Origin of the sequence: Streptomyces sparsogenes subsp. cuspidosporus (assembly GCF_039532705.1) — a bacterium.
Lineage (GTDB): Bacteria > Actinomycetota > Actinomycetes > Streptomycetales > Streptomycetaceae > Streptomyces > Streptomyces sparsogenes.
This window is the reverse complement of record NZ_BAAASD010000003.1, coordinates 335,177-379,822: the sequence shown is the minus strand read 5'-3', so window position 1 is coordinate 379,822 and position 44,646 is coordinate 335,177. Positions and strand designations below refer to the sequence as shown.

General features: G+C 70.4%; 47 protein-coding genes and 5 tRNA genes (1 of these 52 running past the window's edge). 33 read left to right on the top strand and 19 right to left on the bottom strand.

Features of this window, described 5'->3' with window-relative positions; genetic code table 11:
• Window positions 1-176 precede the first annotated feature (176 nt).
• The 10 genes from ABFY07_RS06135 (at window position 177) to ABFY07_RS06090 (ending at window position 10,157) form a co-directional block, all read left to right on the top strand.
• A complete protein-coding gene (locus ABFY07_RS06135) occupies window positions 177-803 on the top strand; it encodes a hypothetical protein (RefSeq protein WP_346173429.1) in 627 nt (208 codons plus the stop codon).
• Entirely contained in the window at window positions 800-1,759 is a 960-nt protein-coding gene (locus ABFY07_RS06130) for a complex I subunit 1/NuoH family protein (protein WP_065962914.1), read from the top strand. Before ABFY07_RS06135 ends, ABFY07_RS06130 begins: the two co-directional genes overlap by 4 nt.
• A complete protein-coding gene (locus ABFY07_RS06125) occupies window positions 1,759-2,346 on the top strand; it encodes a NuoI/complex I 23 kDa subunit family protein (RefSeq protein WP_428836858.1) in 588 nt (195 codons plus the stop codon). The genes ABFY07_RS06130 and ABFY07_RS06125 overlap by 1 nt, the downstream gene beginning before the upstream one ends.
• A complete protein-coding gene (locus ABFY07_RS06120) occupies window positions 2,343-3,032 on the top strand; it encodes an NADH-quinone oxidoreductase subunit J family protein (RefSeq protein ID WP_346173428.1) in 690 nt (229 codons plus the stop codon). Before ABFY07_RS06125 ends, ABFY07_RS06120 begins: the two co-directional genes overlap by 4 nt.
• Window positions 3,032-3,442: an NADH-quinone oxidoreductase subunit NuoK gene (nuoK, locus tag ABFY07_RS06115; RefSeq protein ID WP_346173427.1), complete on the top strand. Its 411-nt coding sequence runs from the start codon at window positions 3,032-3,034 to the stop codon at window positions 3,440-3,442. The genes ABFY07_RS06120 and nuoK overlap by 1 nt, the downstream gene beginning before the upstream one ends.
• Entirely contained in the window at window positions 3,439-5,454 is a 2,016-nt protein-coding gene (locus tag ABFY07_RS06110; RefSeq protein WP_346173426.1) for an NADH-quinone oxidoreductase subunit 5 family protein, read from the top strand. Before nuoK ends, ABFY07_RS06110 begins: the two co-directional genes overlap by 4 nt.
• A gap of 3 nt (window positions 5,455-5,457) precedes the next feature.
• Window positions 5,458-7,074: a complex I subunit 4 family protein gene (locus ABFY07_RS06105; protein WP_346173425.1), complete on the top strand. Its 1,617-nt coding sequence runs from the start codon at window positions 5,458-5,460 to the stop codon at window positions 7,072-7,074.
• On the top strand, window positions 7,074-8,726 hold the full coding sequence (locus tag ABFY07_RS06100) for an NADH-quinone oxidoreductase subunit N (protein WP_346173424.1): 1,653 nt from the start codon (window positions 7,074-7,076) through the stop codon (window positions 8,724-8,726). The genes ABFY07_RS06105 and ABFY07_RS06100 overlap by 1 nt, the downstream gene beginning before the upstream one ends.
• Before the next feature lie 172 nt (window positions 8,727-8,898).
• The gene (gene htpX / locus ABFY07_RS06095; RefSeq protein ID WP_346173423.1) at window positions 8,899-9,762 is read left to right on the top strand and encodes a zinc metalloprotease HtpX; all 864 of its coding nucleotides are present in this window, start codon (window positions 8,899-8,901) and stop codon (window positions 9,760-9,762) included.
• Window positions 9,759-10,157, top strand: a complete 399-nt coding sequence (locus ABFY07_RS06090; protein WP_346173422.1) for a YccF domain-containing protein — start codon at window positions 9,759-9,761, stop codon at window positions 10,155-10,157. Before htpX ends, ABFY07_RS06090 begins: the two co-directional genes overlap by 4 nt.
• Before the next feature lie 133 nt (window positions 10,158-10,290).
• On the opposite strand, the gene ABFY07_RS06085 is transcribed toward ABFY07_RS06090, so the two are convergent.
• Entirely contained in the window at window positions 10,291-10,779 is a 489-nt protein-coding gene (locus ABFY07_RS06085) for a YajQ family cyclic di-GMP-binding protein (protein WP_065962925.1), read from the bottom strand.
• Window positions 10,780-10,969: 190 nt separating this feature from the next.
• Here ABFY07_RS06085 and ABFY07_RS06080 point away from each other — a divergent pair.
• Window positions 10,970-11,051: transfer RNA gene (locus ABFY07_RS06080), tRNA-Tyr, on the top strand.
• A 160-nt stretch (window positions 11,052-11,211) separates the two neighbouring features.
• Here the strand turns inward: ABFY07_RS06080 and ABFY07_RS06075 are convergent.
• The 13 genes from ABFY07_RS06075 to ABFY07_RS06015 all read right to left on the bottom strand — a co-directional run bounded on the left by ABFY07_RS06075 (window position 11,212) and on the right by ABFY07_RS06015 (window position 21,146).
• On the bottom strand, window positions 11,212-12,576 hold the full coding sequence (locus tag ABFY07_RS06075; RefSeq protein ID WP_346173421.1) for a tyrosine-type recombinase/integrase: 1,365 nt from the start codon (window positions 12,574-12,576) through the stop codon (window positions 11,212-11,214).
• Between the two features lie 59 nt (window positions 12,577-12,635).
• Window positions 12,636-12,824: a helix-turn-helix transcriptional regulator gene (locus tag ABFY07_RS06070; protein WP_346173420.1), complete on the bottom strand. Its 189-nt coding sequence runs from the start codon at window positions 12,822-12,824 to the stop codon at window positions 12,636-12,638.
• 128 nt (window positions 12,825-12,952) lie between these two features.
• Window positions 12,953-14,356, bottom strand: coding sequence for a DNA primase family protein (locus ABFY07_RS06065; RefSeq protein ID WP_346173419.1), 1,404 nt, complete (start codon window positions 14,354-14,356; stop codon window positions 12,953-12,955).
• Window positions 14,353-14,715 (bottom strand): hypothetical protein, encoded by a 363-nt coding sequence (locus tag ABFY07_RS06060; RefSeq protein ID WP_346173418.1) that lies wholly within the window; start codon window positions 14,713-14,715, stop codon window positions 14,353-14,355. The genes ABFY07_RS06065 and ABFY07_RS06060 overlap by 4 nt, the downstream gene beginning before the upstream one ends.
• On the bottom strand, window positions 14,712-15,617 hold the full coding sequence (locus tag ABFY07_RS06055) for a bifunctional DNA primase/polymerase (RefSeq protein ID WP_346173417.1): 906 nt from the start codon (window positions 15,615-15,617) through the stop codon (window positions 14,712-14,714). The genes ABFY07_RS06060 and ABFY07_RS06055 overlap by 4 nt, the downstream gene beginning before the upstream one ends.
• Window positions 15,618-15,890: 273 nt before the next feature.
• Complete coding sequence (locus ABFY07_RS06050) at window positions 15,891-18,071, bottom strand: FtsK/SpoIIIE domain-containing protein (RefSeq protein ID WP_346173416.1); 2,181 nt, start codon at window positions 18,069-18,071, stop codon at window positions 15,891-15,893.
• Window positions 18,072-18,166: 95 nt separating this feature from the next.
• Window positions 18,167-18,499 carry a hypothetical protein gene (locus ABFY07_RS06045; protein WP_346173415.1) on the bottom strand — a complete coding sequence of 111 codons (333 nt, stop codon included), beginning with the start codon at window positions 18,497-18,499 and terminating at the stop codon, window positions 18,167-18,169.
• 21 nt (window positions 18,500-18,520) lie between these two features.
• Window positions 18,521-19,000 (bottom strand): hypothetical protein, encoded by a 480-nt coding sequence (locus tag ABFY07_RS06040; protein WP_346173414.1) that lies wholly within the window; start codon window positions 18,998-19,000, stop codon window positions 18,521-18,523.
• A complete protein-coding gene (locus tag ABFY07_RS06035; protein ID WP_346173413.1) occupies window positions 18,997-19,863 on the bottom strand; it encodes a DUF2637 domain-containing protein in 867 nt (288 codons plus the stop codon). Before ABFY07_RS06035 ends, ABFY07_RS06040 begins: the two co-directional genes overlap by 4 nt.
• On the bottom strand, window positions 19,860-20,177 hold the full coding sequence (locus tag ABFY07_RS06030) for a hypothetical protein (RefSeq protein WP_346173412.1): 318 nt from the start codon (window positions 20,175-20,177) through the stop codon (window positions 19,860-19,862). The genes ABFY07_RS06035 and ABFY07_RS06030 overlap by 4 nt, the downstream gene beginning before the upstream one ends.
• Window positions 20,174-20,629 (bottom strand): Pycsar system effector family protein, encoded by a 456-nt coding sequence (locus tag ABFY07_RS06025; RefSeq protein ID WP_346173411.1) that lies wholly within the window; start codon window positions 20,627-20,629, stop codon window positions 20,174-20,176. The genes ABFY07_RS06030 and ABFY07_RS06025 overlap by 4 nt, the downstream gene beginning before the upstream one ends.
• Window positions 20,626-20,895, bottom strand: coding sequence for a DUF6284 family protein (locus ABFY07_RS06020; protein WP_346173410.1), 270 nt, complete (start codon window positions 20,893-20,895; stop codon window positions 20,626-20,628). Before ABFY07_RS06020 ends, ABFY07_RS06025 begins: the two co-directional genes overlap by 4 nt.
• Before the next feature lie 95 nt (window positions 20,896-20,990).
• Entirely contained in the window at window positions 20,991-21,146 is a 156-nt protein-coding gene (locus tag ABFY07_RS06015) for a hypothetical protein (RefSeq protein WP_346173409.1), read from the bottom strand.
• A gap of 576 nt (window positions 21,147-21,722) precedes the next feature.
• Between ABFY07_RS06015 and ABFY07_RS06010 the strand changes: the two genes are divergently transcribed.
• From ABFY07_RS06010 to ABFY07_RS05995, 4 genes are all read left to right on the top strand, one after another.
• Window positions 21,723-22,490: a GntR family transcriptional regulator gene (locus ABFY07_RS06010; RefSeq protein WP_346173408.1), complete on the top strand. Its 768-nt coding sequence runs from the start codon at window positions 21,723-21,725 to the stop codon at window positions 22,488-22,490.
• Complete coding sequence (locus ABFY07_RS06005; protein ID WP_346173407.1) at window positions 22,487-23,056, top strand: GNAT family N-acetyltransferase; 570 nt, start codon at window positions 22,487-22,489, stop codon at window positions 23,054-23,056. The genes ABFY07_RS06010 and ABFY07_RS06005 overlap by 4 nt, the downstream gene beginning before the upstream one ends.
• Window positions 23,057-23,126: 70 nt before the next feature.
• Window positions 23,127-23,198, top strand: a tRNA-OTHER gene (locus ABFY07_RS06000).
• A gap of 106 nt (window positions 23,199-23,304) precedes the next feature.
• Window positions 23,305-23,943, top strand: coding sequence for a UTRA domain-containing protein (locus ABFY07_RS05995; RefSeq protein WP_346173406.1), 639 nt, complete (start codon window positions 23,305-23,307; stop codon window positions 23,941-23,943).
• Between the two features lie 40 nt (window positions 23,944-23,983).
• Here ABFY07_RS05995 and ABFY07_RS05990 read toward each other — a convergent pair whose 3' ends face one another.
• Window positions 23,984-24,631, bottom strand: coding sequence for a hypothetical protein (locus ABFY07_RS05990; RefSeq protein ID WP_346173405.1), 648 nt, complete (start codon window positions 24,629-24,631; stop codon window positions 23,984-23,986).
• A gap of 241 nt (window positions 24,632-24,872) precedes the next feature.
• Here ABFY07_RS05990 and ABFY07_RS05985 point away from each other — a divergent pair, with 241 nt between their 5' ends.
• Window positions 24,873-25,346 carry a DUF3574 domain-containing protein gene (locus ABFY07_RS05985; RefSeq protein ID WP_346173404.1) on the top strand — a complete coding sequence of 158 codons (474 nt, stop codon included), beginning with the start codon at window positions 24,873-24,875 and terminating at the stop codon, window positions 25,344-25,346.
• Window positions 25,347-25,442: 96 nt separating this feature from the next.
• Here ABFY07_RS05985 and ABFY07_RS05980 read toward each other — a convergent pair whose 3' ends face one another.
• The gene (locus tag ABFY07_RS05980) at window positions 25,443-26,102 is read right to left on the bottom strand and encodes an NAD(P)H-binding protein (RefSeq protein ID WP_346173403.1); all 660 of its coding nucleotides are present in this window, start codon (window positions 26,100-26,102) and stop codon (window positions 25,443-25,445) included.
• Window positions 26,103-26,206: 104 nt separating this feature from the next.
• On the opposite strand from ABFY07_RS05980, the gene ABFY07_RS05975 reads away from it, so the two are divergent.
• Window positions 26,207-27,328, top strand: coding sequence for a hypothetical protein (locus tag ABFY07_RS05975; protein ID WP_346173402.1), 1,122 nt, complete (start codon window positions 26,207-26,209; stop codon window positions 27,326-27,328).
• Between the two features lie 53 nt (window positions 27,329-27,381).
• Here ABFY07_RS05975 and ABFY07_RS05970 read toward each other — a convergent pair whose 3' ends face one another.
• Complete coding sequence (locus ABFY07_RS05970) at window positions 27,382-28,680, bottom strand: amidohydrolase family protein (protein ID WP_346173401.1); 1,299 nt, start codon at window positions 28,678-28,680, stop codon at window positions 27,382-27,384.
• A 252-nt stretch (window positions 28,681-28,932) separates the two neighbouring features.
• On the opposite strand from ABFY07_RS05970, the gene ABFY07_RS05965 reads away from it, so the two are divergent.
• The 6 genes from ABFY07_RS05965 (at window position 28,933) to ABFY07_RS05940 (ending at window position 31,658) form a co-directional block, all read left to right on the top strand.
• A tRNA-Thr gene (locus ABFY07_RS05965) sits at window positions 28,933-29,005 on the top strand.
• A gap of 56 nt (window positions 29,006-29,061) precedes the next feature.
• Window positions 29,062-29,134, top strand: a tRNA-Met gene (locus ABFY07_RS05960).
• A gap of 83 nt (window positions 29,135-29,217) precedes the next feature.
• Window positions 29,218-29,382 (top strand): 50S ribosomal protein L33, encoded by a 165-nt coding sequence (gene rpmG / locus ABFY07_RS05955; protein ID WP_065962933.1) that lies wholly within the window; start codon window positions 29,218-29,220, stop codon window positions 29,380-29,382.
• Between the two features lie 123 nt (window positions 29,383-29,505).
• A complete protein-coding gene (locus tag ABFY07_RS05950; protein WP_065962935.1) occupies window positions 29,506-30,009 on the top strand; it encodes a MaoC family dehydratase N-terminal domain-containing protein in 504 nt (167 codons plus the stop codon).
• Entirely contained in the window at window positions 30,006-30,440 is a 435-nt protein-coding gene (locus ABFY07_RS05945) for a MaoC family dehydratase (protein WP_065962938.1), read from the top strand. The genes ABFY07_RS05950 and ABFY07_RS05945 overlap by 4 nt, the downstream gene beginning before the upstream one ends.
• Window positions 30,441-30,602: 162 nt before the next feature.
• Window positions 30,603-31,658 carry a UDP-N-acetylmuramate dehydrogenase gene (locus ABFY07_RS05940; RefSeq protein WP_346173400.1) on the top strand — a complete coding sequence of 352 codons (1,056 nt, stop codon included), beginning with the start codon at window positions 30,603-30,605 and terminating at the stop codon, window positions 31,656-31,658.
• Between the two features lie 78 nt (window positions 31,659-31,736).
• Here the strand turns inward: ABFY07_RS05940 and ABFY07_RS05935 are convergent, their stop codons facing one another.
• Together ABFY07_RS05935 and ABFY07_RS05930 are read right to left on the bottom strand one after the other, a co-directional pair.
• Window positions 31,737-32,756 (bottom strand): adenosine deaminase, encoded by a 1,020-nt coding sequence (locus ABFY07_RS05935; RefSeq protein ID WP_346173399.1) that lies wholly within the window; start codon window positions 32,754-32,756, stop codon window positions 31,737-31,739.
• A gap of 207 nt (window positions 32,757-32,963) precedes the next feature.
• Entirely contained in the window at window positions 32,964-34,202 is a 1,239-nt protein-coding gene (locus ABFY07_RS05930; protein WP_346173398.1) for a pyridoxal phosphate-dependent aminotransferase, read from the bottom strand.
• A gap of 212 nt (window positions 34,203-34,414) precedes the next feature.
• On the opposite strand from ABFY07_RS05930, the gene ABFY07_RS05925 reads away from it, so the two are divergent.
• The 10 genes from ABFY07_RS05925 to ABFY07_RS05880 form a co-directional block, all read left to right on the top strand.
• Window positions 34,415-34,487 (top strand) — tRNA-Trp (locus ABFY07_RS05925).
• A 104-nt stretch (window positions 34,488-34,591) separates the two neighbouring features.
• Window positions 34,592-34,882, top strand: a complete 291-nt coding sequence (secE, locus tag ABFY07_RS05920) for a preprotein translocase subunit SecE (protein ID WP_065962948.1) — start codon at window positions 34,592-34,594, stop codon at window positions 34,880-34,882.
• Window positions 34,883-34,959: 77 nt separating this feature from the next.
• The gene (nusG, locus tag ABFY07_RS05915; protein ID WP_346173397.1) at window positions 34,960-35,823 is read left to right on the top strand and encodes a transcription termination/antitermination protein NusG; all 864 of its coding nucleotides are present in this window, start codon (window positions 34,960-34,962) and stop codon (window positions 35,821-35,823) included.
• A gap of 160 nt (window positions 35,824-35,983) precedes the next feature.
• Window positions 35,984-36,418 carry a 50S ribosomal protein L11 gene (gene rplK, locus ABFY07_RS05910; protein WP_020869305.1) on the top strand — a complete coding sequence of 145 codons (435 nt, stop codon included), beginning with the start codon at window positions 35,984-35,986 and terminating at the stop codon, window positions 36,416-36,418.
• A gap of 231 nt (window positions 36,419-36,649) precedes the next feature.
• On the top strand, window positions 36,650-37,366 hold the full coding sequence (rplA, locus tag ABFY07_RS05905; protein WP_346173396.1) for a 50S ribosomal protein L1: 717 nt from the start codon (window positions 36,650-36,652) through the stop codon (window positions 37,364-37,366).
• A 164-nt stretch (window positions 37,367-37,530) separates the two neighbouring features.
• Window positions 37,531-38,415, top strand: a complete 885-nt coding sequence (locus ABFY07_RS05900) for an SCO4651 family lipoprotein (protein ID WP_470068323.1) — start codon at window positions 37,531-37,533, stop codon at window positions 38,413-38,415.
• Window positions 38,416-38,698: 283 nt separating this feature from the next.
• The gene (gene rplJ / locus ABFY07_RS05895) at window positions 38,699-39,256 is read left to right on the top strand and encodes a 50S ribosomal protein L10 (RefSeq protein ID WP_065962956.1); all 558 of its coding nucleotides are present in this window, start codon (window positions 38,699-38,701) and stop codon (window positions 39,254-39,256) included.
• A 78-nt stretch (window positions 39,257-39,334) separates the two neighbouring features.
• On the top strand, window positions 39,335-39,721 hold the full coding sequence (rplL, locus tag ABFY07_RS05890; protein ID WP_065962959.1) for a 50S ribosomal protein L7/L12: 387 nt from the start codon (window positions 39,335-39,337) through the stop codon (window positions 39,719-39,721).
• Window positions 39,722-40,308: 587 nt separating this feature from the next.
• Entirely contained in the window at window positions 40,309-43,791 is a 3,483-nt protein-coding gene (gene rpoB / locus ABFY07_RS05885; protein WP_346173394.1) for a DNA-directed RNA polymerase subunit beta, read from the top strand.
• Window positions 43,792-43,892: 101 nt separating this feature from the next.
• Window positions 43,893-44,646, top strand: the 5' end (the start) of a protein-coding gene (locus ABFY07_RS05880) for a DNA-directed RNA polymerase subunit beta' (RefSeq protein WP_346173393.1). The gene runs 3,146 nt beyond the window's last position; the window shows 754 of its 3,900 coding nt (coding positions 1-754); it begins with the start codon at window positions 43,893-43,895; its stop codon lies off the right edge, out of view.

Sequence of the window (44,646 nt, the reverse complement as noted above, 5' to 3'; positions counted from 1 at the left end):
CGGCGGTCGGCGCGCCCGGGGAGGCCCCCACCGCCCCCACTGCCTCGACCGCCCCCACCGCCCCGGCGCGCCCGCCGCGTCGCAGCCGCAGCGTGAGCGAGGGTTCCGCGAGCCAGCGCGCCGACACGGGTGCCGAGGCGGCGACCCCGGCTCGGCCCGCACGTCGCTCGCGCACCATGAGCGAGGGTTCCGCGAGCCAGCGGGATACGAGCGCGGAGGCGGCGGACACGGCTTCGGAGGCGCCGGGCGGCGCCACCCGACCCGCGCGCCGTAGCCGCAGCGTGAGCGAGGGGTCGGCGAGCCAGCGCGCCGCGACGGGCGGTCAGGCCCCGGCGCGCCCCGAGCGACCGGCCCCGCGCCCCCGCTCGACCGACGCCCCCTGGCACCACGCCCGCCCGTCACGAGACGAGCCGACGGCGGCGCGGGGCGCCGAGGAACCGGCGCGGCCGGAGTCCGCCGCCGAGGCGGCCGAAGGGGCGGCGGGGCGCGCGGGTGCCGCCGCTGGTGCCGGGCCGCGACAGGAGCCGAAGGAGCCGCAGGGCGCTTCGCATGCGCCGCAGGACGCCGCGGGCGAGGGCCCCCGGCCCTCAGCCGCGCCCGAAGCCGACACGACGCCCGCCCCGGCCTCGACCACCGAGACATCCGGCACGAGCCCCGACGACACGAGCCCCGACGGCACGGGCACGGACTACACGAACAGCAACGCCACGAACACCGACGACACGAACAGCAGCGCCACGAACACCGACGACACGAACACCGACGACACGAACACCGACGACACGGCGGGAGGCACCGCGTGAACGACGTCCTCGACGTCGCGCTGCGACTGCTCGCCCTGCTGCTCGCCTTCCTCGTGCTGCCCCTGGTCGTGGGGCAGACCGAGCACAAGGTCATGGCCCATATGCAGGGCCGGCTCGGGCCGATGTACGCGGGCGGGTTCCACGGGTGGGCGCAGTTGGTCGCGGACGGTGTGAAGTTCGCGCAGAAGGAGGACGTCGTCCCGGCGGGGGCCGACCGGCGGATCTTCCAGCTCGCGCCGGCCGTCGCGCTGCTGCCGTATCTGCTGGTGCTGGTCGCGATCCCGGTCGCCCCCGGCGCCGTCGGGCGGTTCATCGACGCCGGCATCTTCTTCGTGCTCGCCGTGATGGGCGTCGGCGTGCTGGGCTCGCTCATGGCGGGCTGGGCGTCGGCGAACAAGTTCTCCCTCCTCGGGGGTTTGCGCACGGCCGCGCAGCTGATGGCGTACGAGCTGCCGATGCTGCTCGCCGCCGCCTCCGTCGCGATGGCCGCAGGCACCGTGTCGCTGCCCGGCATCCTCGACGCGTTCGAGTGGTGGTGGGTGCCGTGGCAGATCGTCGGGGGGCTGGTGTTCTTCACGGCCGGGCTGGCCGAACTGCAGCGCCCGCCCTTCGACGCGCCGATCGCCGACTCCGAGATCATCTTCGGCGCGTACACCGAGTACACCGGGCTGCGCTTCGCGCTGTTCCTGCTGGCCGAGTACGCGGGGATCGTGGTCCTCTGCGGGCTGACCACCGTGCTGTTCCTGGGCGGGTGGCACGGCCCGTTCGCGGACGACCTGGGCTGGGTGTGGACGCTGTTGAAGACGGCCGTCCTCGCCTTCGTGGTGATCTGGCTGCGGGTGAGCTATCCGCGGCTGCGCGAGGACCAGCTGCAGAAGCTCGCCTGGACCGGCCTCATCCCGCTCGCCCTGGTCCAGATCGCCCTCACCGGCGTCGTCAAGGTGGTGATCTCCTGATGGGCATCCCCGGTTCCGGCCTGGCCAAGGGCTTGGCCGTCACCCTGCGCACGATGACCCGGAAGGCGCACACCGCGCAGTACCCGGACGTCCAGCCCGAGCTGCCGCCGCGTACGCGCGGAGTGATCGGGCTGTTCGAGGAGAACTGCACGGTCTGCATGCTCTGCGCCCGCGAGTGCCCGGACTGGTGCATCTACATCGACTCCCACAAGGAGACGGTGCCGCCGGCCGCGCCCGGCGGGCGGGAGCGCAGCCGTAATGTGCTGGACCGGTTCGCCATCGACTTCGCGCTGTGCATGTACTGCGGTATCTGCATCGAGGTGTGTCCTTTCGACGCGCTGTTCTGGTCGCCGGAGTTCGAGTACGCGGAGGAGGACATCCACGACCTCACTCATGAGCGCGACAAGCTCCGCGAGTGGATGTGGACGGTACCCGCGCCGCCCGCGCTCGACCCGGGCGCCGAGGAGCCGAAGGAGATCGCCGCCGCGCGCAAGGCAGCCGACAAGATCGCGGCGGCCGAGGCCGCGCGGGCCACGGACGCGGCGGGGCCCGACGGCCCCTCCGGCCGGGACGGAGCGGCGTCGTGAGTGCCGCCGCCCAGCTCGCGGCGTCAGGGCACGGCTTCCTGTCGCCGACGGGTGTGGAGATCACCTTCCTTCTCGTCGCGGTGATGACCCTGGGCGGGGCCCTCGTCACCGTCACCACCAAGCAGCTGGTGCACGCCGCGCTGTGGCTGGTGGTCACGCTCGGGGGGCTCGCGGTCGAGTTCCTGCTGCTGACGGCGGAGTTCATCGCCTGGGTGCAGGTGCTGATCTATGTGGGGTCCGTCGTCGTCCTCATCCTGTTCGGGCTGATGCTGACCAAGGCGCCCATCGGGCGGTCGCCGGACGCCGACTCGGGCAATCGCCCGGCCGCCCTGGCGGTGGCCGTCGCCGCCGCGGCCGCCCTGGTGTGGGTGGTCGTGGACGCCTTCCGGGCCACCTGGATCGACGTGGACGCGGGGGTGCAGGGCTCCACCAAGGTCTCCGGTGAGAGCCTCTTCCGGCACTGGGTGCTGCCGTTCGAGGCGCTGTCCGTGCTGCTGCTCGCGGCGCTGGTCGGCGCGATCGTGCTGTCCCGGCTGCGCTCCACGCCGCGGTCCCCGGGCGCCCGGGCCCCCCGCGCGGGCGGCCCCCGCACCGCCGCCGGCCCCCGCACCGTCGCCGAAAAGCGCGCCGCCGCCGGCCCCCGCGCCGCCGGCAGGCCCGCCGGTGCCGCCGAGAAGGAGGGCTGATGCACCTCGCCTACCCCGCCGTGCTCGCCGTCCTCCTCTTCTGCACCGGCCTGTACGGCGTCCTCGCCCGCCGCAACGCGATCCTGGTGCTGATGTCCGTCGAGCTGATGCTCGGCGCCGTCAACCTCAACCTCGTCGCCTTCGACGTCTGGCTCCGCGACACCCTGCACGCGGGCCAGGCCCTCACGCTCTTCGTCATCGCCATCGCCGCCGCCGAGATCGGCATCGGGCTGGCCATCGTCCTCCTCGTCCACCGCGACCGCGGCACCGCCGACATCGACAAGCTCCGGGGCCTCGCCGAGCCCCCGCCCACCGATGACAGCGTGACACCCACCACTGACAACAGCGCCGACAACAGCCCGGACAACAGCGCCGACCAGGGAATCCCCGCCCGGAGGCAGACCGCGTGACGACCACGACCGCCGCCGTCCTCGTCCCCCTCCTGCCCTTCCTCGGCGCCCTCGCCGGACTGCTGCTGGGACGCCGCGCCCCCGGCTTCGTACGGCCCCTCGCCGTGCTGCCGACCGTCGCCGCGGCCGCCCTCGCCGTGGTCGTGGCCGTACGGCAGGGCGGGGGAGCGGGCGCCGGCACGGGCGCCGTGGACGCGTCCACCCGGCTCACGCCCACCGGCTCGCTGCCGATCGACCTCGCGCTGCACATCGACGGCTTCGCCGCCCTGGTCGCGGTCCTCGTCGGCGTCGTCGCGTGCTGTGTGCAGATCTACTCGACCGGCTATCTGCGCGACGACCCCCGCTACCCCTCCTACGCCGCGCTCGTCTCCCTCTTCACCGCCGCGATGCTGCTGGTCGTCTACGCCGACGACCTGATCGTGCTGCTCGTCGGCTGGGAGGTGATGGGCATCTGCTCGTACTTCCTGGTCGGCCACTACTGGGAGACCGCCGCCGCGCGCTCCGCGTCCCTCAAGGCGTTCCTGGTCACCAAGCTCGGCGACGTGCCGTTCCTGTTCGGCCTCTTCGCGCTCGGCGCCGACGCCGGCACGTTCCGGATCAGCCACATCTACACCCGGCTGACCTCCTCCGCCGCCCACTTCCAGCTCGACCACCCCACCCTGATCGCGCTGCTCCTGCTGGCCGGGGTCGCGGGCAAGTCGGCGCAGTTCCCGCTGCACACCTGGCTGCCCGACGCGATGGCCGGCCCCACCCCGGTCTCCGCGCTGATCCACGCCGCCACCATGGTCGCCGCCGGCGTCTACTTCATCGCCCGGCTGCTGCCCGTCTTCGCCTCCTCCGCCGCGGCCCTCGCCGTGCTCGCGGTCATGGCGGCGGTCACCATGGTCGGCTCCGCGCTCGCGGCGCTCGCCCAGGACGACATCAAGCGCGTGCTCGCCTACTCGACCGTCGGTCAACTCGGCTACATGACCGGCGCGCTCGCCGTCGACGACCGCGGCGCCGCCGTCTTCCACCTGCTGAGCCACGGCGCGTTCAAGGCCCTGCTGTTCCTCGGTGCCGGTGTGATCATCCACGCGGCCGGGACGAACTCGCTGGCCGCGATGTCCCGCATGAGCGGCCTCGCGGGGCGCGTCCCCGACGCCTACTGGACCATGACGGTCGCCCTGCTGGCGCTCGCCGCCGTCCCGCCCTTCGCGGGCTTCTTCTCCAAGGAGGCCGTCCTCGGCGCCGCCGAGCACGCGGCCACCGGGCACGCCGCGGCCGTCCCGGCGGCCGTCGGCTGGACCGTCCTGGTCGCCGGGCTGCTCACCGCCCTCCTCACCGCCGGCTACGCGACCCGCCTGTGGCTGCTGGCCTTCCGCGGCAAGGGCACGGACGCCCCCGACCACGGGCGGCAGCCCGTCGCCATGAACGCCGTCCTGTGGGTGCTGTTCGTGCCCACCGCGGCGCTCGGTCTCGCCTTCGGGACGCTCCCGGACTGGTTCGACGGCGGGTCGCTCGCCCCGACCCTCACCACCTCCGTGCTCGGCACCGGGCTGGCCCTCGTCGGCGTCCTCGTCACCTACGGGACCTGGCGGCACACCACCGCCCTCGCCGCCCGCGCCCCGCTCGGCGCCGTGGCCGCTCACCCGGACGCCGAGCCCGCGCTCTCCGAGGCCGAGGCCATCGCCACCCACGAGCTCGCCTACGGCGACATCGCCGCGGCCCACGACCCGGCGGACCCCGGCCGCCTCCTCCTCGGCCCGCTGCACCGCCACGCGGCGGCGGGCTTCCACCTCGACGCCCTGTACGCCGCGCTGTTCGTACGCCCCGTGCGCGCCGCCGCCCGGCTGGTCGGCTTCCTCGACCGGGCGGTCGTGGAGACCTACGTACGCGGCGCGGGCGGCGGCCCCCGGCTGCTGGGCGCGGCCGTACGGCGCGCCCAGACCGGCAATGTGCAGACCTACCTCGGCGCGCTGATCGCGGGCTCGCTCGTCCTGGCCGTCGCCGTCCTCGTCGCAGCGGGAGCCTGACCCGTGAACCACACCGCCCTGCAGTCGCTCCTCGCGGCCCTGATCGTCCTCCCGCTCCTCGGCTCGCTCGCCGCGCTCCTCCCCGCCCCGCCCGGGCTGCGCGGCCGCGGCCCGGACCAGGCCGTGCTCCGGCACGGCGTCACGGTCACCGGCGTCGTCCTGGCCGCCGCCGTCGCGCTCGCCGCGGGCTTCGACCACGACCGCCCGGCCACCATGCAGGCGCAGACCGACATCAGCTGGATCCCGGCGCTCGACATCCGGATCCACCTCGGGGTGGACGGCGTCTCGCTGCCCCTCCTCGTGCTGACCGCGCTGCTGACCTTCCTGTGCGCCCTCTACGGCTACTTCAACATGCCCGCCGGGCCCTCCCCGAAGGCGTTCGTCGCGCTGCTGCTGCTCCTGGAGGCCGGCACCCTGGCCACCTTCGCCGTCCTCGACCTGATGCTGTTCTTCCTGGCGTTCGAGACGGTGCTCATCCCGATGTACTTCCTCATCAACCGGTGGGGCGGCGCCGGGCGGGAGCGCGCCGCCTGGAGGTTCATCCTCTACACGCTCCTCGGCTCCGTCGTCATGCTGCTCGGCCTCCTCCTCGTCGGGCTCAAGGGCGGCACCTTCGACATGGTGGCACTCGCCTCCGACAACGGCTCGAAGCTCAGCCACACCACCCAGCTCATCGCGGTCCTCGCCATCGGCATCGGCCTCGCCGTCAAGGCCCCCATGTGGCCCCTGCACAGCTGGCTCCCGGACGCCCACACCGCCGCGCCCACCGTCGGTTCCGTCCTCCTCGCGGGCGTGCTGCTCAAGATGGGCACGTACGGGCTGGTGCGCGTCGTGCTGCCCATCGCCCCCGACGGCGCGCACGCCCTCGCGCCGTACCTCGCCGCCTTCGCCGCGGTCGGCATCATCTACGGCTCCCTGGCCTGCCTGGCCCTGGTCCGCACCGGAGGCAGGGGCGACCTCAAGAGGCTGATCGCGTACTCCTCCGTCGGCCATATGGGCTTCGTCCTGCTCGGCATCGCCACGCTCACCCCCACCGGGGTCAACGGCGCGCTGTTCGCCAACATCGCGCACGGCCTGATCACCGGCCTGCTCTTCTTCCTCGTCGGCGCCCTGAAGGACCGCTTCGGCACCACCGACCTCGACCAGCTCTCCGGCACCGGAGGAGCGGCGCTGTACGGCAGGGCGCCCCGCCTGGGCGGCCTGCTCGCCTTCGGTGCCGTCGCCTCCCTGGGGCTGCCGGGGCTCGCCGGATTCTGGGGCGAGATGCTCGCCATGTTCGGCGCGTTCCGGCCCGCCGACGGGCTCAGCCGCCCCGCCTTCCTCACCTTCATGGCGCTCGCGGGCCTGGGCACCCTGCTGACCGCCGCGTACCTGCTCCTCGTGGTGCGCCGCGTCTGCATGGGCGAACACCCCGAGGAGGAGATCCCCGGGACGCTCACCGGTGCGCCCGCCGGGACGTCCCCCGAGCCGGCCCGCCGCGCCCTGGTGGACGTACGCGGCTACGAATTCGCCGCCTGGACCCCACTGGTCGCCCTCACCGTCCTCGGCGGCCTGTGGCCCGCGGCCCTCCTCGGGCTGAGTGACCCGGCCGTGCAGCAGCTCCTCGCGGGAGGCCACTGATGACCGCACTCGCCGGAGGCTACGTCCAGTCCGTCGACTGGCTCGCGATCGCCCCGCCCACCATCACCGCCGCGGCCGCGCTGGCCGTCCTGGTCGCCGACCTTTTCCTCGCCGAGCGGAACAAACCCCTCCTGGGCTGGCTCGCGACCGGGGGACTGGCCCTGGCCGCGCTCTTCCTGCTGCCGCTCCGCGACGGGGACCGCCGCACCTTCTGCCTCACCTCCGACGGGGGAGCGTGCAGCTACACGGCGGACCATTTCGCCGTCGTCATTCAGCTCCTGGTGCTCGGCGGAGCCCTTCTGACGGCCCTGCTGTCCATGAGCGAGGTCCACGACCGCGGCGCCGACAACACCCCCGAGGGCCCTGACACGGACCCTGAGGGGCGCGGCGGAGACGCCGGGCGAGTCGGAAGCGAGGGGCGCGGCGGGCGCGGCAACGTTCCCGCGGGCGAATTCTGGTTCCTCCTGCTGTCCTCCGCCGCAGGCGCGGCGCTCCTGCCCGCCTCCCGCGACCTCGCCACCCTCGTCGTCGCCCTGGAGGTCGCCTCCCTCCCCGCCTTCGCGCTCGTGGGGCTGCGCCGCGGGGACCGCCTCTCCTCCGAGGCGGCCCTGAAGTTCTTCCTCTCCTCGGTCACCGCGACCGCCGTCATGCTGATGGGCGTCAGCTTCGTCTACGCCGCCACCGGCAGCCTCCACCTGTCCCGGATCGCCGGCGCCCTCGGCCACGTCGACCCGCGCCTGGACACGCTCGCCCAGGCCGGCGTGGTGCTCACCCTGGTCGGCTTCGCCTTCAAGACCGCCGCCGTGCCGTTCCACTTCTGGGTCCCCGACACCTACGTCGGCGCCCCGCTGCCGGTGGCCGCGTACCTCTCCGTCATCGGCAAGGCGGTCGGCTTCTCCGGCCTCATCCTGGTCACCGTCCTCGCCTTCCCCGCCTACGCCGACGTGTGGGGCCCGGCCGTCGCCGTCCTGGCCGGGCTCACCATGACCGCGGGCAACGTCGCCGCGCTGCGCCAGCGCCCCGACCGCGCCCACAGCGCCGTACGCCTGCTGGCCTGGTCCTCCGTCGCCCAGGCGGGCTATCTGCTGGTCCCGATCGCGGCCGCCGGATACGCCGACTCCTCCGGCGACGCGGCCCACGCCGTCGGCTCCACGGTCGCGTACGCCCTCATGTACGCCGCCGTGAACCTCGGCGCCTTCGCCGTCGCGGCCCTGGTGACCCGCACCCACCAGGCGGGCCGCCTCAGCGACTACCGCGGCCTGTACGCCTCCCGTCCGGCGGCCGCCCTCGCCCTCGGTTTCTTCCTGCTCTGCCTGGCCGGGCTGCCGCCCGGGGTCATCGGCCTGTTCGCCAAGGTCACCGTCTTCTCGGCGGCCGTCGACGCGGGGCTGGGCTGGCTCGCCGTGGTCATGGCGGTGAACGTCGTGATCGCGCTGTACTACTACCTCCAGTGGACGGCCCTCCTCTTCCGCGCGCCCGAGCCGGCCGCCCAGCCGACCGCCGAGACGGCGGCCACCGGGGCCGCGGCTCCCGCCACCCGCGCCGTCCCGGCCTCCCTCACCGCGGTCATCGGCCTCGCCGCCGTGCTCGGCGTCGCCCTTTCCGGAGCCCCGCAGCTCGTCCTGCGCTTCGCCTCCGGCGCCCTGCTGTGACCTCGGCCGAGACCTCGCCCTGGGGCCTCACCCCTCTGGCCCAGCGGCCCGCCACGTGTGCACTTGGGAACCAGCGACCCTCATATGGCGTTGACCAATGCGGAAGGGTCCACTGGAAGGTGGAGACACCGCCAAAAAGGGTTCCCTTGCGGCATGTTTTGGAGGGCACACCGTGCATCGTCGGCACAACGGGCTCAGGACCGCGGTACTCCTCGGGGCACTGTCCGCCCTCATCATCGTCGTCGGCAGCCTCTTCGGCCGTACGGGCCTGATCGTGGCGGTCCTTGTGGCGCTGGGGACGAACGCCTACGCGTATTGGAACAGCGACAAGCTCGCCCTGCGCGCCATGCGCGCGCGGCCCGTGAGCGAGTTCGAGGCCCCGCAGCTCTACCGCATGGTCCGCGAGCTCTCCACCGCCGTCCGCCAGCCCATGCCGCGCCTCTACATCTCCCCGACCGAGGCCCCCAACGCCTTCGCGACCGGCCGCAACCCGCGCAACGCGGCCGTCTGCTGCACCGAGGGCATCCTGCGGCTCCTGGACGAGCGCGAGTTGCGCGCCGTCCTCGGCCACGAGCTCAGCCACGTCTACAACCGCGACATCCTCATCTCGTCCATCGCCGGCGCGCTCGCCAGCGTCGTGATGTTCCTGGTCAACTTCGCCTGGCTGATCCCGATCGGCCGGTCCGACGACGACGAGGGGCCCGGCTTCCTCGGCATGCTGCTGATCATGATCCTCGGTCCGCTGGCGGCCACCATCATCCAGCTCGCCGTCAGCCGCTCCCGCGAGTACCAGGCCGACGCCTCCGGCGCCCAGCTCACCGGCGACCCCCTCGCCCTGGCGAGCGCCCTCCGCAAGCTGGAGGCGGGCACCCAGCAGCTCCCGCTGCCGCCCGAGCCCCGCCTGGAGACCGCGAGCCACATGATGATCGCCAACCCGTTCCGCGCGGGCGACGGCCTGACCAAGCTCTTCTCCACCCACCCGCCCATGGCGGAGCGCATCGCCCGCCTCGAGCAGATGGCAGGACGGCAATCATGAAGACCATCCTGAACCTGATCTGGCTCATCCTCTCCGGCTTCTGGCTCGCCTGCGCCTACTTCATCGCCGGGCTGCTCCTCTTCGTCACGATCATCGGCATACCCTTCGCGTTCGCCTCCTGGCGCATCGCGGGCTTCGCCCTCTGGCCCTTCGGCCGCACCGCAGTCCCCCGCTCCGACGCCGGCGCGGGCTCCTGCGTCGGCAATGTGCTGTGGCTGGTGCTCGCGGGCTGGTGGCTGGCGCTCGGCCACGTCATCACCGGCGTGATCCTCTGCCTCACGATCATCGGCATCCCGCTGGGGCTGGCCAACTTCAAGCTGATCCCGATCTCCCTGACCCCCCTGGGCCACGAGATCGTCTCCACCGACCGCCCCTTCGCGGCCCCCCGCTGGTAAAACCCTCAGCGGGAGCCGAAAGCCGAAAGCTGGGAGCCGAAAGCCGGGAGCCGGGAGTCACCGAGGGCGGGCGGCCCGAAACAGGCTGCCCGCCGCCCTGGGACAACGGCCGCCGGGGCCGCCGCGACCCCGCTTACCGGTAGTTGACGAACTGCACCGCGAAGTCGAGGTCCTTGCCCTTGATCAGCGCGATGACGGCCTGAAGGTCGTCCCGGCTCTTGGACGACACCCGCAGCTCATCGCCCTGCACCTGCGCCTTGACGCCCTTCGGGCCCTCATCGCGGATGATCTTGGCGATCTTCTTGGCGTTCTCCTGGGAGATCCCCTCCTGCAGCGAGGCGAAGATCTTGTACTCCTTACCCGAGGCCTGCGGCTCGCCCGCGTCCAGCGCCTTAAGCGAGATCCCGCGCTTGATCAGCTTGGACTCGAAGACGTCGAGGATCGCCTTGACCCGCTCCTCGGAGTTCGCGCGCATCTCGATCCGCTCGCCCGACCACGCGATCGAGGCGCCGACGTTCTTGAAGTCGTAGCGCTGGGAGATCTCGCGGCTCGCCTGGTTGAGAGCGTTGTCGACCTCCTGCCGCTCGACCTTCGAGACGATGTCGAAACTGGAGTCGGCCATCTTGAGTTGGCTCCTCGTACATAGATCTGTCAGGGGCACGGCCCGCCGGACCGCTCGGGCCAGCCTAGCCATCTCGGCCATGATCGAGACGGGAACAACCCGGTGGCGGAGCACCCCCCGTCATCGGGTATTGTTTACGTCGTCGCCAGGGGGTTCCCGCGAAGGGAACGGAACCCCTGGTCACATCCCAGGCGGTGTGCCCGAGTGGCCAATGGGAGCGGACTGTAAATCCGTCGGCTTAGCCTACCCAGGTTCGAATCCTGGCGCCGCCACGTGAGGGATACGGCCCCTGATCTGCGGAAACGCGATCAGGGGCCGTTGTCGTCGGCAAGCAGGAATCAGGCCCGGAATGGGCGGTATATCCCACTGTGTCTCACTCGATCTCGCGTGCTGACCACTGTGTGTGGGGCATGCGTGGGGCACGCTCGGCGATCATCCCCAGTTCTTCAGCGCCTCATCGATCCGGGCATTCGCCATGGCGGTGGCGCCGTCGAGACACTTCGCATACACCTTCAGCAGCACCGCGACCGTGTGACCCGCGCGCCGCGCGACCTCTACCGGGTCCACCCCCGAGTTCAGCCACAGCGAGACGCACGCATGACGTAGGTCATACGGCCGGGCGCCCAGCGGCGATGCCTGCTGCTCCGGCCCGAGCGCCGCCTTCCTGGCCCGTGCCCACACCTCCCCGTAGCCGCTCTCCTGCACCAGACCACCGCGGGCGGTCCGGAAGAGTCGGCCATCGGGGGCCGCGCCGTACGTCTCCAGGTGCTCCCGCAGCATGGTCACCAATTCGGGCAGAATCGGGACATGTCGCACGTCCTTCGCTGGACGCCACTTCAGTCCGCGCTCATCGTGGGCGGTGCCTGAGTCGGTCCAGGAACTCCCGACGCGCGGCCGGGAGCCGTCGAGGTGCAGCGTGCCCCACCCTGTCAGGGGCAGCTCACAGTTCTCACGGCGGAGCCATACAGCCTCACCGGGCCGTAGTCCGGCGTGGTAGAGACACCCGAAGAACGGCCGGAGGTGCTTCCCGCGGTCGCCCTGCTCGCCTACGGCCTCCAGCAGGCGGCGGGCTTGCCGCGGGTTGACCACGGATCCGGGGTCCACCTGCTCCACAGGATTGGGGATCGACCATTGCACTTGAGGAAGCGGGTTCACGTCGAGTCGCCGGGCCTCCACGGCGAAGCCGAGGGCGTTGTGAAAAATGGCGCGCTTCCGCCGGACCACGGAGGCGGCGGCGGGCTTGCCGTCCAGTCGGAGCGTGAAGGCGGTGAGCACCTTCCGGAGCAGCAACGGGTCGTCCAGCGCGCTCATGGGCACGGTGTGCCGCTCCACCCATTCCAGCGTGCGCTGGACTTCTGCGGGCGGGTCCTCGGTCCAGCGGTTCAGGTTGAAAGCCCAGCTGTACAGCGCGCGCCGAAGCTCCCGAGCGTCGGGCATACCGCGGCGTGAATTCACCAGGGCCGGGGTGGCACTGGCCATGGCTTCGGCCAGAGTGGTCCGGGTCTTCGCGGGCGCGGCCGGCCACTTCATCTCGATGTAGTCGCGGGCGTGCTGGTACCAACTCACGTCGTTGAGCTTCCGCAGCTCAGACACCGGCAAGCCGGTCACCTCATCGAACCGCTCGCCGTTGTTCACCGCGGTGAGCAGTTCCGCCCGGCGGCCGTCGGCCAGGGTCTTGGTGCGGAACGTTTGAGAGTGCGGGGTGTCTCCTACCTTCCAGCGCAGTTCGGCCGAGGACTGGCCCCGGTCCTTCCGCTGTCGTACGGCCCAGATGCGGACATTGAACGTGTGCGCCACGTGGTTCCTTCCATGCGGAAGGGGACCGACCGCCGCGCAGTCGGTCCCCTTCGGGTGGGTCAGTAAGCGGGGGAGTCGCGCTCTCGCCACCACGCGTCCAGGTCGCTGCGGCGGACGCGAAGATGGCCGTTCGGGAGCTTGATGAGCTTCGGGGCCTTGCCGCGGGCGCGCATCCGGTAGAAGGCGGCGCGGCTCATCTTGATCTCTTTGAGGACTTCAGGGAGCTTGAGCTTCTCGTCGCATCCCACGGATTCGACTCCTTCGAGCAAGACGGTCTACTTCTCGGCGAGCATCTGGGGAAGGTGGGCCCACATTGCTCTGAGTCGTGACTCATCGCGACTCAGAGCGGGGTGGTGGGGGCTTGAGTCGTGATGAGTCACGACTCAGGAGAATGTTGATCTGACTTCAGCGTGATCCCGTTGTAGGTGGCCACCTGTCGGCCGTACGGGTCACGGGGCCGCGTGCGGTTGAGCTGGGGGATGACGGAGAGCAGGTTGCGGCCGAACACCTGCTTGGTGCCGGCGCGTACGCCGTTGTCCTCGGCCCATTCCCGCCAGACCACCCACAGCGTGTCCACGGGCACGCTGCACGTCGGTCCGGTGGTGCAGCGTTCGCGAACGAATGCGCTGGTGGGTGAGGCGGTGTCCTGCATGGTGGTGACCGCTTCGCGGCTGGATGCCGGTTCGGTGATCCGGCTGGTGGACTCCAGTCGGGCGAGTCCGTCCAGGGCCCAGTTGAGGATGCCGGGCATCTCGGCGGCGAGCTTGCGTCCAAGGGTGGGGTCTTCCTTGCCCAGCCACGACACCGTCATGTTGAGCAGGATGAAACGGCGGGCGATGACTCCGGAGGAGTCGCCGAAGTGCGGCAGCTCGTTGGACAGGATCATCAGCCGGGTGGGCAGCTTGCCCGTCCATGGCTCGCGGTACTTGCGGTCGATGTCGATGGTGTCCTCACCCGAGATCGTGAGCAGCCGTTCGACGACCTGGCTGTTGTCGTTGCCGGACAGCCGGGCATCGGAGATGACTGCGAGTGGCTTGCCGATCAGGGTGGACAGACCGAAGTTCGTGCCGAGTCCGGCGAGGGTGGGCCCGGCAAGGTTTTCCTTGCCGACCAGCTCTTTCAGCACCCGGGCGATGGTGCCCTTGCCCGACCGCGAGGGTCCGACCATGAGCAGGATCTTCTGTTGGTCGGTGCGGCCGGACAGGACGTATCCGAACCACTCCTGAACTGCCCGGATGGCCTCCGGGTCGTCCGGCCAGATCTGCCGCAGGAAGCGCTCCCAGGTGGGCGCGGTGGCGATGGGATCGTAGGCGAACGGCACCGAGACGATGTTGAAGAAGTCGGGACTATGCGGCAGCAGCGCGCGGTCCCGGATGCGCAGCAGCCCGTTCTCGCACGCGACGATGGGACTGTCATCCCTGTGGGCCGTCCGCTGGTCGATCCATGCGGGGGCGTCCACCTCCGTGGGCAGCAAGGTGATGGCCCCGAGTGCGTCCAGGAGGTTGCCGATCTTCGGTTTGGTGGGGGCCCACTCCCGAATGTCGGGCTGTCCGTCTTTGTCGGTGCCTGCCTTGTAGGTGGCGTGCTCCAGCCGCTCGTACATGGACTTCTTGACCTGCTGCTCGTCCAACTCGCGCCAGCAGGTGCCGGTCCAGCGCATCCATGAGCCGCGCCAGCGTCGGCACAGCAGGTGCCCGTCCGGGCTCTGCCAGTCCGGGAGGAGGCGGCGCGCGACGGCCATGGGGTTGGACGGGGCCGGGAGTTCTTCCGGGGCGGTCATGCGGCGTTCCTCCCTTCCTGGGAGTTCCGGAGCGGGCAGGTGGTCTTGTGGGCGTCGTGGTCGGCGATGAGGGCGAGCACCCGCCGGCGGCCGACCGCGCTGCGGTCGCGTCCGCACGTGCACTTCGACGTGGCGGTGGGGGTGGCTCGCCAGTCCGCCGGTGCGGTGACGTGGAGCCATGCGACCGGGTACCGGCCGTCTCCTGTCTGCGGGTCAGGGCGAAGAGCAGAAGGGACGGCCTTGCGGCCGACGCTCCTCGGCGCGCTACGGCCGTCGGGGGCCGGGGCGGGTTCGGCGGGGCGCGGCTGCTCTGCGGCCTTGGGGATGCTCTTCAGGTGGGGGCGGCGAGGGGTGCTCATGCCGCTTCCCGGCGCTGCTGGTTGTGTGCGATGGACCAGTTCAGCGCGCTGCGCAGGGTGGAGCGGCACTCGGACGCGGTGAGTCCTGCCGACTCCCCCGCTCCCTGAAGAGCATCCTCGACCACCGACCGGGGAAGGTCGCCCCACGCGACGAACCGCCCGAGTGCGCGCGCCGCCCGGAACAACGCTGCCTCGCGTCCGCCCTGTTGGGCGGTGGCCACGTTGTGGGTCTCGCGACTCAGTGCGGTGTCGGCGTATCGGCGAGATTGCGCCGTTACGGCAACTGAGGGGGCCTGTACGGACCTTGGGGCGGGCTTGAGGATGGTGAGCAGCCATGAGGGCAGCGGGGCCGCCACAGAGGCTTCTACGGGCTCATAGAGTCCGGTGGGGGTGATGCTGCCCGCAGCGACCACGTAGCCGCCACCCGCACGGGTGTCGATCTTCTTGGCGAGCTTGCCCTTGCTGCTGGGCAGACGGATGCCGGGTGGGGTGGTGAAGTACAGGTGCCTTCCGCCGCTGGGAGTCCGCACGGTGAGCGTGGTGGGGACGGCCTGCCCGGCGCGCTCGCAGAGCGCCGTGAAGGAGGTCACGCCGCAAGGCGTGTCCGCATCGTCTTCCGGCTTGGGCATGTCGAGGTCGATCACGACCAGCCGAGACGGGCCGGTCGCGATGCCGACGTTGAACGGGGCCCGCGACCATGCGGCCCGGATGCGGTCGGGGTCGGTGGTGGCGCGCTGCTCCCACTTGCGGTGGCCGGCCGCGCACTCGCCCCTGCGGGGGCAGGATGCCTCGCCGTGCAGGGCCGGGGGCTTGGCGCCGGGGAGGAGTGGGAGGACGTGCCAGCCGCGCTCGGCGGCATCCAGGGCTGCGCGTAGCAGCGCGGACCGTGCGTCATGGGTCATGCTGGATGTCTCCAGTTCTGTGAAGAGTGCTGGGAGACGAGGGCGGCCCCGATTCATTGGCGTGAGAGGGGGCCGCCCGTCGTTTCGTGGCTGTACAGGGGTGTGGCAGGGGGCTGGACGCCCCCCTTTACCCCCGTTACCTTGCAGGTCAGAGCCCTTTACCTGCCCCTCTACCGGGGTAAAGGGCCCCCGCTACCCCGGCGGCCGGTGAAGATCGCCGGGGCGGGGGTGTGGGAGGGGTCTTGGACCGGGGTCGGGTAGAGGGGGGCCCCTTTACCCGGTGGGGCCGAGGAGGATTTCGGCGGGTACGGCGTCCTCGATGTCGCGCCGCTGGTACCCGGCGCCGTTGGTGCCGCTGATCTTGACTTGCTTGCTGGTGCGCTTGACCCCGGCCGCTTCCAGCTCGGCGGCCAGACGTTCGGCGTTGAAGTCGCCGTAGGTGTCTTCGTCGAGGTTGACCAGGGCGGCGAGGAGGTCGGTGGTGAACATGCGCGGGGAGTGCCGCATGACCTCCAGCACGTCGGAGACGATCGGGGGCACGGTGACCCCCGCAGCATCGGCGGCGGCCGTCACGTCGCCAGCCGCATCGCCGGTGAGCTGTCCGGCGGCCTCGCGCAGCGCGCGGCCCTTGCGGCACAGGGCGGCGAAGGTGGGCCCGTCGAGGTAGTCCGCGCGGACGGTGACGTAGGAGGCCGGGCCGGTGACCAGCACACCGACACCCTTGTGCTCCTCCGAGAGCACCGATGCGTCGGCGCCTTGGGCGGCCTTGCCCTTGCCCAGGACCATGTCGCTGCTGGTGCGGTCCACGACCTGTGTCGAGTAGCGGATGGTGATGATCTCCCGCAGCTTCGGCGGCACGCTCTCGGCGTCGGGGCGCTGGGAGGCGAAGTTGGAGATGAAGCCGGCGGCCGGGCCGCGGCGGGCGATGCGGCACAGATCGTTGATGACCTGCTCCCGGTCGTCCTTCTCCATCGCGGTGAAGTACTCCTGCAACTCGTCGATGGTGACGAAGATGACCGGCAGGTTGTACTTGGTGACGATGTCGGGGGTGAGCTTGCCTTCCGGGCACACGGAGGTGGGCAGGTCCCGCAGGAGTGCGAAGCGGCGTTCCATCTCGGCCAGCAGCTCGGCGAGCATGGCCTTGAGTGCGTCGATGGCGTCGTCCTCGGCGCCCATGACGAGCCGGTGCGCGACTGCCTTCATGGGCATCCAGTCCGCGCCGCCCTTCCCGTCGGCGACGTAGTGCCGCACGTACGCGTCGAGCAGCCCGGCGGCGGTCAGGAGCCGCTGGGAGAACGTCTTGCCGCGGCGGGGCAGGCCGCCGAAGAACATCGACTGCCACATCACGGGGATGGCCACGCGGGTGCCGCGGGCATCCTGCCCGAAGGGGATCGGGTCCCAGATGGAGAACCGCTCGGCCTTCTCCAGCGGGGACGGATTCGGCGTGCCGAGGTAGGGGTCATCGTCGGCGACCCACATGCTGACGCGGCCCGCGTTGCCGCCCTTGGCGGCCCGCACCCGGGACATGATGACCTGGATCTCGTCTACGCCGAGTTCCTGGGCGATGACCTCGCGCTTGGCCAGCACGTCGGAGGCGGTCTTGCCGCCTCCGCGCGGGAGGTCGAAGATCACTGCCCAACCGCGACCATCGCGGACCGGACCCATCGAGCAAGAGACCTTCGGCGCTTCCTGGCCTTCCTTGCCGCTTTTGAGGAGGCCGGCGGCCCGAAGCGCGTCGTTGAGCTGCTGGGCGGACATGTCCACCCGGATCGGCGGCGCCGCCTGGTCGAGCAGGTGAGTCTCCTTGCCCCGGCCGAGGTAGGCCAGAGGGGTACCGACGGCCGCGGCCATGCCGACCTGCACCAGCGGGGGCGCCACCGTGAAGCCGACCACGGCCGTGGTCACAGCAACCGCGGCGGCGCCGAACCGCCACCGGCGGGTACGGGTCCGCTCCGCGTGCGCAGCCTGAAGCCGAACAGCAAGCTCCACGTCTTCCGGGCGTACCTTGCTCTGTGCCTTCAGCGCCTTCACGGCGGCGGTGTGGTCTTGGGCGGACAGGGTCGGCCACAGACCTACACAGGCCCGGTAGAAGCCGCGCGCGGCCAGGAGCACGGCCTTCATCAGGTACTTCGGGGCCCGGATGCCGTGGTAGCGGGTGTGCCACCACGTGAGGCGCCCGAGCGCGGTCACGTTGGCCACCACCGATGCACGCGACCGCGCCCACACCGGCAGCACCGGCGCGTCCGGGACGGTCAGCCAGTCGGCGAGCGGGTTGTCCGGCCGGTCCACGGCCTCCCCCGCGCCGTCCGGCTCGGCCGGCACGGTCTCGCCGGGGGGCGGGGTGGTGGGCTTGACCAGCGTCACCGCCGCCGCCGCCGCGGCGGCGGTGGCTTCCTTTGCGGCGCGGTGCTGGTCGAGGTCGTGCAGGCTTCCCATATCGGGTGCCTGAGTCATGATGGGGTTCCTCCTGCCTGAGGCTGAAAGCGCGGGTGGGTGGGCCCGGGGCGGCCGGTCTTCCTTGGCCGGGTGACGGCCGCCCCGGGGCGTGCTCACAGACCAGCGCGGCGAATGGCCTGCTCGGTGGCGCGCGCCCGCTTCTCGGCCTGCTTGCGGGCCTCGCGGGCGGCGGTCCGGTCCTCGCGCGACGCGGCGCGCTCGGCGGCCTTGGCGGCGGCGAGTTCGGCCTTGGCCTTGTCGTTCTGCCGGTTCAGGGCCGCCGCTTCCATCTGTCCGCGCTCGGCGGCGCGGGCGTCGATGCGCTCGATCTGCCGGTCAAGCTTCGGGTCCACGGCGTCGGCGAGAGCCTGCTTGGAGCCGCGCAGCACCAGCCACGCGCGCTTGCGCTTCTCCGCCGAGGTGTAGGAGCGGTAGACGTCAGTCACTTGGGGGGGCCTCTTTCCTGGTCAGCGGTTTCGGATGGTCGTGCTGGACTTGCCCCACCACCGGTTCGTGACGTGGTGGTGGGTGATGTAGGTGTCGCCCCCGCCGCGCCGGCCGGGGGTGGCGAGGGCGACTCCGGCGGCGACGGCCGCGGCGATGAGGGCCTGAGCGAGGGAATCCACGACGATGGCGACGGCCCCGGCGGCGAAGTACGCCCCGACCCCGGCACCCGCGGCGAACACCCCCTTGGCGGCGAGCCGCTGAGCGTGCGGATCCACACCGGCCGCCGCGGACGCGGGGGCGGGGGTGTGGATGGTGGGCAGGTCTTCGCGGCGGACGGCCACGAACCCGCCGTGAGCGCCGGGCACGTAGACGACCGGGCCGCGCTCGGCGGCGAGTTCCACGGCCCCGCTCAGCGGCGTCTCGGCAAGGCCGGGGGTGTTGAGGGTGAGCGGGTCGGCGATGGGCTCACCGGGCGGGCGGTAGGGCAGGGGCGCATTCATGCGGCCACCTCCTCAGGAACAGCGGCGGACGACTCGGCCCGCTCGGCCCGCAGCGTGTCTCGCAGACCGCGCGCCTTCTCCGCCGAGGTGCGGACCGCCTTACGGATGCGCTCGGCCGTCAGTTCCTCGTCGGCCCAGTCGGCGGTAGCCGACCGCGCTTCGTCGAGGAGTTGGGCGGCCGTGCGGTGGGGTCGGGTGGTGCGGGCCGACTGGGGGACTCGACCGGTCGCCCGACGGGGTCGGGGTGACTCGGCCGGAACCGTCGAGGCGACCGGCGCCGACTCGACCGGGGCAGGCAGCTCGACCGCCCCCGGGGCCGGAAGGGGGATCGGGTCGGCGACCGGTGCGACCGGTTCAGGGGCCGACTCTTCCAGGTCAGCCATAGACCGATTGGTGTCGGTATCGGCTGTTTTCTCCGCATCTGTGGTCGGCCCGGGTCGGTGGTGGAGCACTTTGGCGACCAGATCCGACCCGAAGTAGATCGACCCGACCGGAAGCGACGTGGCGAGCAGCACCAGCAGCCAACCGACCTTGCCCAGGTCGGTCAGCCGACCGGTCTCGACCCGACCGCCGTGCAGTTCGGGCACCAGTCCGTGCACGTAGTTCAGGACCAGTGAGGCGGCGGTGTAGGCGGCCAGCACCCGCAGCGCGAACCGCCGGTCGGACCGGTCGGTCAGCACCAGGGCGGCGACCAGCGCCAGGGCCATCAGGCCATCGACCACGAACGGGTACAGCGTCGCGGCCGTCTCGTCGGCACCGATGGCCGTGGCGATGTCCCGCAGCGCGTTCCACGACACTCGGAATGCCATTCCGACCACGCCGACCAGAGCGAGAACGAGAAGGATCTTCGGCTTGCGGTTCACCGGCTGGCCTCCTTGCTCGGCCGCGGGGGCGGCGGGGTGTCCCAGGCGCGGTAGGTGGTGGGCGGGTGCTCGGCAAGCCGGTCACGGAGGTAGGTGACCGTCCACTCGGCGGCAAGTCCGGTGGGGTCGAGAAGCACGCTCTTGAGCGCCACGATCACCCACAGGGCCCGGTCGTCCAGGACCTCGCGGTACTGCTCGCGGTCGCCGTAGGTGGCCGGGGACGGGATGTCGAGCGCTTCCACCACGGCACCCAGCAGCGCGACCACATGCTCGGGCAGCGGCCCAGTAGAGGGGCGTGTGATGGGCTCGCTCACAGCGCACCCCCCACCGCGATACCAGCGGCGACGATCAGCAGCGCACCGGCCGCGCAGGTCAGATCGACCGCGCGGCGCAGGTTCGCGAACTTGGCGACCGCGACACGCGAGAGGTTCGCGATGTCCTTCGCGCGCCGATCCTCGGCCCGCTCGGCCTGGATCTCCTCGGCCGTGAGCGTCGCCCACAGCGGAAAGCCCGTCGGGTTGGCGCCGCCGAGGTTCGGCCGGACCGCCCGCAGCAGCACAGCCGCGGAAGCGACCAGCAGAGCCACCCCCAGGCCGCCGACCACATACGCGGCGACCGGAAGGTGAACGTCGTGGGCGACGGTCCACACACCGGCCAGCAGAGCGCCGATGAACGCCAGCAGCAGCCCGGTCTTGTTGTCGGTCCGGGCGATCTCCGCCTTCACCTCCGCGTGAGCGGCGGCAAGGTTCGCGTCCAGGGTGCTCACGCGCCCACCCCCGACGTGCTCACCGCAGCAGCGCGGTTCGCCAGCTCCCGGCGGGCGGCCAGCACCCGCCGGCGGGCCCGGCGGATACGGCGCTCGTCCAGCTCGGACACCGGCCGGTCAAGCGTCATGATCTGCGCGTCCAGCAACTCGACCTCGGACGCGATAAGGGGCATCTCAAGGTCGATCGCGTCCAGCTCGGCGGCCGTCGGCTCCATCCAGGGCTCGAACGCGGTAACAGCCTCTTGAACAGTGACGATGTGATCCATGGGTCGTGGTTCCTCTCAACGGTTGCAACGGCCCGACCAGCGGCCCCGGTGTTGCCTCACCGGGGCCGCGCGTTGTTTCGTGGGATGAGTCAGGGTCAGTCGGTGTCCTCGGGCGGGGTGATGCGGTGGGTCTCGGTGACCGTGACCACCCCGCCCGGGGCGGCGGTCACCGTCGTGATCTCGCTGGCCTGGTCCTGAATGTCGTTGCGGAACTCGCCGTCATCGCCGAAGCCAATGACCAGACGGGGCATGAGCAACTCCCTCATCGAACGGGGCCGGACCATCCGGCTCCCCTCGGCCCCGCCCGTACGGCCCCACGCAGTGCGTGGGCTGGACGGGCGGGGGAGGCAACCGGCCGCAGCGCTGGACGCTGCGATGGCAGGAAGAAGAGAGAGACCGGCTTTGCCGGTGCGCCGTTGCTGCGGAGCATCGGTCCCGAGCCGGGAATCGGTGCGTCATCGTCACTGCTCTGACGCCAGCAGGGCGGCGCGTATCAGGTGGCACACGAGGGGTTGACCTTCAGGAATGAAGGGATGATCCCCACGGGTGTTCTCCAGAGCCGATACGCGGGACAGGCCATGTGCACCTGCCTCGAAGTGGCCGCCGCGGCCGTCACCCGGGCCGTTGCGGGGACGGGGACTCACACCCCGTCGTCTCGTGTTGACACGCTGTTGAGTTGTCAAAGGGCACAGGCGACTGCTTGCACAGGTTGGGCCACCTGCTCAACTTGTAGGAACAAGCTGATGGGTATGACTCTGCACGGCCAAGGCGTGCTCCGTCAACCCACCTGTACCAACAAGTTGCGCGAGTGCGTCATGATGGGGGGTATGAACAAACAGCCGAAGTACCGGCAAGTGGCCGACGCGCTGCGTCGAGAGATCGACAACGGGGTCTATCCGCCCGGAGTCCGCCTCCCGTCAGAGAGCGAGCTATCCGCCCGATTCGACGCCTCGCGTAACACCGTCCGATCTGGGCTGAACCTGCTGGTCACAGAGGGGCTGATCTCGTCCAGTCAGGGGCTCGGGTACGAGGTCCGGTCGCACGAGGTATTCGAGCTGAACGCGTCCCGGTTCGAGAACCTGAACTTCCCGCAGAATGGCGACGCATACAACACCGACGTGACGAACGCGGGCCGTCGGCCACACCAGACCTTCCGGGTTGAGATGCTTCCGGCCCCGGAAGACGTCGCGACTCGACTCAAGGTTGAGGCAGGAACCAAGGCGGTGCTCCGCTTCTGTCACCGCTACGTGGACGATGTGCCCTGGTCAACACAGGCGACGTACTACCCGGGGTGGCTCGTGGAACGGACTCCCCGGCTGGCTGAACCCGGAGACATCGCGGAGGGGACGACTCGCTACCTCGCGGACCACGGGATCAAGCAAATCGGGTACTTCGATGAGATCTCCACCCGGATGCCGACGCCCGACGAAGCGCGACTCCTGGAGGTTGGCGCCGGGGTCCCTGTGCTGCTCTGGATGCGTACGGGCTACTCCGAGGAGAAGCCGATTCGGTGCACCATCACCACGTTCCGCGGAGACCTGAACCGCATGAACTATGAGATCGGCGACCTGACCGGCCGAAACGAGGACCTGTGATCATCACGCCTGCTCAGCCCAGCGAGCTGCCCAAGCTGATTGCCTTCCGCGAAGAAGCCGCATCGTGGCTGAGTGGGCTTGGCACCGACCAGTGGAGTCGCCCGTATCCAGGTGACTTGCTGCTCGCCAGCATCGAAGCGGGGGCCGTCTTCATGGTGCGCGACGGAGAGCAGACGGCCGCGACCATCACGCTGACCCCGGTGGCTGAAGACGGGCTCTGGACGGAAGCAGAGTTGAGCGAGCCGTCCATGTTCGTCAACAAGCTCACGGTTGCCCGCACGCATGCCGGCCAGAACCTCGGCGGGCGGCTGTTGGACTGGGCAGGGGATCGGGCCTACAGGGCATCGGCCAAGTGGCTCCGGCTGGACGCGTGGACGACGAACGAAGGACTCCAGCGCTACTACCTCGGCCAAGGCTTCGAGCACGTCCGCACGGTTCGAGAGGGCGGCGCGGTCAACGGGGGGCCACGGGTCTCCGGATGGCTGGCGCAGCGTCCCACGCGTCCGGCTGACCATGGATTCCGGGACGAGACGCCCGCGCCGGAGTCGGTGGCGCTCGCCCCGTGATCTCGTGCCGATCGGTGGCCGGTGGGGCAGGTGTGGGGCAGGCTGGCCCCATGGGGTCGTTCCTCCTGGTGGCAGAGGAACGGTCGCGCGGACTGTAAATCCGTCGGCTTAGCCTACCCAGGTTCGAATCCTGGCGCCGCCACGTGAGGGATACGGCCCCTGATCTGCGGAAACGCGATCAGGGGCCGTTGTCGTTCAGGGAGCGGCACATCCCGGCCGACCGGTGAGCACAAGGCGGTGAGCACCCCATGGCGAAGCACGAGCAGTCCGCTGACGCCCCGTGGCAGGGCGTTCGCGCGAGGCCGCGCCGACGGGTGGAGCGGCACAACGACCGGCACCAGTGGGAGAAGGACCGGGTGCGCCGGTCGCGGGCCGAGCGTCTGAGGACCGGCTCCACGGAACACGACACCGGGCTGGAGGCCGCCGACCTCGTCTTCCACGCCGAGTACCGCGAGGCCGTGGCCGACGAGGAGCGCGCCGCGCTGTTCGGCGTGCCGGTCGGCACGCGGCTGCTGGAGCGGATTTACCGCACCCGCTGCCGCGAGGACTTCCCCTTCGCGCTGGTGCGCTCCTGTCTCGTCCACGAGGTGGCGGCGGCCAATCCGGATCTGCTCGACGACGCGAACGAGCCATGGCCCGGCGGCACGCAGAACCAGCTCGATACGCTCGGCATCGAGCTGGACCGGATAGAGGAGCGGATCACGGCCCGCCCGCCGACCGCGGAGGAAGTCGAGGAACTCGGCCTGGAGGAGGGTGTCCCGGTGATTCTCCTGAGGAAGATTTCCCTCGATATCGATGGCCGGGTCGTGGAATTCTCCGACGTCATTTTTCCGGGGGACCGTACGGAGCTGGTCTTCACCACCTGCCTGAAATCCCGGGGGAAATGACGCACGGCGCGGTGTCCGGCGGCGCCGGGGCGGCAGGGCGTCAAGGCGCGGTCGGCGGCTGCTGCGGCGGAGGCTGAGGCGGCGGCTGCTGCGGCGGAGGCTGAGGCGGCGGCTGCTGCGGCGGTGGCTGGGGCGGGGGTTGCTGGGGCGGCGGCTGTTGCTGCGGCTGCTGTTGTTGGTTGGGGTCGGGCTGCGGCTGGGACTGGTTCGGGTCGGGCTGCTGCTGTTGGTTCGGGTCGGGCTGGGACTGGTTCGGGTCGGGCTGCGGCTGCTGCTGTTGATTGGGGTCCGGCTGGGACTGGTTGGGGTCCGGCTGCGGCTGCTGCTGTTGGTTCGGGTCCGGTTGGGACTGGTTGGGGTCGGGCTGCTGCTGGGTGTCCGGCGGTGGCTGGGGGTTCGACGGCTGATCCGACGGCTGATCCGACGGAATCGTCTCCGGCGTGGACTGCTGCGCCTCGGGAGGGGTGGCCGACTCGGACCGGTGTTTGTGAGATTTGTGCTTGGTTTTGGATGGGCTCGGCGATTTGGTCGAGGAATGGGATTCCCGTGGAGTGGTCGATCCAGGTGTGGAATCTCCGCCCGAGGCGTAGAAGAGGATCGCGAGCGCGATCAAGGCGACCACCGCGAAGAATACGCCGATAATGAGCGCGGAACGACGCGAGGTAAACCGCGATGAGTGCAGGCTCATATCTCCATCCTTCCCTCGCCTCCACTGTGCGCCGGTCATCGGCGGCGCACCTCCCCCGACGGCATGGGAACGCACCCCTACCTTCGGGGGATGGTTTTTGTCGCGCGCAAGCCGTGAATTCGCGTGGAAAGAGACGCCCGAACGGCTGGCGAGTGCCCAGGAGTTCGCAGCCCCCCGTGGGGGTTCCGAGGCGTCATGAGGCGCCCTGGCGCGGGGTGCGGGCGGGCGCGATCATCCAGGGATGTTGACCTTGAAGCCGCGCGTGCGGCTCGCCACCGTCGGGGCGGCCTTCGTCCTCGCCGCGGCCACGCCTGTCGCCGCGTACGCCGCGCTCGACGACGAGCCCGCCGCCGCCTCGGCTCCCGCCTCCGCCGTCAGCCGGGGCAAGCCGTATGTCGAGACCCGGCTGTTCTTCGGGACACAGCGACCCGACGGCGGGCCGCCCGTGACCGACGAGCAGTTCATGGCCTTCGTCGACGAGGAGGTCACCCCGAGCTTCCCCTCGGGGCTGACGATCCAGGACGGGCGGGGGCAGTGGCGGGACCAGAACGGGACGATCGAGCGGGAGCGGTCGTACGAGCTGATCCTGCTGTATCCGGTGTCCGAGGCGCGGGCGCAGGACGCGCGGATCGAGCGGATCCGGGACACCTACGAGCGGCGGTACGCCCAGGAGTCCGTGGCCCGGGCCGACGAGACCACGCGGGTGGACTTCTAGGCGCTTCTAGGCGCCGCGCCGCCTGGAGCCGGCCGACCGGATCGGCCGGCTGTCCGGAGCAGCCGACCGGCGGTATGCGGCGCGCCGCCCGGTCCGCTATCCGACCGACGCCGACACCGCCTCGGCGATCGGCGTCCCGCCGCCCACCAGTTCCAGGGTGCGGCCCGCCGTGCGGGGCTCGTCGAGGAGGGCCAGCAGGACGGCGGCCACGTCGTCGCGGGTGACCGAGCCGTAGTCGACGTGCTCGGCCAGGGTCACCCGGCCGGTGCCCGGGTCGTTCGTCAGGCGGCCCGGGCGCAGGACGGTCCAGTCGAGGGCCAGGCGGGCCCGTACGGCCGCGTCAGCCTCGGTCTTGGCGCGCAGGTAGGCGGCGAAGACCGGGTCGGTGTCCGGGGGGATCTCGCGGTCGGCGCCCATGGAGGAGACGACGAGGAAGCGCCGTACGCCGGCCCGCTCGGCCGCGTCCGCGAAGAGCACGGCGGCGGCGTGGTCGACCGTCTCCTTGCGGGCCTCGCCGCTGCCGGGGCCCGCGCCGGCCGCGAAGACCGCGGCGTCGGCGGCCTCCAGGTGCTGGGCGACGTCGTCCACGGACGCCTCCTCCAGATCGCGCACGACCGGTTCCGCCCCGGCCGCCAGGAGGTCGCCCGCCTGTTCGGGGCGTCGGATGATGCCCGCGACCTCGTCTCCGCGCCTGGCGAGCAGCCGCTCCAGCCGCAGCGCGATCTGACCGTGTCCTCCAGCGATGACAATGCGCATGATCCCGACCGTACGCCGTGCAACCCTCCGAGGCATTCGGGAGTCTGACCGAAAGATCAGGTGCTTTGTCTGATCAGCCATCCGGAGGAGTCCCGATTACCGCCATGTCCCCCATCCGTAAGCCCTTGGCGAAGTCCCTGATCAAGCCCCTGGTCGCGGTCGGCTGCACCACCGCGCTGGTCACCGGTGCCACCGCGTGCGGCGCCATCGAGAACATCTCGGCGGGCAAGAAGCTGGAGAACGCGACGGACAAGCTCGGCGAGCGCCGGTCGATGTCGATGGAGCTGGACCTCGACGTGACGCCCGAGCAGCTCATCGCGCTCTCCAAGAGTGACGGCGCCTCGGAGCCGATGCCGCGCGAGGCGGCCGAGGCGCTGGCCGGGGTGAAGGTCAGCGTGGCCGTGCAGGCCAAGAAGCCGCTGGCGGAGGCCAAGGACAAGGATCTGGTCGCGACCCAGCTGAAGCTCAGCGGGCCGGACGGGGTGCTCGCCGAGTACCGGGTCATGGGCAAGACCGCGTACGTACGGCTGGACATGCGGGCGTTCGGCGAGCTGAGCGGCGAACCGGTGCCGTCCGCCGACGAGATGCCCGAGTCCATGCCGGGCGGCAAGGCGCTGCGGAAGATCCTCGAGGGCGGGTGGGTCAAGGTCGACACCGCCGAGATGGAGAAGGCCCGCGCGGAGGTCGGCGGCCCGGGCGGCAAGAAGGCGTCCGGCGGCCCCGAGCTCTCCCCCGAGACCAGCAAGAAGATCACCAAGTCGCTGAAGAAGCTCTTCGCGCGCGAGGTCACCCTCAAGGACACCGGCAGCCGTGACGGGGCGGACCACGTGGTGGCCACCGGGCCGGTCAGGACCCTGCTGACCGGGATATTCGATGAGCTGCGGCCGTTTACCGACGAGATCCCGGGCGCCGAGGACCTGCCGACGGCCAAGGACTTCAAGGACCTGCCGAACAAGAAGATCGCGGTCGATTTCGCGATCAAGAACGGCACGCTCGCCAAGGCCAGCACGGACTTCGCCCCGCTCGCCGAGGGGCTGAAGAAGGGTGACAAGCTGCCGGTCACCCTGACGTTCGGCGAGGGCGGGAAGATCGCCGTCCCCTCGGGCGCCACCGAGCTCGACATCGCCGGGATGATGGACGCGATGATGGGCGGCTTCGAGGCCGGCGACGACGCCGACGCCGATGCCATCTCCGGGGACAACTTCACCGTGGCCGGCGATGCGTAGGGCTCCTCGGAGCGGAGCCTCGTGACCGCGGCGGCCGCCCGCCGGCCCGGCGGCTAGTCCGGCGACTGCTGCGGCCGGCCGCCGGGGTCCGTGCGCGCCGGGCGGGCCTGCCGCGGCAGGTCCAGCGCCGCCGCGGCCGCCGAGGCGCAGTACTCCCGCACCGCGCTGGTGCGCGCCACCACGCGCCCCTGGTGCACCACCACCCGGCTGTAGGCGAGCGAGAGCACGCCCGGCAGGCCGTCCCCGCGCACCGCGAGCAGCTCCGCCGGGAAACCGGCCTCCACCCGCACCTCGGGCAGCCCCAGCGCGGCTCGGGCGCGCTCGCAGACCGCCTCGTACGCCTCCTCCGGCTCCGCCTCGCCCCGCGAGGCGAGGAGGAAGGCGGCCTCCAGCGGGTCGCCCCGCCCCACCGGGTTGGCGGCGTCCCGCAGCGCCCCGCTGCCCGCGGCCACCCTCACCCCAGCGGAGCGCAGCAGCCGCACCGGCGCGCAGCCCGGCGGGTGCGCCGCTCGCGCGCGCCGGTCCTCGAGGCCGGCGCAGTCGCCCTGGGGCAGGCATACGACGGTGACCCCGGCCGCCGCGAGCCGCTCCGCCACCCGCGCCACCACCTCCCGCGGCAGCCGCGCCAGCCCCCCGCAGGGGCCGATCGTCACGCCCGGCCGCAGCCCGCCGGCCATCGCCGCGAGCCGGGCCAGCCGGGCCGGGTCGTCGCCGTCCGTGTGCAGGTCGACGGCGCAGCCGTGGCGGGCGGCGATGTCGAGGACGGCCTCCACATGGCCGGTGGGGTCGGGGTCGAGGTCGGGGCAGCCGCCGATGACCCCTGCGCCCATCCGCACGGCGTCCCGCAGCATCGCCAGGCCGTCCGCCCCGGCCGTGCCGGTCAGCACGCGCGGCACCGCCACGGAGGACAGCTCGGTGAGCCCGCTCAGGGCCTCCCGGGCCCGCAGGACGGCCTCCATGGACCGCAGCCCGTGCACCCCGCCGATGGGCACGTGGGTGCGCAGGGCGGTGGCCCCGTGGCCGAGGTGCTGGAGGGCGGCCTCGACGGTGCGGCGCTGGACGTCCTCGGGGGCGTGGGAGACGGGCCCGGCGGCGTCGGCGGTGAGGGCGGTGTCGCAATGGGCGTGCGGCTCGGCGGGGGCGGGGAGCAGCAGATAGCCGTCGAGGTCGAGGCGGGTACCGGGGATCAGGCTGCCCGCCGTGCCGACCGCCTCGATGCACCCGCCGCGGACCCGGACGTCCACGGTGCGGCCGTCGGCGAGCCGGACGCCGCCGAGCACCAGCGCGGGGGCGGCCTCGGGCGCCGCGCCGTCGTGCGTGGGAGGCTGCTGCTGCGGGTGGCTGTCGGGCATCGCGCTCCTGGATGTCCTGGGGATGTCCTGTCTCGAGATCGCTCGACTCTCGAGATCGCTGGACGTGATCCGGGCCGAGCGGGGCCTGTCGCCGACCCTAGGACGCGCCGCGGGCGGCGTCCGGGAGGAGCCGAATAGTCGTACCGGTGTGGTGCCTGGGCGGGCGGTGACGCACACCGTCAGGGACACACCGACGGCGCTCCGATACGGATTTCACCTTCGGCGCCCGAGCGTGTAATGTCTTCATCGCTCGCCCCAATAGCTCAGTCGGCAGAGCGTCTCCATGGTAAGGAGAAGGTCTACGGTTCGATTCCGTATTGGGGCTCTGGTGTGAGAGGTGTCCCGCTCGACTTCGGTCGGGTGGGGGGCCGATTGCATCGCAGCGGTGTAGCTCAGTCGGTAGAGCAAGCGGCTCATAATCGCTGTGTCACCGGTTCAAGTCCGGTCACCGCTACTCACTGTAGCCGATTGTGGGGTCGGTCCTTCGATCGGCTACTATTTCTGCGTTCATCTATCCGTTCGTCAAGGAGCACTCACGTGGCTGCCACCGACGTCCGCCCGAAGATCACGCTGGCCTGCGTGGAGTGCAAGGAGCGGAACTACATCACCAAGAAGAACCGGCGCAACGACCCGGATCGTCTTGAGCTGAAGAAGCACTGCCCGCGTTGCAACGCGCACACCGCGCACCGCGAGACGCGATAAAGCGACGATCTGAAAGATCGCATTCAAGGTCGCCCCCACACGCGGGGGCGGCCTTGTTTCGTTCACAAGGCGTCTCTAAAAGATCCTCAGGACACTCAGACCACCGCAGGAGGTGCCGAGTCGATGGCGCTCGACCAGTCGTTCGTCGGGCGGTCCTACCCGCCCACCGCGCCCTACGAGGTCGGCCGGGAGAAGATCCGCGAATTCGCCGAGGCGATCGGTGACACCAATCCGGTGTACGTCGATCCGGAGGCGGCCAGGGCGCTGGATCACCCCGATGTGATCGCCCCGCCGACCTTCGTCTTCGCGATCACCTTCAAGGCCGCCGGGGAGCAGGTGATCAAGGACCCGCAGCTGGGCCTGGACTTCAGCAGGGTGGTGCACGGCGACCAGAAGTTCGTCTACACCCGCCCGGTGCGCGCCGGGGACCGGCTCACGGTCACCTCCACGATCGACTCGATCAAGTCGCTGGCCGGCAACGAGGTCCTCTCCGTCCGCGGCGAGGTGCACGACGAGAACGGTGAGCACGTGGTGACCGCCCACACGACCCTCGTGGCCCGCGCCACCCCGGCCCAGGACACCCCGGCGGCGGCCCAGGAAGCCCCGGCAGCGGAGGACGCCAGATGACAGCCAAGGTCTCCTACGACGACGTCGAGGTCGGCACCGAGCTGCCGGCTCAGGAATTTCCGGTGACCCGCGCCACCCTCGTCCGGTACGCGGGCGCCTCGGGCGACTTCAACCCGATCCACTGGAACGAGAAGTTCGCCAAGGAGGTCGGCCTCCCCGACGTCATCGCGCACGGCATGTTCACCATGGCCGAGGCGGGCCGTGTGGTGACCGACTGGGTCGGCGACCCGGCGGCCGTCGTGGAGTACGGGGTGCGCTTCACCAAACCGGTCGTCGTGCCCAACGACGAGAAGGGTTCGGTCATCGAGGTGACCGCGAAGGTCGCCGCCAAGCTGGACGACGAGGCCCGTACGGTGCGGGTCGACATCACGGCGACCAGCGCGGACCAGAAGGTGCTCGGCCGGTCCCGCGCCGTCGTCCGCCTCGCCTGAGACACCCCCTGGGGCGCCCCGTCTGAGACACCCCAAGACACCCCCTGGGGCCGCGGTGCCCGAAGGCCGGAGCCCGGCCGCCCGCGGGAACGAAAGACGCGTCCCCGCGGGGCCCGGCACCGCCGCCGGGCCCCGCCGGGGCGCCCCCGTACTCTTGAGCCCGTGCAGGAACTCCACGACGCGCCCCTGGCCCCGTACACCACCTTCCGTCTCGGCGGCCCGGCGGGCCGGCTGCTCACGGCCACCAGCGACGACGAGGTGATCGCGGCGGTCCGCGAGGCCGACGCGGCCGGTACCCCGCTGCTGGTCATAGGCGGCGGCAGCAACCTGGTCATCGCCGACAAGGGCTTCGACGGCACCGCCCTGCGCATCGCGACCAGCGGCTTCACCCTCGACGGCGACCGGCTGGAGCTGGCCGCGGGCGAGAACTGGTCCGACGCCGTGGCCCGCACGGTCGAGGCAGGCCTCGCCGGCATCGAGTGCCTGGCCGGAATCCCCGGCTCGGCGGGCGCGACCCCCATCCAGAACGTGGGCGCGTACGGCCAGGAGGTCTCGACCACGATCACCGAGGTCGTCGCCTACGACCGGCGCGCCGAGACCGTCGTGACCCTCCCGAACGCCGACTGCGGCTTCGCCTACCGCCACAGCCGCTTCAAGGCCGATCCGCGGCGCTATGTGGTGCTGCGGGTGCGCTTCGCGCTGGAGGACGCGGGCGGCCTGTCCGCGCCGGTCAAGTACGCCGAGACCGCCCGCGCCCTCGGCGTGGCGGTGGGGGCGCGGGTGCCCGTCGCCACCGCCCGCGAGACGGTCCTGCGGCTCCGGGCGGGCAAGGGCATGGTCCTCGACCCGGCGGACCACGACACCTGGTCGGCGGGCTCCTTCTTCACCAACCCGGTCCTGTCCGAGGACGCCTACGCCGCCTTCCTGGCCCGCGTCGCCGAGCGCCTGGGCCCCGGCGTCACCCCGCCCGCCTACCCGGCGGGGGAGGGGCTGACCAAGACCTCCGCCGCCTGGCTGATCGACAAGGCGGGGTTCACCAAGGGCTACGGCACCGGCCCGGCCCGCATCTCCACCAAGCACACCCTGGCCCTGACCAACCGCGGCGAGGCCACGACCGAGGACCTGCTCGCGCTCGCCCGCGAGGTCGTCGCGGGCGTCGAGGCCGCGTTCGGCATCACGCTCGTCAACGAGCCGGTGACGGTCGGCGTCAGCCTCTGACGGCGGGGACGGCACGGCCCCGGCGTCACCCCGTGCCCCCTCGCGTCCATCCCCGTCCGTCCGCCCGCAGGTCGGCGGCTACCCGGCCGTCGCCAGCCACGCGTCGATGTCGGCCAGCAGCCGCGCGACCACGTCCTGCGGGGCCGCCGAGCCGCGGACGGACTGCCGGGCCAGCTCGGCCAGCTCGGCGTCCGTGAAGTCGTGGTGCTCGCGCGCCAGCTCGTACTGGGCCGCCAGCCGCGACCCGAACAGCAGCGGGTCGTCGGCGCCCAGCGCCATGGGCACCCCGGCCTCGTACAGGGTGCGCAGCGGCACGTCCTCCGGCTTCTCGTACACGCCCAGGGCCACGTTGGAGGCCGGGCACACCTCGCAGATGACCTGCCGCTCGGCGAGCCGGCGCAGCAGCCGGGGATCCTCCGCGGCCCGTACGCCGTGGCCCACCCGCCGCGCGCCGAGGTCGTCCAGGCAGTCGCGCACGCTGCTCGGGCCGGACAGCTCGCCGCCGTGCGGCGCCGCCAGCAGGCCGCCCTCCCGGGCGATGGCGAAGGCCCGGTCGAAGTCGCGGGCGAAGCCGCGCCGCTCGTCGTTGGAGAGCCCGAAGCCGATGACGCCCCGGTCGGCGTAGCGGACCGCCAGCCGGGCCAGCGTGCGCGCCTCCAGGGGGTGCTTCATGCGGTTGGCGGCGACCAGCACCCGCATGCCCAGGCCGGTGTCCCGGGAGGCGGTCTCCACCGCGTCCAGGATGATCTCCAGCGCCGGGATCAGGCCGCCGAGCCGAGGGGCGTACGAGGTGGGGTCGACCTGGATCTCCAGCCACCCGGAGCCGTCCCGGACGTCCTCCTCGGCGGCCTCGCGCACCAGCCGCTGGATGTCCTCGGGCTCCCGCAGACAGGACCGCGCGATGTCGTACAGCCGCTGGAACCGGAACCAGCCGCGCTCGTCGGTGGCCCGCAGCCTGGGGGGCTCGCCGCCGCTGAGCGCCTCCGGGAGGTGGACGCCGTACTTGTCGGCCAGTTCGAGCAGCGTGGCGGGGCGCATCGAGCCGGTGAAGTGCAGATGCAGATGCGCTTTGGGGAGCAGATGTACGTCACGTGCCATCTGGAGATACTGCCCCAGCCCGGCGCGCGCCGGTACCGCTTTCGCCGAACGGGGGCTTGCCCGCACATGAATGCGGAAGGGCGGGGCGGGACCTGCGGGAAAACGCCGGGCGGGCCGGGTGCGCCCGCTCGGCACGCCCGACCCGCCCGGTTTTTCCGGGGTACCCCTGACGCGTTCTCCGGGGCCCCTGCGTTTTCCGGGAACCCCTTACGCCCGCGCCTCGCCCAGCAGCTTCTGCAGCCGGGAGACGCCCTCGACGAGGTCCTCGTCGCCCAGCGCGTAGGAGAGCCGCAGGTAGCCCGGCGTGCCGAAGGCCTCGCCCGGGACGACCGCGACCTCGGCCTCCTCCAGGATCAGCTCGGCCAGCTCCACGGAGTTCTGCGGCCGCTTGCCGCGGATCTCCTTGCCGATCAGCGCCTTCACCGAGGGGTAGGCGTAGAAGGCGCCCTCGGGCTCGGGGCACTCCACGCCGTCGATCTCGTTGAGCATCCGCACGATGGTGCGGCGGCGGCGGTCGAAGGCCTCGCGCATCGCGGCCACGGCGTCCAGGTCGCCCGAGACGGCGGCCACGGCGGCGGCCTGTGCGACATTGCTCACGTTCGAGGTGGCGTGCGACTGGAGGTTGGTCGCGGCCTTGACGACGTCCTTGGGGCCGATGACCCATCCCACGCGCCAGCCGGTCATCGCGTACGTCTTCGCCACACCGTTGACCACGATGCACTTGTCCCGCAGCTCGGGCACCACGACCGGCAGCGAGTGGAACCGCGCGTCCCCGTAGACCAGGTGCTCGTAGATCTCGTCGGTGAGCACCCACAGCCCGTGCTCGGCCGCCCAGCGCCCGATCGCCTCGACCTGCTCGCGCGAGTAGACGGCGCCCGTGGGGTTGGACGGGGAGACGAAGAGCAGCACCTTGGTGTGCGGGGTGCGGGCCGCCTCCAGCTGCTCCACGGAGACCCGGTAGCCGGTGGTCTCGTCGGCGACCACCTCGACCGGGACGCCGCCCGCGAGCCGGATCGACTCCGGGTAGGTGGTCCAGTACGGGGCGGGGACGATGACCTCGTCGCCCGGGTCCAGGATCGCCGCGAACGCCTCGTAGATCGCCTGCTTGCCGCCGTTGGTCACCAGGACCTGCGCCGCCTCGATCTCGTAGCCGCTGTCGCGCAGCGTCTTCGCGGCGATCGCGGCCTTGAGCTCGGGCAGCCCGCCGGCCGGGGTGTAGCGGTGGTACTTCGGGTCGCGGCAGGCCGCCACCGCCGCCTCGACGATGTAGTCGGGCGTGGGGAAGTCGGGCTCGCCCGCGCCGAAGCCGATCACCGGACGCCCGGCGGCCTTGAGGGCCTTGGCCTTGGCGTCGACGGCGAGGGTGGCGGACTCGGAGATGGACCCGATGCGGGCGGAGACGCGGCGCTCCGTCGGGGACTGTACGGGGGGAGTAGCAGCGGTCATATGTGCATCGTCCCAGACGGCCGAAGGACGCGGCACGCGGGTTTGGGGCCCGGAGGCGGTAGTGAGGGGGGACGTCAGGGCGCCATGGGCGCTTCTCGTTCGACGCCCGGCCTTCGAGCACGTACACTCAACCGTCGTTGGCCGCTCAACAGCCATTCCGCCCGCGCACTCCATGGAGCCGGGTGGATGCGGTAGGTTGGGTGGAGCCGCAAAGGGTCGTAGCTCAATTGGTAGAGCACTGGTCTCCAAAACCAGCGGTTGGGGGTTCAAGTCCCTCCGGCCCTGCTACACGCACGTTTACCAGGGTGCGTGCGCGCGTACTAAGAATGCACCGCTGTGCGGCCGGGCCGGACGCGGCACGGCCACGACCCGGATTCAGGTGAGGACGAGTGACGGAAGCCCTTGGCTCCACCGCGACGCCTGAGAGCGGTCGTCCCGAAGACGAGGTGGCGGCCAAGAAGGGCCGTCGCGGTGGCAAGCGCGCCAAGAAGGGCCCCCTCGGCAGGCTCGCGCTCTTCTACCGCCAGATCATCGCTGAGCTGCGCAAGGTCGTGTGGCCCACGCGTGGCCAGCTGTCGACGTACACCACTGTGGTGATCGTCTTTGTGCTGATCATGATCGGTATCGTTACCGTGATTGACTTTGGGTTCAACCATGCCGTCACGTACGTCTTCGGCTGACCCTCGAAGGGTGGCGCTGTCTCCGAGTTGCCCCTTCGCACGTTCCACCCCCTTGTAGCCAGGAAGAAGCAGCCACCGTGTCTGACCCGAACCTGAACGAGGCCGCCGAGGCCGTCGAGTCCGTTGAGGACGAGCTCGACATCGTCGAGGCTGCCGATGAGGACCAGGCCGAGGCTGCCGAGGCTGAGGCGGGCGAGCCGGCCGAGCGGGACGCGGTCCACGTTGAGGACGAGGACGCTGTCCCGGGGGCCGGGGACGCCGCCGAGGCCGACGCAGAAGAGGCCGGAGAGGCCGACGAGGCCGAGGCAGCCGAGGAAGCCGTCGTCGACCCGGTCGAGGCCCTGCGTGAGGAGCTGCGTACCCTCCCCGGCGAGTGGTATGTCATCCACACCTACGCGGGGTACGAGAACCGCGTGAAGACCAACCTCGAGCAGCGCGCCGTCTCGCTGAACGTCGAGGACTACATCTTCCAGGCCGAGGTGCCGCAGGAAGAGGTCGTCCAGATCAAGAACGGCGACCGTCGCACCGTGCGCCAGAACAAGCTGCCCGGCTATGTGCTGGTGCGCATGGACCTGACGAACGAGTCCTGGGGCGTGGTCCGCAACACCCCGGGCGTCACCGGCTTCGTGGGCAACGCGTACGACCCGTACCCGCTGACCCTGGACGAGATCGTCAAGATGCTCGCCCCGGAGGCCGAGGAGAAGGCCGCCAAGGCCGCCGCCGAGGAGGCGGGCCTGCCGACGCCGAGCCGCAAGGTCGAGGTCCAGGTGCTGGACTTCGAGGTGGGCGACTCGGTCACGGTCACCGACGGCCCCTTCGCGACGCTGCAGGCGACGATCAACGAGATCAACGCCGACTCGAAGAAGGTCAAGGGCCTGGTGGAGATCTTCGGCCGGGAGACCCCGGTCGAGCTGAGCTTCGACCAGATCCAGAAGAACTGACCATACGAACCTTCCGATCAGGTCAGACGGGCTTTCGCGGCCTGTCTGACCTGCTCGGTTTTAGGCCGCGCAGGTATACCCGTTATCGTTGTGCGGTATGCCTCCATCCGGATGATCCGGTATGGCGGCGAACCACCTCTCACTAGGACCCGGAGAGAGCATGCCTCCCAAGAAGAAGAAGGTCACGGGGCTGATCAAGCTCCAGATCCAGGCCGGTGCCGCGAACCCGGCCCCGCCGGTCGGCCCCGCGCTGGGCCAGCACGGCGTCAACATCATGGAGTTCTGCAAGGCCTACAACGCCGCGACCGAGTCGCAGCGTGGCATGGTCGTGCCGGTGGAGATCACGGTCTACGAGGACCGTTCCTTCACCTTCGTCACCAAGACTCCGCCGGCCGCCAAGCTGATCCTCAAGGCCGCGGGTGTGGAGAAGGGCTCCGGCGAGCCGCACAAGACCAAGGTCGCCAAGATCACCCGCGACCAGGTCCGCGAGATCGCCACCACCAAGATGCCCGACCTGAACGCCAACGACCTGGACGCCGCGGAGAAGATCATCGCCGGCACCGCCCGTTCCATGGGCATCACGGTCGAGGGCTGAAGGGCTCGCCCGTTCTCGTTCACCCCGTGAGCGAGCCGAAGGGCGCGCCGCCCGCGCCGAAGGCGCTGATCGATGCTGTGAAAGCGATGAGAGCAAGGGTCGCGTAGCGACCGCGCAGCGTCGAAGAGCGTCGACACCGGGTACGAGCGCCCGGAGGCGAGCGAGCACAAACAAGGTGGCAGGGCCATGCGCGGCCCGGACCACGAACTCCACGACATTTCAGGAGCAGCAGTGAAGCGCAGCAAGACTCTCCGCAGCGCGGACGCCAAGATCGACCGGGAGCGCGTGTACCCCCCGCTCGAGGCGGTCCGGCTCGCCAAGGAGACCACCACGACCAAGTTCGACGCGACCGTCGAGGTGGCCATGCGTCTGGGCGTCGACCCGCGCAAGGCCGACCAGATGGTCCGCGGCACCGTGAACCTTCCGCACGGCACCGGTAAGACCGCCCGGGTCCTGGTCTTCGCGACCGGTGACCGTGCTGCGGCCGCGGAGGCCGCCGGCGCCGACATCGTCGGCTCCGACGAGCTGATCGACGAGGTGTCCAAGGGCCGGCTGGACTTCGACGCCGTCGTCGCCACCCCGGACCTGATGGGCAAGGTCGGCCGTCTGGGCCGGGTGCTCGGTCCGCGTGGTCTGATGCCGAACCCGAAGACCGGCACCGTCACCCCCGACGTGGCCAAGGCCGTCACCGACATCAAGGGCGGCAAGATCGAGTTCCGTGTCGACAAGCACGCGAACCTGCACTTCATCATCGGCAAGGTCTCCTTCGACGAGGCCAAGCTGGTGGAGAACTACGCCGCGGCGCTCGAGGAGATCAACCGTCTCAAGCCGTCCGCCGCGAAGGGCCGCTACATCAAGAAGGCGACCCTGACCACCACGATGGGCCCCGGCATCCCGCTGGACGCCAACCGCACCCGCAACCTGCTGGTCGAGGAAGAGGCCGTCTGAGGCTGCCTGATGGCCGTCTGAGCGTGCTCTGAGCGCTGTGAGAGCCGGGTTCCGGCACTTCCCCCGTGAAGTGCCGGAACCCGGCTCTCCGCGTTGTGCGTCCCCTCAGATACAGTCGCAGCAGTCGTAAAAGCTGTATAAGAAGCAAAGACATAGGGGGACCTGTGCGCGGTACTCGTTTCGCTGCCCGGTGTGCGGCGGTGCTCAGTGGTGTCGTCCTGGTGGCGGGGGTCACCGCCTGCGGGAGTGACAAGTCCGACAGCGACAAGGGCGGTGACAAGTCCGACAAGGCCGCCGAGTCGGTGGGCAGCCCGCTGGCCGCGCTGAAGCTCGCTTCGCAGAAGACGGACCAGCAGCACTCCGCCAAGGTCGAGGGCACCACCCAGATGGGCCCGCAGAACTCGAGCATGTCCGGCGCGATGGACTGGGCGAACGGCATGCACGCCAACATGACCATCACGCAGAAGGGCGGGGCGGTCCAGAACTCGCCGCTGGCCGGCAAGCCCATGGAGGCCCGGTACACGCCCGACGCGATGTTCATGAACCTCGGTGACGAGTTCGCGGCCCAGGCCGGCGGCAAGCACTGGATGAAGTACGACTACGACACCCTGGCCAAGCAGGCCGGCGCCTCCGGCGAGTTCCTCAAGGACCAGATGCAGAACACCGACCCGGCGCGCGCGGTGCAGCTGCTGATCGCCACCGGCAAGGTCAAGAGCGTGGGCTCGGAGTCGGTCAAGGGCGTCAAGGCGACCCACTACACCGGCACGGTGAAGGTCTCCGAGCTGGCCGAGATGCAGTCCAAGGACCTCAGCAAGTCGGACCTGGAGTCGCTGCAGAAGCAGCTGGAGACCTCCGGCATGGAGACCGAGACCATCGACCTGTGGATCGACGGCAACAACCTGCTGGTCAAGAAGCGGGAGCAGGCCGACAGCAACAACGGCAAGTACGACTCGACGGTCTTCTACTCGGACTACGGCACCGACGTCACGGTCACCGAGCCGCCGGCCTCGGACACCATGAACTTCGAGGACGCCATGAAGCAGCAGTGACCCCGCTGCGAGCTGATTTGCCTGGCCGCGGCCCGTTCGCGTAATCTGCCACAGAAGCCAAAGACCGCTGGTCGCTGCTGTGCCTCCCCAGGGGGTGCGGCGGCCGAAGGATCCGCTAGCTGCGGACGACCTGCGCAGGTGACTGTGGATGGACTCCCGATCGGGCCGCCGAGCCCGTGCGGTCGAGTCACGCCCCGAGCGCCTGCGCCGGGGCGTTTCGTTTTGTTCAGCCTCCTTTCCCAGGCCGATGCGGTCCTCATCACCCGGAAGGAGGCCGAGGCTCATGGCGAGGCCTGACAAGGTCGCAGCCGTCGAGGAGATGACGGACAAGTTCCGCACCTCCAACGCTGCTGTTGTGACCGCGTACACCGGTCTCACCGTGGCGCAGCTCAAGGAGCTGCGTCGTTCGCTCGGTGAGAACGCTCAGTACCGTGTGGTGAAGAACACGCTGACCAAGATCGCGGCCAACGAGGCCGGGATCACCACGCTCGACGACCTGTTCGCGGGTTCGTCGGCCGTCGCCTTCGTGACCGGTGACCCGGTCGAGGCGGCGAAGGGTCTCCGTGACTTCGCCAAGGAGAACCCCGCTCTCGTCATCAAGGGCGGTGTCCTTGACGGCAAGGCGCTGTCCGCCGACGAGATCAAGAAGCTCGCGGACCTCGAGTCCCGCGAGGTGCTGCTCGCCAAGCTGGCGGGCGCCATGAAGGGCAAGCAGTCCCAGGCTGCGGCGCTCTTCCAGGCGCTCCCGTCGAAGTTCGTCCGCACGGCGGAAGCGCTTCGCGTCAAGAAGGAAGAGCAGGGCGGTGCCGGCGAGCCGGCTCCCGCCGAGGCCGCGGAGTAACTCTCCCGCTGCCCAGCGGGCCCGTGCCCGCCGACATGTACATCCGGCACACGCCGATTTAGTGGAAGGACCGCCATCATGGCGAAGCTCAGCCAGGAAGACCTGCTCGCGCAGTTCGAGGAGATGACCCTCATCGAGCTCTCCGAGTTCGTGAAGGCCTTCGAGGAGAAGTTCGACGTCACCGCCGCCGCCCCGGCCGCCGTGGCCGTCGCCGCGGGTGCCCCGGGCGCCCCGGCCGAGGCCGAGGAGGAGAAGGACGAGTTCGACGTCATCCTCACCGGCGCCGGCGACAAGAAGATCCAGGTCATCAAGGTCGTGCGTGAGCTGACCTCGCTGGGTCTGAAGGAGGCCAAGGACCTCGTCGACGGCACCCCGAAGCCGGTCCTGGAGAAGGTCAACAAGGAGCAGGCCGAGAAGGCCGCCGAGTCCCTCAAGGGTGCCGGCGCCTCCGTCGAGGTCAAGTGACCTCAGGGGCTCACGGGCCCCGCAGGGCCCGCTGACCCGCTCCGTTCCGTAAGGGCGATCACCCGTTGGGGTGGTCGCCCTTCGGCGCTTCCGTCACGGCTGCGTTGCCTTGTCCCCGCCTGCGGGTATGGTGATCTTCGTTGCCCGTCGCCACGCCCTGTGACGATCTCGCCGGAGTGGGGGGCCTTGACGAACGGCACGCAGCGCGCAATTCTCAGGACGCGACGTCACACCGATCCAAGTCCGAGGCATGGATCGTCGGCGAAGCGGGCAGTATCGATATGCGCCTGAGGCGCGTGGTCGGCTGTAGGCGTTCGAAAACACGAGAAGATACCGAGGGGGAGCGGCCCCCTCACCGGAGGGAGAGATTGGCGCTGCCGGTCTCAGAAACTCGGAGCTGGACATCAGTGTGCCTTGTGGCTACACTGACCCTTTGCGCTGCCTGTTAGCTGCCTCCTGCCCGTCACCAGGGGCTGCCCATCCTGAAGCACTGCCGAGGAAATCTCTCTGACCAGGGGTTTCCGGGCGACGCCCAAGGTGGGACCGGCACGCGCGTAGTGAGTCCGAGCCCTCGGAAGGACCCCCTCTTGGCCGCCTCGCGCAACGCCTCGACTGCCAATACGAACAACGGCGCCAGCACCGCCCCGCTGCGCATCTCCTTTGCGAAGATCAAGGAGCCTCTCGAGGTTCCGAACCTCCTCGCGCTGCAGACCGAGAGCTTCGATTGGCTGCTCGGCAATGCCGCGTGGAAGGCTCGCGTCGAGGCTGCGCTGGACAGTGGTCAGGACGTCCCCACCAAGTCCGGTCTGGAAGAGATCTTCGAGGAGATCTCCCCGATCGAGGACTTCTCCGGGTCGATGTCCCTGACCTTCCGCGATCACCGCTTCGAGCCCCCGAAGAACTCGATCGACGAGTGCAAGGAGCGCGACTTCACCTACGCCGCGCCGCTCTTCGTCACGGCCGAGTTCACCAACAACGAGACCGGTGAGATCAAGTCCCAGACGGTCTTCATGGGCGACTTCCCGCTCATGACCAACAAGGGCACCTTCGTCATCAACGGCACCGAGCGTGTCGTGGTGTCCCAGCTGGTGCGCTCGCCGGGTGTGTACTTCGACTCCAGCATCGACAAGACGTCCGACAAGGACATCTTCTCCGTCAAGGTCATCCCCTCCCGGGGCGCCTGGCTGGAGATGGAGATCGACAAGCGCGACATGGTCGGTGTGCGCATCGACCGCAAGCGCAAGCAGTCCGTGACCGTCCTCCTGAAGGCGCTCGGCTGGACCACCGAGCAGATCCTCGAGGAGTTCGGCGAGTACGAGTCCATGCGCGCCACCCTGGAGAAGGACCACACCCAGGGCCAGGACGACGCGCTGCTCGACATCTACCGCAAGCTGCGCCCGGGCGAGCCCCCGACGCGCGAGGCCGCGCAGACGCTGCTGGAGAACCTCTACTTCAACCCGAAGCGCTACGACCTGGCCAAGGTCGGCCGCTACAAGGTCAACAAGAAGCTGGGCGCCGCCGCTCCGCTGGACGCGGGCGTCCTGACGGTCGAGGACATCATCGCCTCGATCAAGTACCTGGTGAAGCTGCACGCCGGCGAGACCGAGACGGTCGGCGAGAACGGGCAGACGATCGTCGTCGAGACCGACGACATCGACCACTTCGGCAACCGCCGCATCCGCAACGTCGGCGAGCTGATCCAGAACCAGGTCCGCACGGGTCTGGCCCGTATGGAGCGCGTCGTCCGCGAGCGCATGACGACTCAGGACGTCGAGGCGATCACGCCGCAGACCCTGATCAACATCCGGCCGGTCGTCGCCTCCATCAAGGAGTTCTTCGGCACCAGCCAGCTGTCGCAGTTCATGGACCAGACGAACCCGCTGTCGGGTCTGACCCACAAGCGCCGTCTGAACGCGCTCGGCCCCGGTGGTCTCTCCCGTGAGCGGGCGGGCTTCGAGGTCCGAGACGTGCACCCGTCGCACTACGGCCGCATGTGCCCGATCGAGACGCCCGAAGGCCCGAACATCGGTCTGATCGGCTCGCTCGCCTCGTACGGCCGGGTCAACGCGTTCGGCTTCATCGAGACCCCGTACCGCAAGGTCGTGGACGGCGTCGTCACCGACGAGGTCGACTACCTGACGGCCGACGAGGAGGACCGCTTCGTCATCGCGCAGGCCAACGCGCCGCTGACGAACGACCTGCGCTTCGCCGAGAACCGCGTCCTGGTCCGCCGCCGTGGCGGCGAGGTCGACTACATCCCGGGCGACGACGTCGACTACATGGACGTCTCGCCGCGCCAGATGGTGTCGGTCGCGACCGCGATGATCCCCTTCCTCGAGCACGACGACGCCAACCGCGCGCTCATGGGCTCGAACATGATGCGCCAGGCCGTGCCGCTGATCAAGGCGGAGTCCCCGCTCGTCGGCACCGGCATGGAGTACCGCTGCGCGGTCGACGCCGGCGACGTCATCAAGGCCGAGAAGGACGGTGTCGTCCAGGAGGTCTCCGCCGACTACGTGACGGTGGCCAACGACGACGGCACCTACAACACCTACCGGGTGGCCAAGTTCTCCCGCTCCAACCAGGGCACCTCCTTCAACCAGAAGGTCGTCGTGGACGAGGGCGCTCGGGTGATCGCCGGCCAGGTGCTGGCCGACGGCCCGTCCACCGAGGACGGCGAGATGGCGCTCGGCAAGAACCTCCTGGTGGCGTTCATGCCGTGGGAGGGCCACAACTACGAGGACGCGATCATCCTCAGCCAGCGCCTGGTGCAGGACGACGTCCTCTCCTCGATCCACATCGAGGAGCACGAGGTCGACGCCCGTGACACCAAGCTCGGCCCCGAGGAGATCACCCGGGACATCCCGAACGTGTCCGAGGAGGTCCTGGCCGACCTCGACGAGCGCGGCATCATCCGCATCGGTGCCGAGGTCGTGGCCGGGGACATCCTGGTCGGCAAGGTCACCCCGAAGGGTGAGACCGAGCTGACCCCGGAGGAGCGCCTGCTGCGCGCGATCTTCGGTGAGAAGGCCCGTGAGGTCCGTGACACCTCGCTGAAGGTGCCGCACGGCGAGATCGGCAAGGTCATCGGCGTGCGCGTCTTCGACCGCGAGGAGGGCGACGAGCTGCCGCCGGGCGTGAACCAGCTGGTCCGCGTCTACGTGGCGCAGAAGCGCAAGATCACCGACGGTGACAAGCTCGCCGGCCGCCACGGCAACAAGGGCGTCATCTCCAAGATCCTGCCGGTCGAGGACATGCCGTTCCTGGAGGACGGCACCCCGGTCGACATCATCCTCAACCCGCTGGGTGTCCCGTCCCGAATGAACCCGGGACAGGTCCTGGAGATCCACCTCGGCTGGCTGGCCTCCCAGGGCTGGAAGGTCGACGGCGACGAGGAGTGGATGCAGCGTCTGAAGGCCATCGGCGCCGACGAGGTGCAGCCCGGCACCAACGTCGCGACCCCGGTCTTCGACGGCGCCCGCGAGGACGAGCTGGCCGGCCTGTTCGAGCACACCGTGCCGAACCGGGACGGCGAGCGCATGGTGCTGCCCTCGGGCAAGGCCCGGCTGTACGACGGCCGCTCCGGCGAGCCGTTCCCGGACCCAATCTCGATCGGCTACATGTACATCCTCAAGCTGCACCACCTGGTGGACGACAAGCTGCACGCCCGCTCCACCGGTCCGTACTCGATGATCACCCAGCAGCCGCTGGGTGGTAAGGCTCAGTTCGGTGGCCAGCGCTTCGGTGAGATGGAGGTGTGGGCGCTCGAGGCCTACGGCGCCGCCTACGCCCTCCAGGAGCTGCTGACCATCAAGTCCGACGACGTCACCGGCCGCGTGAAGGTCTACGAGGCCATCGTCAAGGGCGAGAACATTCCCGAGCCCGGCATCCCCGAGTCCTTCAAGGTGCTCATCAAGGAGATGCAGTCCCTGTGCCTCAACGTGGAGGTGCTGTCGTCCGACGGCATGTCCATCGAGATGCGCGACACCGACGAGGACGTCTTCCGCGCTGCGGAGGAGCTCGGTATCGACCTGTCCCGGCGCGAGCCGAGCAGCGTCGAAGAGGTCTGACGGGTCTGGCTGGGGCGGTCGACCACCGCGACCGCCCCGGCCTCTCCCCGGACCCCCAGTCAGACCCGAAGACACGACCCTGAAAGAGGGATTGACGACAAGTGCTCGACGTCAACTTCTTCGACGAGCTGCGGATCGGCCTCGCCACCGCTGACGACATCCGCCAGTGGTCCCACGGTGAGGTCAAGAAGCCGGAGACCATCAACTACCGCACCCTCAAGCCCGAAAAGGACGGACTCTTCTGCGAGAAGATCTTCGGTCCGACCCGGGACTGGGAGTGCTACTGCGGCAAGTACAAGCGCGTCCGCTTCAAGGGCATCATCTGCGAGCGCTGTGGCGTCGAGGTCACGCGCGCCAAGGTGCGCCGTGAGCGGATGGGCCACATCGAGCTGGCCGCCCCCGTCACCCACATCTGGTACTTCAAGGGCGTCCCGTCGCGCCTGGGCTACCTGCTCGACCTCGCCCCGAAGGACCTCGAGAAGGTCATCTACTTCGCCGCCTACATGATCACGTGGGTGGACGAGGAGCGCCGTACGCGCGACCTGCCCTCGCTGGAGGCCCATGTCTCCGTCGAGCGCCAGCAGATCGAGCAGCGCCGCGACGCCGACCTGGAGGCCCGCGCCAAGAAGCTCGAGGCGGACCTCGCCGAGCTGGAGGCCGAGGGCGCCAAGGCCGATGTGCGCCGCAAGGTGCGCGAGGGCGCCGAGCGCGAGATGAAGCAGCTGCGCGACCGCGCCCAGCGCGAGATCGACCGGCTCGACGAGGTGTGGAACCGCTTCAAGAACCTCAAGGTCCAGGACCTGGAGGGCGACGAGCTGCTCTACCGCGAGCTGCGCGACCGCTTCGGCACGTACT

Coding starts and splice junctions, on each gene's coding strand:
- ABFY07_RS06065 (WP_346173419.1), bottom strand. CDS start 14,356: ATGACCGCCCCGGAAGAACTCCCGGCCCCGTCCAACCCCATGGCCGTC.
- rplK (WP_020869305.1), top strand. CDS start 35,984: ATGCCTCCCAAGAAGAAGAAGGTCACGGGGCTGATCAAGCTCCAGATC.
- ABFY07_RS05990 (WP_346173405.1), bottom strand. CDS start 24,631: ATGAGCCTGCACTCATCGCGGTTTACCTCGCGTCGTTCCGCGCTCATT.
- ABFY07_RS05950 (WP_065962935.1), top strand. CDS start 29,506: ATGGCGCTCGACCAGTCGTTCGTCGGGCGGTCCTACCCGCCCACCGCG.
- ABFY07_RS05985 (WP_346173404.1), top strand. CDS start 24,873: ATGTTGACCTTGAAGCCGCGCGTGCGGCTCGCCACCGTCGGGGCGGCC.
- rplL (WP_065962959.1), top strand. CDS start 39,335: ATGGCGAAGCTCAGCCAGGAAGACCTGCTCGCGCAGTTCGAGGAGATG.
- ABFY07_RS05930 (WP_346173398.1), bottom strand. CDS start 34,202: ATGACCGCTGCTACTCCCCCCGTACAGTCCCCGACGGAGCGCCGCGTC.
- ABFY07_RS06135 (WP_346173429.1), top strand. CDS start 177: ATGAGCGAGGGTTCCGCGAGCCAGCGGGATACGAGCGCGGAGGCGGCG.
- ABFY07_RS06020 (WP_346173410.1), bottom strand. CDS start 20,895: ATGGATCACATCGTCACTGTTCAAGAGGCTGTTACCGCGTTCGAGCCC.
- ABFY07_RS05975 (WP_346173402.1), top strand. CDS start 26,207: ATGTCCCCCATCCGTAAGCCCTTGGCGAAGTCCCTGATCAAGCCCCTG.
- nuoK (WP_346173427.1), top strand. CDS start 3,032: ATGCACCTCGCCTACCCCGCCGTGCTCGCCGTCCTCCTCTTCTGCACC.
- ABFY07_RS06125 (WP_428836858.1), top strand. CDS start 1,759: ATGGGCATCCCCGGTTCCGGCCTGGCCAAGGGCTTGGCCGTCACCCTG.
- ABFY07_RS06060 (WP_346173418.1), bottom strand. CDS start 14,715: ATGAGCACCCCTCGCCGCCCCCACCTGAAGAGCATCCCCAAGGCCGCA.
- ABFY07_RS06100 (WP_346173424.1), top strand. CDS start 7,074: ATGACCGCACTCGCCGGAGGCTACGTCCAGTCCGTCGACTGGCTCGCG.
- ABFY07_RS05970 (WP_346173401.1), bottom strand. CDS start 28,680: ATGCCCGACAGCCACCCGCAGCAGCAGCCTCCCACGCACGACGGCGCG.
- ABFY07_RS05945 (WP_065962938.1), top strand. CDS start 30,006: ATGACAGCCAAGGTCTCCTACGACGACGTCGAGGTCGGCACCGAGCTG.
- ABFY07_RS05935 (WP_346173399.1), bottom strand. CDS start 32,756: ATGGCACGTGACGTACATCTGCTCCCCAAAGCGCATCTGCATCTGCAC.
- ABFY07_RS06090 (WP_346173422.1), top strand. CDS start 9,759: ATGAAGACCATCCTGAACCTGATCTGGCTCATCCTCTCCGGCTTCTGG.
- ABFY07_RS06050 (WP_346173416.1), bottom strand. CDS start 18,071: ATGACTCAGGCACCCGATATGGGAAGCCTGCACGACCTCGACCAGCAC.
- ABFY07_RS06085 (WP_065962925.1), bottom strand. CDS start 10,779: ATGGCCGACTCCAGTTTCGACATCGTCTCGAAGGTCGAGCGGCAGGAG.
- rplJ (WP_065962956.1), top strand. CDS start 38,699: ATGGCGAGGCCTGACAAGGTCGCAGCCGTCGAGGAGATGACGGACAAG.
- ABFY07_RS06010 (WP_346173408.1), top strand. CDS start 21,723: ATGAACAAACAGCCGAAGTACCGGCAAGTGGCCGACGCGCTGCGTCGA.
- ABFY07_RS05980 (WP_346173403.1), bottom strand. CDS start 26,102: ATGCGCATTGTCATCGCTGGAGGACACGGTCAGATCGCGCTGCGGCTG.
- ABFY07_RS06015 (WP_346173409.1), bottom strand. CDS start 21,146: ATGCCCCGTCTGGTCATTGGCTTCGGCGATGACGGCGAGTTCCGCAAC.
- ABFY07_RS06055 (WP_346173417.1), bottom strand. CDS start 15,617: ATGACCCATGACGCACGGTCCGCGCTGCTACGCGCAGCCCTGGATGCC.
- ABFY07_RS05995 (WP_346173406.1), top strand. CDS start 23,305: ATGGCGAAGCACGAGCAGTCCGCTGACGCCCCGTGGCAGGGCGTTCGC.
- ABFY07_RS06040 (WP_346173414.1), bottom strand. CDS start 19,000: ATGAATGCGCCCCTGCCCTACCGCCCGCCCGGTGAGCCCATCGCCGAC.